Here is a 52,527-nt window from a genome sequence, read left to right as displayed (position 1 = left end):
ACACAGGCTGGCTGGCGGGCCTGCGCGATCCGCATCTGGCGAAGGCGCTGGCGCTGATCCACGACCGGCCGGCGCACAACTGGACGGTGGAGGCGCTGGCGAAGGACTGCGCGCTGTCGCGCACGGTTCTCGCCGAACGCTTCACCAGGCTGGTCGGCATGCCGCCGATGCACTATCTCGCCAAATGGCGCATGCAGATCGCCTCTGAACTGCTCAGCGCCGGCAACAGCAACATGGCCAGCATAGCGGCCGAAATCGGCTACGAATCCGAGGCGGCGTTCAGCCGCGCCTTCAAGAAGATGATCGGTGTTCCACCCTCGGCCTGGCGCCTCGGCATCCGGACCCGGTCCGAAAGCGACGAGGTGCTTTAGGCCGAGGGGCTGGCAGTTCCAGCTCTACCGGTCGGCCAGCGCCAGCTTGGCGCCGAGCATGACGAAGGCGCCGGCGAAGGTGCGGCGCATCCAGGTCAGCACCTTCGGCCGCGACACGACGTGGCTGCGGATCGAGGCGGCGAAGATGCCGTAAGCGACAAACACGACGAAGGTCAAAAACATGAAGACGCTGCTTAGTTCCAGCATCTTCGAGAATGCGTTTGGTTCGGTCGTACTGACGAATTGCGGCAGGAAGGCAAAGAAGAAGATCGACAGTTTCGGGTTGAGGATGTTGATCAGAATGCCGGAGGTGATGACCTTGGCGGCCGAGCGGGGTGCTGCGTTTTCATCGACGCTCAAGCCGCCCTTCTCCTTCAACGTGTTCCAGGCCATGTAGAGGAGATAGGCGACGCCGAGATATTTCAGCGTCTCGAAGGCGACAGCACTTGTGTGCAGCAACGCCGCCAGGCCGGTGATGGCGGCGGCCATGTGCGGGATGATGCCGAGCGTGCAGCCGAACGCGGCAATGATCGAGGCGCGCACGCCGCGCGAAAGCCCGGCGCTCAGCGTGTAGAGAACGCCGGTGCCGGGCGAAGCCACGACGATCAGCGACGTCAACAGGAATTCGATGCTCATGGATCCTCCAACGCCCTGCCCGGCGTGGAGGCTATCGGGTGGCGTGAGACAGGGCAAGCTGGGCGATTGGCTAGATTGTCGGCATCCCATGCGCGGCTCTTGCCATCAGGCAATCGTCGCCGCCGGGCATGCAGGCGCGGCAGACATCAGGGCGGATCTCGTAAATGCCGCAGGCTGTGTGCTTGCCGACCTCGCCGGTCAGCGCCGTACAGCGCACGCCCTCGCAACGCATGCCGGACAGGTCAGCCGCCACGAATTTTTCCGGGATCCGGTCGAGCTGCGCATCGTCTTCCATCGAGAAGCGTGGCCATTCGGCGGAGTAGGAACAGCAGGCGCCGCAGCTCTGACAGTCGAAGATTACGACCGCGCCCTCATCGCCAGACAAAAAGTCTGGTGCGTCAGCCAGGTCGGCGGGCGCGATGGCGGGATGACCGGCAGCTTGCGGCAAGGCGCTATTTCTTCTTGCCTGCCTTGCCCTTCGGCGCGTCCGCCGGCGACTTGAACAGGTCGGTCGCGGCCTCCGTGGCCTCAGCGGCCTTCGGCGCAGCAGCGGGCTTGGCCGGCTTTGCAGCGGCAGCCGTCGCTGCCGGCTGGTCCTTGGCAGAGAATTTTATGGCCATGTCAGTCCTCGTCGGAAAAACGCGATGATGGTGCGCGCGGATTGCGCAAGCGGCCGATCAGCGCCGAGACCGCCGTGATGTTCATTTCCTCGGGCGACCAGTTCCTGGTCTCCGCGATGTGGTGTGCCGCCAGCTCGCGATGCGTGCTGCCGCTGTAGGCGGCATCCTGGTAGGTCACCCGCTCCAGGGTCTTTTTGTCCTCGCGGACATATTCGATCAGGTAGTTCGGGGCTTCGGCGCGGCCGCGCACGCCGACGCGCACCTGGGCATCGCCATGTGCGCGCTTGCAGCGCTCGAGTTTTTCCAGCACGCGGCGAACATATTCGACCGGCTTGTCCAGGCCTTCGACCATGGACGCAATGGTCGAATCGGCATCGATCGGTGTAGGCGGTACGCGCTTGGTAGCCATCAGCGTTTGCCTGCCCGCTTCGGCAGCGCCGCAAGGGCGGCGGCCGCTGCCATTTCGTCGGCTTCCTTTTCCTTGCGCAATTCGCGCAAGCGTGCGGTCTTGGCTTCGCGTGCCTCGCTGACTGCATCACGCTCGGACAGGATGCGGTTGAGCGACATCGACTGGGTTTGCGTCTTGCTGAACAGCGAGCCGGCCTGGTCGGCGGTCTTCGATTGAGTGGTCAAAACTTTCTCCTGTCGGGAGCCTGATGCCGATAGAGCGAGACCGGTCTTCGGTCACGACCAAAGCAGTACGGCATCGGGGCAATACGGGCGGTTCAGATTGCTGGAGCGTCCCTTAGCACGTTCCGGCCGGCGTGCAGCGCACTTTTAGCGGCATGACACGCAAAATGAAAAAGGCCAGGCACCGCCTGACCTTCCATGGAAGCGCCGCGCATCCAATTGGATGCGCAAGGCACTCCTTTCAGCCTTTCACCGGTGCCAGTACATCCGTGGTCACCGGAAGGCCGAATTCCTTATCAGGCCGCCTTCAACTGGTCGGCGGACATCTTGCCCGACTTGTTGTCGCGGGTCATCTCGTAGCCGAGCTTCTGACCCTCGACGATGTCACGCATACCGGCGCGCTCTACGGCCGAGATGTGGACGAAAACGTCGGCGGAGCCGTCGTCAGGCTGAATAAAACCAAAACCTTTGGTGGCGTTGAACCATTTCACTGTGCCGGTGGCCATGAAGAACCCTTTCCCTGGCAAATATTCGTTCACCGTTGTGCGACTGCACAACAGCGTTTGTCTCGATTTTTGATGGGGAAGTTCGTCAAAGGCGCGCGTGCGTGCGCGGATAACAAAAGTCGGTCAAACAAATATCGACATATGTCTTGTAGACTTCTTTTGGCACCGAGTCAATTTCTGGTTTTCCTGCGGCCAGAATTCAACCTGGGGATGCCGAGCCGTGACGCCTCAACTGGCGAGCCAGGGTAAGGCGGGCGTAAAAAAAATGCACCAAAGCCGGAACCAATCCCAAGCCGGCGCATTTTTATCGTGTCAGCACTACAGAGAGCAATCTCAGAATGCTGGCAACAGGACGCCTCCCGCACATTAAACGGTGCGAGAGGCGTTCTTTGTATGTGCCGGGCTTTTTCGGCGTTCGACCGCCCTATTTAGACTCTCTCCCGGATCAGGGATGTCTCAGTCGACCATCCGTCGACCTATTCGTCCGGGCCGGGTTCCGGCCACGTCTCCTTCGCCGCTTCCGCATACCAGTGCCGCATTGCCGGCGTTGCCAGCACCGCATCGACATAGGAGCGTGTGTCGGTCGCAAGCTCGCCGCCATAGGTGTCGAAGCGGGTGACGACCGGCGCGTACATGGCATCGGCCGCGGTGAAATGGCCGAACAGGAACGGGCCGCCCTTGCCATGTTGTTCCCGGCACTGGCGCCAGATCGTTTCGATCCGCGCCCGCTGCAGCTCGCCTTCGGCGTCGAGCGGCTTGTGCCCCTTTGACCGGCGCAAATTCATCGGCCAGCCATAGCGCACCTCGCGAAAGCCGGAATGCATCTCTGTCGCCACCGAGCGGGCCAGCGCACGGGCGCCGATGTCATCGGGCCAGAGCTTTTTCTGCGGAAAGAGGTCGGCCAGATATTCAAGGATGGCAAGGGTTTCCCAGACGATCCTGCCATTGTGATTCAGGATCGGCACCAGGCCAGTCGGCGACACTTTCGCCAGATTGGCAAAAGTCTCGGGCGTGCGCAGGCGCACAAACCCTTCCTCGAACGGGATCTCCAGATGCTTCATCGCCACCCATGGCCTCAGCGACCAGGACGAAAAACATTTGTTGGCGATGATGAGCGTGAATTCGGCCAAGACGATCTCCCCAAAATTTTCGTCACACTAGCCACACGATACGACGGGGGCAAAGCGTTTCGGCGACCATATAAGCGACCAATGCGACGATGATCGGCTGCACAGGGAACCTAAGCCACGCGCGCCCGTTTGCCCCTTGCAAATGAAATCCCAGGAGATGCAAAGATGGTGAACAAGGATCAGGTTGCCGGCGTGGTCAAACAGGTCAAAGGTTCCGTCAAGCAGGCTGCCGGCAAGGCGACTGGCAACAGGCAGACCGAGGCCGAAGGCACGGCCGACAAGATCGCCGGCAAGGTGCAGAAGGCCTATGGCGACGTGAAGGAAAAGGTCAAGAAGGCGTTCTGATCCGATCTTTGCAGGCAATGAAGAAGGCGGCTCAAGGCCGCCTTTTTCGTGCGCGCTGTCAGAAGGTCAGTTTCTTGCTGAAGGCGTTGGTGAACTTGACCTCGCCATGGTCGCCGGTGGCCCCGCCCAGCACCACATCCATGGCCTCGCCGGTTACTTTCGCCAGCGCAAAGCCACCCATATAGGCGGCCTTCGGCTTGAACAGGTCGAGACCGTCGCTGTTGTAGATCATCGGCACTTCGTGCTGGTGGCCATGGAAGATGGCGATGACGTTGTAGCCTTTCAGCGCTGCAAGCAACGCCTGCCGGTCGGCCTCGCTCCACCAATGCGGCGCGCCTGAGCCGTCATCGTCATAGGTGCGCTTGGCCGGGTCCCAGCGCTCGACCGAAAAAGTATCCCAGCCATAGTGCTGGAACAGGATGACGGGACGGCCGTCCGCGGCGTAGGTTGCCAGATCCTGCTTCAGCCATGGCAGGCTGCTCACCGCGCCGTGGCCGGTGTCGCCGGCAAATCGATGCGTCTGGACCAGATGCAGGCCGCCCCAGTCCCAGGAATAGCAGTCGGTGTCGACATCGTATTCGGTGGCCGGCACTGGCGGTTTGAAGAACACGCCCGGGCGGTGGTTGACCTCGACATAGTCGCGCAATTCACGCCGGTACCAGTCGACATGCGGCGGCGAGCCGTTCTGGTCGAGATCGTGGTTGCCCAGCCCGACATAGACCGGCATGTGCACACGGTCCGGGCCGATGCCCTGGCTGTAGCGCTGGCTGAACTGCAAGAGCTGCGTGCCTTCGCTGGGTTCGGTGATCTGGCCGCCGCCATCGTCGGTGATGTCGCCGCCGACGACGAGGCCGAGTGGCGCGCCGATGCGGCTGCCGGCCGAACGCAGGCCGGTCGCAACACCATCGATCTCGGCCGGCCATTGCCGGTCGGCCAAGCCATTGAGGGCCGCGACATTGCGCAACAGCGCGGCATCGGTCTTGCCTTCCTGCAGGCAATTGGGGCTCAGGCCGCTCGCCATGCGACAGGCATGGACATCGGCGATGAACAAGAAGGTGGCGTCGATCGGCTGGATACGCTTTCCGGTCTGGCCGAGAGCGGCGCGCGGCAGCATGCCAGCCATGGCAAGGCCGGCTGCCTGTGCGAGGAATTTGCGCCGGGTCGAGATGCGATTCATGGTCTGAGTTTCAGCACAGCCGGCGCCCTGCCGTCCAGTTGTCACGCGTGGCAGGTCGACACAGCACTGTGGCTCTGGCATTTTTTCTGTCCCGGTGCCCAGTGCGCGGGCAGAGGAGGATTTCATGAAAGTTGCTTCGATAGGCATGGTGCTGGCTGGGTTGCTGCCGCCAGGAGTGGTGTATGCCGCCGATTGCGTGGACGCAAAATCGGCCAAAGCCGGCTTCGTTCTGGAAATGCCTGGCATCCGTAGCGAGTTTCGGCCGGTGGCTGGCGGCATGGTCTCCGTCGCCAACACCTATAAATCGCAGTCGCCACAGACACAGTTCCTGTTCGGCGGCCTGGTCGAGGTGTTTCGCGACAGCGACACCGGTCGGGTGGCCATGATCCCGTTTTCCGATCTGCGAAAACTGTTTCCGCTGAAGACGGGGGCCAAGAGCACGATAGCATTCGTCGAGCTGTCGCCCAACAAGCAGCCGAAGAGCACCAAGACGCTGAGCCTGGTCGTCAAGGGCAAGGAGACGTTCAGCGTCGGCGGCTGCAAATACAACGTGCTGGCCGTCAAGGAGACCTTCAAGAACGGAGCCGGCGAGACGCTGGACACATTCACTGCGCTTTATGCGCCCGATCTGCAGGCGGCTCTCGCTAGGCGCTACGATGAAGGCACCAGCGCGGAATCGGTGAACGGCTACACGACGATCAAGCCGCTTGCCAACTAGAACGGCGCTGTTCTGGGCTCAAGGTTTTCCCGGCCGCAGCAGGATCCTGCGACGCCGCTTCGCTCTGCTCGGGAATGGCGGCGTTGGGCTGCCCTCAAGTTCGGCCAGGCAATCGCGCAATACGGAAGCATCCTGCGCCGTCTTGGCCATCGACATTGCGCCGGAATAGGCGGCGATGGCGAGGGCCGCAAAGCGTTCGGGATCGGTGCCTTGCTCCCTCCCCGCCTGCTGATCGGCCCTGATCTTGTCGGCGATCGCCTGACGCCATTCGGCGAAGATTCGTGCAAGGGCGGCACGGAAATCCGAATCGGCGAGCGACAATTCATGCGCCAGATTGTTGAGCGGACAGCCGCGAACGAAGCCCTGCTGCTCCAATTCAGCCGCCACCGCCTCGAAGACTGCGCGCACGCCTTCGCGCGCCGCATCAGCCGCCCTTACCGGACCGATCCAGGTCTCCTCCAGGGCGGCAGCCACCCGCTCCTCGATCACCGCCAAGGCGAGCGCCTTCTTGGTGGGGAAATGGTGATGCAGGGCGCCGCCGGTGACACCGGCGGTAGCCATCAGCTCGCCAAGGGCGGAGGCATGATAGCCGCGCGCCTGGAACGACGCTTCGGCGACATCGAGCACCTTGTTGCGCAGGCCTTCGGGATCGTTGATGCGTTTTCGCGGCGTCCCTTTTTGGACCTGAGCAATCTCTGCTGACATTTGCGAACGATAACAGATTGACAAAACAGGACAACCGGTCTGTTTTGTAAACCGGATGATCATCCTGTTTTGGAGACGACACAATGACCGTGCCCCTGAATGTACCTGCAACGGCCAGTCTTCTCGCCTCACCGGTCGTCGAGTTGCGGCAATACACGCTAAAACCCGGCCGGCGCGAGACTCTGATCGACATCTTCGACAGCCAGTTCATCGAAGGCCAGGAAGACGCCGGGATGACCATCATCGGCCAGTTTCGCGACCTCGACCGGCCTGACATGTTCGTCTGGCTGCGCGGTTTTGGCGACATGGAAGTGCGGAAGGACGCGCTGACCGCCTTCTATGACGGGCCGGTATGGGCGGCGCACCGTGACGCCGCCAATGCGACGATGATCGATTCCGACGATGTGCTGCTCTTGAAGCCGGCTTGGCCAGGCGCCGGGTTCGACCGGTCGGGCGCACAGCGGGACGCTTTGCCGGAGCATGGAAAGTCGAGCGCAGACAATCGCTTGACCGGTATTGTTGTCATCCGGATTCATCATCTGCGGCCTGGCGCCAAGGCCGATTTCGCCGGCAATTTCGAAACGGATACCGTTCCGATCCTTGCCGCCGCCGGCGGGCGGTTGCTCGGCGCCTTCATCACAGAACATGCCGAAAACAGCTTTCCCCGCTTGCCGGTGCGCCTGGGCGAAAACGTCTTCATCGCCGTCACGGCTTTCGACAGCGTCGAAGCGCATGGTCGCCATGACGCAGCGCTTGCCGCCTCGCCATGGTGGCAGTCGTTTCAGCAAGCGGCCGATACGACTAGGCCGACTGAAACTTTGCGCCTGTCGCCGACGTCGCAATCGCTGCTGCGGTAACTGGATCGGGACGGGACCTACCGAAGTTCATACTGAGCGATAGGCCGGCGGCTTGACCGCAATCGCCGATCGGCATTGCTTTCCTGACCTGGAACAGCGAGAGCATCCGATGCGACTTGGCCTTCAATGAGACTTTCTGGCAAACGGGCACTGGTCACCGGCGGTTCGGATGGCATCGGCCTAGCCATATCGGAAGCCTTTTTGCGTGAAGGCGCCGAAGTACTGATCGTTGGCCGCGACACCAAAAAGCTCGAAGCGGCACGCCAGAAACTGACGGCCGCAGGCAGCGTGGAGACCCAGTCGGCCGATCTTTCAACCTCTTCCGGCATCGATGCCGTGGTCGAGCGCGCGAAAGCAACCGGCCCGCTCGACATCCTCGTCAACAATGCCGGCGTCGCCTTTCTGGTGCCGTTCGAGACCGTCACCGAAGACCAGTTCCAGCAATCCTTCGCGCTCAATGTGACGGCGGCGTTCTTCCTTACCCAGCGGCTACTGCCGCAGTTCGGCGCGGGCGCCTCGGTGATCAACATCTCGTCCTACTTCGCCAGCAAGATGATCCCAAAGCGGCCGTCGAGCCTGTATTCCCTATCCAAGGGCGCGCTGAACTCACTGACCAAGTCGCTGGCCTTCGAGCTTGGCCCGCGCGGCATCAGGGTCAATGCGATCGCACCCGGCACGGTCGACACCGCCATGCGGCGCAAGTCGATCGAAAACCTGCCGGCGGCAGCGCAAGCCGACCTCAAGGCCTATGTCGAGCGAAGCTATCCACTCGGCCGCATCGGCCAGACCAGGGATCTTGCCGGCATCGCCGTCTATCTCGCGAGCGACGAGGCCGCATGGACCAGCGGTAGCATTTTTGCGATCGATGGCGGGTATACGGCGGGGTGAGTGGAGCTGCTTATCTCCCCCCTCGAGGGGGAGATGGCCGGCGGGCCAGAGGGGGTCGCCGCGCACGGAGCGCTAGCCTCCTCTGTCGATGATAGAAGGTCGCATCAGGGGACGTACCGCCCCCCCTCTGTCGCCTTTGGCGACATCTCCCCCTCGAGGGGGGAGATTAGCTGCGCCCTTCAACCGATTCGCATCCTCGCCCTTCGCAATCTCCGCTTGAAGCGATTTGTGCAACGCGATACGCCGTTGCCGAATTCGATCGTCGGAGAGACAAGTGACCGCTGCCAAGACCAGAACCGAAACCGACACGTTCGGCCCCATCGAGGTCGCCGCCGACCGCTATTGGGGCGCGCAGGCGCAGCGTTCGCTCGGCAATTTCAAGATCGGCTGGGAAAAGCAGCCGGCCTCGATCGTGCGTGCGCTGGGCATCGTCAAGCGGGCGGCGGCGGAAGCCAATATGGAGCTGAAGCGGCTCGATCCGGCCATCGGCAAGGCGATCATCGACGCGGCGCAAGAGGTCATCGACGGCAAGCTCAACGACCATTTCCCACTGGTGGTGTGGCAGACCGGCTCGGGCACGCAGTCCAACATGAACGCCAACGAGGTGATCTCCAATCGGGCGATCGAACTTCTGGGCGGCGTCATGGGCTCGAAGAAGCCGGTGCATCCCAACGACCACGTCAATATGAGCCAGTCGTCGAACGACACCTATCCGACGGCCATGCATATCGCCTGCGCCGAGCGTATCGTGCATGACCTGTTGCCGGCGCTGACGCATCTGCACGCCGCGCTCGAGGCCAAGACCAAGGCCTTCGCCCACATCATCAAGATCGGCCGCACCCACACGCAGGACGCCACGCCCCTCACGCTTGGCCAGGAATTTTCGGGCTATGCCGCGCAGGTCGCCTCCTCGATTAAGCGCATCGAGATGACGCTGCCCGGCCTGCAGGAACTGGCGCAGGGCGGCACCGCCGTCGGCACCGGCCTCAACGCGCCGGTCGGCTTTGCCGAGAAAGTGGCGGACCGCATCGCCGCCATCACCGGCATCGCCTTCGTCACCGCGCCGAACAAGTTCGAGGCACTCGCCGCCCACGATTCCATGGTGTTCTCGCATGGCGCCATCAACGCGGCCGCCGCGGCGCTGTTCAAGATCGCCAACGACATCCGCTTCCTCGGTTCTGGGCCGCGCTCGGGCCTTGGCGAACTGTCGCTGCCGGAAAACGAACCGGGCTCCTCGATCATGCCGGGCAAGGTCAACCCGACGCAGTGCGAGGCGATGACGCAAGTCTGCGTGCAGGTGTTCGGCAACAACGCCTCGCTGACCTTCGCCGGCAGCCAGGGACATTTCGAGCTCAACGTCTACAACCCGCTGATGGCCTACAACTTCCTGCAGTCGGTGCAGCTGCTGGCGGATGCCTCCATCTCCTTCACCGACAATTGCGTCGTCGGCATCGAGGCGCGCGAGGACAACATCAAGGCGGCGCTCGACCGTTCGCTGATGCTGGTGACGGCACTTGCGCCCACAATCGGCTACGACAATGCCGCCAAGATCGCCAAGACCGCGCACAAGAAAGGCACGACCTTGCGCGAGGAAGCGCTGGCCACCGGGCTGGTCAGCGCCGCCGACTATGACCGGCTGGTGCGGCCCGAGGACATGACGCATCCGGGATAAGCAGTTCCAGTCGCGTGGCAATTCCCTGGGGAATTGCGTCGACTAGCCGTCAGGAATTTGGCGGCGGGAAAATTTACTGCCGTCAAAGGCTGATCCGACACGAATTTTGCGTCCTTCGTCCGATCACTGAAATGTACACTCTGTGAACAATGCGTCGCCGAACTAGCGGCTTTGGTGAACAGTCGGCTTGGTCTATCTGACAGGGCATCAACCCTTTTTCGGAGAGCCACCATGTCCATCAACACTTCCACCGCCGGCGCCGGCACCGCGTCCAACAGCTCCACCACCATCCTGCTCGGCCGCATCCTGCTCGCCGCCATCTTCCTGCTTTCCGGTTTCGGCAAGCTCACGGCCATTTCCGGCACCGCCGGCTACTTCGGCGCTATGGGTCTGCCGGTGCCGACCGTAACGGCCATTGTCGTCGGCCTGATCGAACTGCTCGGCGGCATTGCCATCCTCGTTGGTTTCCAGACCCGTATCGCCGCCTGGGTGCTCGCTATCTTCACCATCGCAACGGCTCTTGTGGCCCATACCGGCTGGGCCGACCAGAACCAGATGATCCATTTCCTGAAGAACGTCGCCATCACCGGCGGTTTCCTTGTGCTGGCTTCCTCCGGCCCCGGTGCCTACTCGATCGACGCCAGGCGCGGCTGAATTTCCTCCCAAGCCTGAAAAAAGCGGCGCGGAATTTTTCCGCGCCGCTTTTTCGTTGTCCGTCTAAGAGCGTCCGCGTCCCATCCCTGCTAGGATCGGGCTCCGAGCCGGCGGACAGACAACGGAGACGACCATGCCCCGCGACGCACTGCTTCTGCTTTCCCGGCTGCTGCTCGCCGCCCTGTTCGTTCCCTCCGGCTATCACGCACTCGCCGACATTGCCGGCACGTCAGGCTATTTCGCGGGCCTCGGCATGCCGCTGCCGACGCTTGCGGCCTGGGGAACGGGCCTGTTCGAGCTGATAGCCGGGCTGTTGATCCTGGTCGGCTTCCAGACACCGCTGGTCGCGCTGCTGCTTGCCGCCTTCTGCATCGTCGCGGGCGCAATTGGCCACTACGGCCAGGGCGGCGACGATCCAATGCTGGCCTTCATGCACCAGCAGATGCTGATGAAGGACATTGCCATCGCCGGCGGCTTCCTGGCGCTGGCCATGGCTGGTGCAGGCGCCTGGTCGATCGATGGGCGGATCGCTGCTGGCCGCGGCTGAGCGCGTCGGACTACTTCACCGAAACGCTCTGTCCGCCTTCGACCGCCAGCACCAGCCGGCGGTTGGTGATCCGCGCTAACTGCGCCAGACGGCCGGCCGGGCGCTCGCCGTAGAGGTCCGAGAGCGAAGCCGGCAGCACCAGCGCCAGCGTGCCATTGCCGCGGTTTTCCCATTTCAGTCTTGGCATGACGCCGGGCATCGCCGCCGTCAGCAGATAGACGACGCGCAGCACCGCCGCCAGGATGCGGGCGCGCTCGAGATAGCGCGGCGTCGCCAGCCCACGAATTTCCGGCGCGGCATCGTTGAACACACCCTCATGGCGGAACAGGCTGACCAGCGCCAGGAAGGCACGGCCGGGATGGTCGACGCCGATGAAGGAGGCGTGGGCGATGATGTTGAGCGACTGCTTGCCGCGATATTCCGGGTGTGCGCGCCAGCCTATATCGGCCAGCAGACAGGCGGCGTGGCGGTAGCGCGCCTCATCCTCGGTCTCGTCGATGCCGAAGGCGGCAAAGGTCTTGCCCGTCCATTCGACAAGCTCATGCGCATGGGTGACGGAACGCGAGCGCAGCCGGGCCAGTTCCTCCGAGGCGGAGACCAGCGGATCGGTCTTCTGCTCGGCCTGGTCGAGCAGCGAATAAAGGAACCCTTCGCGCACGCCAAGCGCCGAGACGATGATCTTCGACGGCTGCATCGCCGCCATGATCTCCCGCAGCACGACCGCGCCATAGGGCAGCAGCGAGCGGCGATTCTTGGAGACGCCTTCGATACCGCGGACCTTCTCGATCTCGGGCCGCGCCACCTGCTTGAGGAAACTCAAAGCACTTTCGGTCGATATCTCATAATGGTGCATGACGCCGAGCGGATAGTTGCTCATTTCCATGTGCAACCGGGCGAGGTTTCGCCAGGTGCCGCCGACGGTATAGAAGGGCCTGCCCTGCCCGCCCTTCAGAAGCTTGGCCCGCGCCAGTTGCTCGCGCGTGATCTTGGCCGCCTGGGCGAGCGAATTCTTCGCCATGTCCTGCAGCCGTAGGCCGCCCAGCGGCAGCGTGATGCCGTCGCCGATCGCCTCGCCATTGATGTCGATGAGCTCCAGGCTGCCGCCGCCAAGGTCGCCGGCAATGCCGTTGGCCGGGTGGAAGCCGGAGATGACGCCGAGCGCCGAATAATGCGCCTCCTGCCGGCCGGTCAGCACGCGGATCTCGGTCTTGAGTACATCCTCGGCGCGATGGATGAAATCGGGGCCGTTGATCGCCTCGCGAGCAGCGGCGGTCGCCAGCACATACATGTGCTCGGCACCGGCCTGGTTGGACAGCGCGCGGAAGCGGCGAAACTCTTCCATCGAGCGGGTCACGCCCTCGGGATCGAGCTTGCCTGTCGACACAATGCCGCGGCCGAGGCCGGCCAGCATCTTTTCGTTGAACAGCAGGGTCGGCGAGCGCGCCAGCCCTTCATAGATGACAAGGCGGATCGAGTTCGAGCCGATGTCGATGATAGACAGCGGTCGGCGATCCTGCAGCCGGCCCTGGGAAGTTGAAATCATCAGCCGGACGCTGCAGCGTTTTTCTTGCGGCGCTTGAACTGCGCGATGCGCTTGGGCGCATGCGACTTCAGCGCATCGCCCCGTCCGGACAGGCTAGGATTGGTCATGAAATATTCCTGCGCGTTGAACGGTTCCTCACCCTCCTCCAGCGCCACGCGCCGGGAGGTTCCGTCAGCCAATACGTCGAAACTTTGCTGGTTGTCCATGATGTTGCCCAGCATGATCTGGCCAAGTATCTGTTCATGCACAGTTGGATTGGTGATCGGCACCATGGTCTCGACGCGGCGGTCGAGATTGCGCGGCATCAAGTCAGCCGAGGAGATGTAGACGATCGCCTCGTCCGAGGGCAGGCCATGGCCGTTGCCGAAGCAGTAGATGCGGCTGTGTTCGAGGAAGCGGCCGACTATCGACTTGACCCTGATGTTTTCTGACAGGCCCGGCACCTGCGGCCTCAGGCAGCAAATGCCGCGCACGACGAGGTCGATCTCGACGCCGGCGCGGCTGGCGTCATAAAGCGCGTCGATGATGTTCGGATCGACCAGCGCGTTCATCTTCATCCAGATGCGCGCCGGCCGGCCAGCCAGCGCATGGCCGATCTCGTCGGTGATGTGCTTCAGGATGCGGCTGCGCAGCGTAAATGGCGAGATGGCGATCCGCATCTCATCGGTCGGCTCGGCATAGCCGGTGATGAAGTTGAAGAGCTGCGCGACATCGCGCGCGATCGTCGGATCGGTGGTGAAGAAGGACAGGTCGGTGTAGATGCGCGCGGTCACCGGATGGTAATTGCCGGTGCCCAGATGCACATAGTTGCGCAGCTTGCCGTCCTCGCGCCGCACCACCAGCGACATTTTCGCATGGGTCTTCAACTCGAGGAAGCCGAACACGACCTGGACGCCGGCGCGTTCGAGGTCGCGCGCCCAGCGGATGTTGGCTTCCTCGTCGAAGCGCGCCTTGAGCTCGACCAGAGCGGTCACCGACTTGCCGGCCTCGGCCGCATCGACCAGCGCACGCACGATCGGGCTGTCGTTGGAGGTGCGATAGAGTGTCTGCTTGATTGCCACCACTTCCGGGTCGGCCATCGCCTGGCGCAGGAACTGCACCACCACGTCGAAGGATTCATAGGGGTGGTGGACGACGATGTCCTTCTCGCGGATGGCCGCGAAACAATCGCCGCCATGTTCGCGGATTCGCTCGGGAAAGCGCGGATTGTAGGGCCTGAATTTGAGGTCGTCGCGCGGTACGGAGACGATCTCCGAAATCTGGCTGAGCGCCAGCGGGCCGGTCAGAACGCTGATGCGGCTCGAAGAGACGCCAAGCTCGCCGGCAACGAACTCGCGCAATTCGCCGGGCATCAACTTGTCGAATTCGATGCGGATGACCGAACCGCGGCGGCGGCGCTTCAGCGCCGTCTCGAACAGGCGCACAAGATCCTCCGACTCCTCCTCGACCTCGATATCGCTGTCGCGGATGATGCGGAAGGTGCCGGAGCCCTTGACCTCATAGCCGGGGAACAGCTTGCCGATATAGAGGCCGACCGCCTCCTCGAGCGGAATGAAGCGAACATGCTGCTTGCGGTCCGGCAGACGGATGAAGCGCTTCAGCGCCACCGGCAGGCGCAGAAGCGCACTCATCTCCTCGCCGTTCTTGCGATGGCGCAATTGCAGCGCCATGGAGAAGCCGAGGTTGGGAATGAACGGAAACGGATGCGCCGGGTCGATCGACAGCGGGGTCAGCACCGGGAAGACCTGATCCTGGAAATGATCTTCCAGCCAGACCTTCTCATCCTTGGTCAATGCATCGCGGGTGATGCTCTCAATACCTTCCTTGTTGAGCAGCAGCATCAGCGCCGACAGGCTGTTCTGCTGGTCCTCCTGCAGCCGCTCGACCTCGCGCAAAAGCTGTTCGAGTTGCTGCTCGGGCGTGCGCCCGTCGGGGCTCTTGAGCGCGATGCCTTCGCGAACCTGGCCGGCAAGACCGGCGACGCGGACCATGAAGAATTCATCGAGATTGGCGGCCGAGATCGACAGGAAACGGACCCGTTCGAGCAGCGGGTGGTGTTCGTTCTGCGATTCCTCGAGAACGCGCCGGTTGAACTGCAGCCAGGAGAATTCACGGTTGACGAAACGGTCGGGATTGCCGCCCTCGGGGCTTGCCGCCTCGATATTGATGAATTCGTTCAGCACCGGCTTCAGTTCATTCATGGTTTCCTGCCCGCAACCGTTCCTTTTGAAGCGCCGCAAATGCCGAGATGGCCATGGACGCTCTACCATGTCTTTGTGACGCATGATCCGTCGCGGAATCGCTGGGCTTCCCGGTCATGCGCTTAACCGGCTCAACTTATCCTCTGCCAGCCTTTTGCGACAGTTTCATTTCATCGATCTTGCAAAGAGAGCTGTTATGATCCAGATGCAGACGAGACTGCGTTAAGGAGACGACGATGGCAGGCGGTTCCATTCCCCATTTCCAGAACGATGCCGGCCATCCGGCGATCGACATCGGTGTCAGGGAATTCATGTGCACCGGCGCCAACCCGCCCTTCGATCATCCGCATGTCTTCCTCGACATGGGCGACGACAATGAAAAGGTCTGCCCCTATTGCTCGACGCTCTACCGCTATTCGGCGAAGCTGAAGGCGACGGAAACGGTGCCGGCCGGCTGCATTTACATCGACCAGGCCGCCTGATCCTGTCGCGGCAAGCCCGATGGAAGACATCAGGTCCCGGCAGGTCATAATCGCCGGGGCTGGCGTCGCCGGGTTGACGGCTGCCCTTGCCTTTGCCGAACGCGGATATGCGGTAAGGCTGTTCGAACAGGCGTCGCGCCTCGAAGCCGCCGGCGCCGGCATCCAGCTTTCGCCCAACGCAACACGCATTCTTCGAAAGCTCGGCGTGCTTAAGCGCCTGGTGCCGGCGGCCTTGCGGCCGGAAGCGGTGGTGCTGAAGGACGCGGCGACGCTGCGCGAACTGGCGCGGGTGCCGCTCGGGCAAGCCGCCGAAGCGCGCTGGCAGGCGCCCTATCTCGTCGCCCACCGCGCCGATCTGCAGACGGCACTGCTGGCGCAGGTGGCTGAGCGGCCGGGAATTGAGCTCGTCACCGGCGCCCGGGTGACCGGCGTCGCCATCAACCCGCAAGATGTTGCCGTGACCGCCGAAGCGGATGGCCGCGCGATCGAGGCAAGCGGCCGCCTCCTGGTCGGCGCCGACGGCGTCTGGTCGTCGGTCCGGGCGCAACTCGCAGGCTTCGGCAAAAGCCGTTTTTCGGGTGAACTCGCCTGGCGGGCAACGGTCGCGGTTGAGAGCGCCGCCGGAGAAGCCTTTACCGCGATCGGCGCCGCCGACTGTGTCACCACGTTCCTGCATCCCGGCTTCCACATGGTCGCATATCCCGTCAGCAACGGCCGCGCCTTCAATCTCGCCGCCTTCACCAAGGGCGAGCGCATAGCCGAAGGCTGGTCGGGCCATGCCGACCCAGCTGTTCTCGACGGCGCCACCCGCGACACAGCGCCGGGCCTGGCGCAGCTTGTGGCGCTGGCCGGCCCCTGGACGGCCTTTCCGATCCATACGGTCGTCCAGCAGCGGTGGACAAGCCCGCAAGGCATCGCCCTGATTGGCGACGCCGCGCATGCGATGACGCCGTTTGCGGCGCAAGGCGCGGCCATGGCGATCGAAGATGCGTTTACGCTCGCCGCCGTCGTCTCCGACTTCCCTGCCGATCCGGCGGGAAGTCTTCATATCTGGGAAAACCTGCGGCGGCCGCGGGTCGCCAAAGCCGCACGTCGCGGCGCCGTCAACCGGTTGGCTTGGCATGCCGCCGGCCCGGTGGCTGTCGCCCGCAACCTGTTCCTGGCCATGCGCTCGCCCGACAAGCTCGCCGCCGATCTCGACTGGCTCTACGGCTGGGAGCCGCAGAAAATCATCCGGCGCTAGACGTCGCCGGGATGCCTACCGTTTTCCGCTAGTTGTACAGCCGCATCGACAGGCCGAGCGAGGCCGGCAGCGGGTTCCACCAGCCGGTGCGCAGACCGGCGGTGCGCAGGCCCGCCGCCGTCCAGGTGTTGCAACCGACCAGCGCATTGAAATGGCCGTTCGCCTCGAAGAAGCGGTCGAAGCGGGAATAGGCCGCATTCTCGATGACGAGCGGACCGTTCGGCCCTTGCTGGAAGCTCGCGTCGATATAATCGAGCAATGCTGCAAAACGCTGCTCATCGATGTCGAAGCCGGTGACGCCAGGATGCGGCTCGGCGACGGCGCCGGCGATGTCGACATGCATGACCGAGGCGTCCAGCGTCAGCGCCTTGAGCACAGGCACTGGTTTCAGCTCAGACCAGGTCGGCGTCTCCAGGTAGAAGGCGCGGCCACCCCAACCAAAGACGATGTAGCGCACCTCGGGAGCATCCACGGGGATGCCGGCATCGACCAAGAAACGAAAACGCTGGCGCACGGCATCATCGACCGGAATGGCGATGTCGGTGTGGATCGGATTCTTCAGCACAAGAATATGGCGCGTGCCCTCACCCGCCGCTGATGCCGGCCAGAGCGGGCGCGGAACCAGCGTGCCGAGCGTGGCGGCAAGCGCGACCGCGACAATCAGCATGGCCAGAAAACGCAGGGCTTTTCTCATGCGGCGGCGGCTTTGCAGTCTCCCAACGTCATCGTCCGGCCCCAGACAGCAAAAAAGCCCGGCCGCATTGCGGCCGGGCTCTTCTGGTTTGGATGAAAATGCTCAGTGCAGGATCTGCGACAGGAAGAGCTTCGTGCGCTCGTGGCGCGGATGGTCGAAGAACTCGGCCGGCGTGTTCTGTTCGACGATCTGGCCCTGATCCATGAAGATCACCCGGTTGGCGACCTTGCGGGCAAAGCCCATTTCGTGGGTGACGCACAGCATGGTCATGCCTTCTTCGGCCAGGCCCACCATCGTCTCCAGCACTTCCTTGATCATTTCAGGGTCGAGCGCCGAGGTCGGCTCATCGAACAGCATAATGCGCGGGTTCATGCACAGCGAGCGGGCGATCGCCACGCGCTGCTGCTGGCCGCCGGACAATTGGCCCGGATATTTGTTGGCCTGTTCCGGGATTTTCACGCGCTTCAAGAAGTGCATGGCGATTTCCTCGGCCTGCTTCTTCGGCGTCTTGCGCACCCAGATCGGCGCCAGCGTGCAGTTCTCCAGGATGGTCAGATGCGGGAACAGGTTGAAGTGCTGGAACACCATGCCGACCTCACGGCGCACCTCGTCGATCTTCTTCAGATCGTTGGTGAGTTCCTTGCCGTCGACGATGATCTTGCCCTTCTGGTGCTCTTCCAGCCGGTTGATGCAGCGGATCATGGTCGACTTGCCGGAACCCGAAGGACCGCAGATGACGATGCGCTCGCCGCGCATCACCTTCAGATTGATGTCCTTCAGCACGTGGAACTCGCCATACCATTTGTGCATGCCGATGATGTCGATGGCGACATCGGTGGTCGAGATGTGCATCTTCTTGGCATCGACCTTGATCTCTTCGGCGCTGACGGCGTTCTCTATGACCATGGCAGGTTCCCCTTTTTGTTCTTAGCGTTTGTGGCCGGTGTCGAGCCGGCGTTCCGTGTACATCGAATAGCGCGACATGCCGAAGCAGAACAGCCAGAAGACGAAGGCTGCGAAGATGAGGCCAGATCTCGCGGTCTGCGGCGTCGCCCAATTGGCGTCCGCGAAGTTCTGCTTGACGACGCCAAGCAGGTCGAACATCGAGATGATGATCACCAGGCTGGTGTCCTTGAACATGCCTATGAAGGTGTTGACGATGCCGGGAATGACCAGCTTCAGCGCTTGCGGCAGTACGATCAGCGTCATCTTCTGCCAGTAGCCGAGGCCAAGTGAATCCGCGCCCTCGTACTGACCCTTGGGGATCGCCTGCAGACCACCGCGTATCACTTCGGCCATGTAGGCAGCGGCGAACAACGACACACCGATCAACGCCCTGAGGTATTTGTCGAAGGAAACGCCCGCAGGCAGGAACAGCGGCAGCATGACGCTGGCGAAGAATAGAACCGTGATCAGTGGGATGCCGCGAACGAACTCGATGAAGATCACGCACAGCGTCTTGACGATCGGCATCTTGGAGCGTCGGCCGAGCGCCAGCACGATCCCCATCGGCAGCGACACGGCAATACCGACAAAGGACAGGCTGAGCGTCACCAGCAACCCACCCCACAGCTGCGTCTCGACGTGGGGCAGGCCAAACATACCGCCAACCAGCAGCACGAAGGCGACGATCGGCAGCACCAGGAACAGAAGAATGGCGTTCAATCCCTTGCGCGGCACGCGTGGGATCAGCAGCGGCACCAGCAGCGCCACGAACAGGATGGCGACCAGGATCGGCCGCCAGCGTTCTTCGATCGGATAACGGCCAAGCATCAACTGACCGAACTTGGCGTTGACGAAGGCCCAGCAGGCGCCGGACCAGCCGTCCGGCTGGATGCCGCCTTGCGCTGCCGTGGCGCATACCGTGCGATCCGGCCCCACCCATTGGGCGTTGATGAAGGCCCAGTTGATGATGGGCGGCACGATCATCACCACCAGCGCAATAGCCAGTACAGTCAGTATGACGTCGCCCACCGAACCGACCAGGTTCTTGCGAACCCATGCCAAAGGCCCCCGCACGCCTGCCGGCGCCTGTTGCGCCAGTGCCATTTCGGTGCGTACCCAGGAGGTATCATGTTCCTGCATGGCCTTACCTCTCCACCAGCGCCATCCTGGCGTTGACCACATTCATGACTGCCGAGGTCACCAGGCTGATTATGAGGTAGACGACCATCATGATCAGCACGCCCTCGACCGCCTGGCCGGTCTGGTTCAGCACAGTGCCGGCGATTGCCGTCAGGTCCGGGTAGCCGATGGCAATGGCCAGCGACGAGTTCTTGGTCAGATTGAGATACTGACTGGTCAGCGGCGGGATGACGATGCGCATGGCCTGAGGAACGACGACAAGCCGCAGGATCGATCCCGGCCGCAGCCCAAGCGCGCCAGCCGCCTCGGTCTGGCCCTTGCTGACGCCGAGAATGCCGGCGCGCACGATCTCGGCAATGAAGGAAGCCGTGTAGAATGACAGCGCCAGATAGAGCGACAGGAACTCGGGTCCGATCTGGAAGCCGCCGGTCAGGTTGAAGGTCGATTGTTTGGGAAAATCGAAGCTCAGCGGAAAGCCGCTCAGCGCGTAGGCCAGCAATGGCAGGCCGACGATCAGCGCCAGCGAAGTCCACAACACCGGAAATTGCTGGCCGGTCGCCATTTGCCGCTTGCGCGCCGTGCGGGCTACGAACCACGCCATGGCGATGCCGACAAGCAAAGCGACGAAGATCAGCCAGGAGCCCTCGCCCCAGATAGCCCGTGGAAAATAGAAGCCGCGCTGGTTGAGGAAAGAGCCGAACGGCAAATTGAAGCTGTCGCGAGGCGCCGGCAGCACCGCCAGCACGCCTGAATACCAGAAGAAGATCACCAGCAGCGGCGGGATATTGCGGAACACCTCAACATAAACGGTGCAGATCTTGCGAATCAGCCAGTTTCGCGACAAGCGGCCGATACCGACGACAAAGCCGATGATGGTCGCGGTGATGATGCCGGCACCGGCAACGATGAGGGTGTTGATCAGCCCGACAATAATGGCATCGCCATAGGTCGAGTCCGAAGTATAAGCGATGGGCCTGACTGGGATGTCGAACCCGGCACGGTTTTTCAGGAAGCTGAACCCGGAAGCGATATGCAGGCGCTGCAGATTCTCGATAACGTTGTGGACGATCCACCAGACGCCCGCCACCAGCAAGATGACAACCACCGCCTGGAAAAAAATCCCGCGGACTTTTGGATCGTTGATGAAGGAACCTCGGCTCGGCTCCTCGCGAAGAACTTCCTGCGACGCCATTGGACCATCCCTGGAAAGAGAAACCGGAAGGCAGACGATCTGCCTTCCGGATCACATTTCGATCAGCGGATCGGTGGCGCGTATTGCAGGCCGCCCTTGGTCCACAGCGCATTGATGCCGCGCGCGATCTTCAGCGGGCTGCCGGTGCCGACATTGCGCTCGAACATCTCGCCGTAATTGCCCACGGCCTTGACGATGTTGACGACCCAGTCATTGCTCACGCCGAGGTCGGTGCCGATCTTGGTTTCGGCTTCCTGACCGAGCACGCGCTTGATCTCCGGATTATCCGAGGTCTTCAGCTCCTCGACATTGGCCTGGGTGATACCGAGTTCTTCGGCCTGCAACAGCGCGAAGTAGGTCCACTTGACGATGTGGTACCATTGGTCGTCACCCTGGCGCACGGCCGGACCGAGCGGCTCCTTGGAGATGATCTCGGGCAGCACGACATGATCGGCTGGCGCGCTCAGCGTCAGGCGGATGCCGTAGAGACCCGACTGGTCGGTGGTGTAGACGTCGCAGCGGCCGGCGTCATAGGCAGCGTTGACCTCTTCCAGCTTTTCGAAGACGACCGGATTGTACTCCATCTTGTTCGCCTTGAAGTAGTCGGCGAGGTTGAGCTCGGTCGTGGTGCCGCTCTGCACGCAGACCGCCGCGCCCGAAAGCTGCAGCGCGGAATTGACGCCCGGCAGCTTCTTGGCGTTGATCATGAAGCCCTGGCCGTCATAGTAGGTGACGCCGATGAAGTTCAGGCCGAGCGCCGTATCGCGATTGATGGTCCAGGTGGTGTTGCGCGACAGGATATCGATCTCGCCCGACTGCAGCGCAGTGAAGCGCTCCTTGGCGCTAAGCGGGGTGAACTTGACCTTGGTGCCGTCGCCGAAGACGGCAGCCGCGACAGCGCGGCAGAAATCAGCATCGATGCCTTTCCAGTCGCCCTTGTCGTCAGGCGCCGAGAAACCGGCCAGACCAGTCGAGACACCGCACTGGATGAAGCCCTTCGCCTTGACGTCGTCGAGCGTGGTCGCCGACGCGGCCGAAGCCATCCATCCAAGCGCAGCGGCGCCGAGAATGCCAATTGCAATGTGTTTCATAACCCACAGACCCTTTTCTGTTTTTCAGGTAAACCCTGATCCTCAGGCAAATCCTGATCTTTTTCCCGCGTGAACCCGGCTCCCATCCGGCTCATTCCCGGAACCCCGCGTCGTAACCGACGCCCGGCTCCTCCCATTCACGAACTGCATCGAAGGCGATTATTCCTGTGAGGTCAAGGGAAATGACCGATTCACGACAGCTTTGAAAACCAATTGCCGCGAATGCCTGAAATGCGCACAAGAGCACCAGGAAATCGGCAACCCGTGCAAACAAATCAGTCAAAGAAGCAGCCGCACAAGTCTATAGCTCGCGACAGACTCCGCCGTCACTATAGCGATGCTTTGTTGGAAGCGCGAACCGCGATGGATTGGCCCATGTAAACCCCACCGCTTGGCGGGTCCACGGCTGTTGCGCGGGCTTTGCCACCGCTTTATGGCTGATCTCCTGACATCCTTTGACAGGCGGCGAACCATGGCGACAGACGGCAGCGAACGGGGCATCAACACGCGGCTTGCCCATTCCGGCAACAACCCGCACGACTATTTCGGCTTCGTCAATCCGCCGGTCGTGCATGCCTCGACCGTGCTCTACCCCAATGCCGCGACGATGGCCGCGCGCAGCCAGAAATACACCTACGGCACGCGCGGTACGCCGACCACCGACGCGCTGGCGCATGCGATCGACGCTCTGGAAGGCTCGGCCGGCACGATAATCGTGCCGTCGGGCCTGGCGGCGGTGACTATTCCGCTGCTGGCTTTCCTGTCGGCGGGCGATCACGTTTTGATCGTCAATTCCGTCTATCATCCGACCCGCAATTTCGCCGACACGATGCTGAAGCGGCTGGGCGTCGAGGTCGAGTATTACGACCCGCATGCCGGGGCCGGCATCGCCAAGCTGATCAAGCCCAACACCAAGGTCGTGTTCACGGAATCGCCGGCCTCAAATACTTTCGAGGTGCAGGACGTCCCGGCCATCGTCAAGGCGGCGCATGCGGCCGGCGCCATCGTCATGATGGACAACACCTGGGCGACGCCGCTCTATTTCCGCCCGCTCGACCACGGCGTCGATATCTCGATCCATGCGGCGACGAAATATCCCGCCGGCCATTCCGATGTGCTGCTGGGAACGGTGTCGGCCAATGCGGACTGCTGGAAGCAGCTTTGCGAGACGTTCTACACAATGGGCTGCTGCGCCGGCCCCGACGACGTCTACCAGGTGCTGCGCGGCCTGCGCACGATGGGCGTGCGGCTGGATCACCATCAAAAGAGCGCGCTCGCCATTGCCGCCTGGCTCGAAGGGCAGCCCGGCGTGGCACGCGTGCTGCACCCGGCGCTGCCCAGCTATCCCGATCACGCGCTGTGGAAGCGCGATTTTTCCGGCTCGAGCGGCATCTTTTCCATTGTGCTCAAGGGCGGTGGCCAGAAACAGCAGCACGCCTTCCTCGATGCGCTGAAGATCTTCGGCCTCGGCTATTCCTGGGGCGGCTATGAAAGCCTTGCCGTGCCGGTCTTCCTTGGCGACCGCATCGTCGCCAAGGGTCCCTATGACGGCCCGCTCATCCGCCTGCAGATCGGGCTCGAGGATGTCGAGGACCTCAAGGCCGACATCCTGCGCGGACTGGCCGCTGCGGCCGCCGCGGCATGACACAAGCTGACCTGCGACGCTGAGTCCGCAAACCCGCCCAACGTGTTGAAAGGACTGGCCCGGCGGCTTTCGCATCGTGATCGGCGTCGCAAAGCCGCTCATTGCTCGGCCGTGCGCAATGTTATTTCCCCAGCGTGCGCTTTTCCGGATTGGTTTGACTTTCAAAGCTGGCAGTCAGCTCCCATTGAAAGGCGCTTCGAGCCGCAAATTCCAGCCAGACTGAGCTTGCCATGGCCTTTCGTCTCTTCGTCCCCATTCTCGCCGGCGCGACGCTGCGTGAGCGCCTCATCGCCTGTATCGGCGCGATGGTCGGCATTGCGCTGACCGGGGCGATCGGCGCGCTGGTGCTCGGCAACGGCCCGCATGTGCCGCTGCTTGTGGCGCCGATGGGCGCGTCGGCGGTGTTGCTGTTCGCGGTGCCTGCGAGCCCGCTGGCGCAGCCATGGTCGATCGTCGGCGGCAACATGATATCCGCGCTGATCGGCGTTATCGTTGCGCATTTCGTGCACGAGCCGGCTCTCGCCACGGGCATGGCCGTGGCGCTGGCGATCGCCGCCATGTCGTTCACGCGCTGCCTGCATCCGCCGGGCGGAGCCGCCGCGTTGACCGCCGTCCTCGGCGGACCGGCGGTGACCAGCGCCGGCTTCCTGTTTCCCTTCGTGCCGGTGGCGCTGAATTCCATCATTCTGGTCGCACTCGGCTATGCTTTCCACAGGCTGTCGCGACGCAGCTACCCGCACCGGCCCGCCCCTGCCGCCAACAGCCATGGAACGGCAGATCCGCCGGCCGTGCAGCGCGTCGGCTTCCGGCCCGAGGATATCGATGCCGCGCTTGGTGCATTGGACGAGACTTTCGATATCGATCGCAGCGATCTCGAATTGCTGCTGCGCCAGGTCGAACTGCAGGCCATGGTTCGCTCGCACCGGACGTTGCTGTGCGCCGACATTATGTCCCGCGACGTGGTGTCGGTGCCTGAGCACGCCTCGCCCGATCAGGCGCGGCAGCAACTCCTCGACCACAACATCCGCACCTTGCCGGTGGTCGACGCGGAGGCAAGGCTGGTCGGCGCCGTCGGCCTGCGCGAGCTGACACGGGCTACCGAAACGGTGAAAGGCGTGATGTCGAACGCCGGCACCGCCTCCCCCGACACACCGGCAATGAGCCTGCTTCCCGTGCTCACCGACGGGCGCAGCCATGCAGTGGTGATCATTGACAGCGAGCGCCGCATCCTCGGCCTGATCACGCAGACCGATCTCCTGGCGGCAGCCGCCCGGATACAGACGGCAGACAAGGCGCGGCCAGAAGCTGTAGGATAGATCGCCCAGGTGCAGAAAGGTCGGGAACCTTTTGTCTGCGGCAGCATCCAATGTCCCGATCAAGCGTCTGGCCAGGGAGAGCGGTCGTGACCAGGAAGTCAGCAATACAAACTGTCGCGGTTTCCGCGCCCGGCGACATGCTGCTTGTCCACCGCGCGATGGCGCACGAGGCGGATGCCTTCCGCGCCATCATCAAGACCCACAACCAGCGGCTCTACCGCATCGCGCGCGGCGTCGTGCGCAACGACAGCGAGGCCGAGGACATCGTCCAGGAGGCCTATGTCCGGGCCTTTGCCGCTCTGGCGACGTTTCGTGGCGATTCTTCCCTGGCGACCTGGCTGTCGCGCATCGTCATCAACGAAGCGCTCGGCCGCTTGCGCAAGAGGCGGCGCACCGTGGCGATGCCTGCAAGCCAGGAAGCGCAAATCATCCAGTTCCCCCTCAATCCAAGTGACGATCCGGAGCGGACGATGGCGCAGCGGCAGATCCTCAGGCTGGTCGAGCGAGCGACCGACAACCTTCCAGACGTCTATCGGACAGTCTTCATCGCCCGCGTTATCGAAGGCCTGAACATCGAGGAAACGGCTGATCTGCTTGGCGTGCGACCCGAGACCGTCAAGACCAGATTGCACCGGGCGCGTGCCCTGGTGCGCAAGGCGCTGGATGACGAAATCGGCCCGGTGCTGCTCGATGCCTTTCCCTTCGCTGGCCGGCGTTGCGAGCGATTGACCGAAGCGGTCATGAAGCGGCTCGGCTTGCAAGGCTGATCTTCGGCCTTCGCCGATTCCTAGGGAACGTTTCTTCCCCTCCCGCATCCAATACGCGTCAACCCAGATGAAGCCCGCCGCCTTCGCGGTCGGGCAAAGGAGATGCCATGTTTACTCGACACATAGCCGCGCTCGCCACCGTGCTGCTGATGGGCACGGCCCCACTGGCGCAGGCTGCGGACAAGCCTACCGATCCGCAGATCGCCCACATCGCCTACACGGCAGGCGTCATCGATGTGGAAGCCGCCAAGCAGGCGATCAAAAAATCGAAGACCAAGGAAGTCGTGGACTTTGCCAACGACATGGTGCGCGACCACGAAGCGGTCAACGCGCAGGCGCTGGAACTGGTCAAGAAGCTGAAGGTGACGCCGGAAGACAACGCCACCAGCCAGGCGCTGACCAAGGCTGCGGCCGAGGAACGGACGAAGCTCGCCAAGCTCGACGGCGCAGCCTTCGACAAAGCCTATGTCGAGAACGAAGTCGCCTACCACAAGCAGGTCAACGGCGCGCTTGAAACCCTTTTGATCCCATCGGCCAGCAATGCCGAGTTGAAGAGCCTGCTGGAGACGGGCCTGAAGATTTTTCAGGGCCATGAACAGCACGCCGAGCATGTTGCAGGTATGTTGAAGTAAGGACAAGTCCATGTCGAAACTGCAGCTGTGGATTGCACTGGTGCTGGTCTTCGGGACCTCACCCGTTCAGGCCGAAACCATTCAGGTCACCATCGACAAGCTCGTCTTTTCGCCAGCCATCGTCGAGGCGAAGGTCGGCGACACGATCAAGTGGGTGAACAAGGACGTGTTCGCCCACACCGCTACCGTCAAGGATGGCTGGGAAGTGATGATCCCGCCGAAGGCAACAGCGAGCCTGACCCTGCAGAAGGCGGAAGCGGTCGACTATTTCTGCCGCTTCCACCCCAACATGAAAGGTCATCTGGCGGTGACGGCGCCTTGATCCCGTTCGGCTAGCCGGTCCTGCTGCGTTGAGGCTCGCTCGGCTTCCTCCGGCCGGGTGATGTGCTTCCACGAGCCGTCACAGCCCGGCTGGCGGCGCGCGATCCAGGCATCCAGCCCATCGTGCAGATCAGCGGTCGGCACCATGCGGGCGAACTGCTCGGCCTCGACAGCCAAGCCTTCCGCGATGCTCTGGTTGAGGCCGCGCGCCACTGCGGTGAGGATGCTGGCAACGGCCAGTTGTGAATGCCTGGAAATACGCCGGGCGAGGTCAAAGGCTGCCGGCATCAACTCGTCATGCGGTACCACCTGGTTGACGAGGCCGAGTTCGAGGGCGCGCGGCGGCGGGAACCAATCGCCGGTCAACAGCAGCTCGAGCGCTCGCTTGCGCCCGGCCAGTCTCGGAAGCCGTTGCGTGCCGCCGAAAGCAGGTGGCATTGCGAGGTTGATCTCAGGCTTGGCGAACAAGGCGCGGTCGCTGGCGATCGCAAGCGGCACGGCTTCGGTGATCTCGCAGCCGCCGCCGAAGGCGATGCCGTTGACGGCGGCGATGACCGGCTTGCGGAAGGCCTCCAGCCGCGCGGTCAAACGCTGGCCGCGCATGACGAAATCGCGCAGCGCGACGTCGGCGCCGTTGGCCACGCTGCCTGAGAATTCATGGATGTCGCCGCCGGCGGAGAAGGCGCGCTCCCCTGCCCCGGTGAGTATGATGGCACGGATGTCATCGTCGGTCTCGGCCGCATCGAGGACCGCAAGCAAACGATCGATCAGCGCATAATTCAAGGCGTTCAGCTTTTCGGGGCGATTGAGTGTGAGGATGGCGATCCCATTGCGGGCCTCGGCGAGCACAAGCTCGGTCATGTCTGTTCCCTTCCCGTCGTTTGCCGACCGAAGTGGATCAGGTTTTCGATTGCATGTATATTCACTAGTCGGTATACATAGTGTCATGCCTGAAGCTGAAAGCCCGACCCGCAAACGCATTGTCGATGCCGCGACGAAGCTCTTCTATGCGGAAGGTATCGGCCGCGTCAGCGTCGATGCCATCGCCGAAAAAGCGGGGCTGACTAAACGGACGCTCTACTATCATTTCAAGAGCAAGGACGATCTGATCGCCGCCTATCTCGATGGCCGCGACCAGCCCAATCTGAAGCAGATGGCCGGCTGGTTCGAGACGGCCGAAGGCGGTGCCGACCGCAAGGTCGAAGCGATCTTCACCAATCTGGCGCGGGTGGCGCGCCATCCCAAGTGGAAAGGATGCGGATTCCTGCGCACGGCCGCGGAGCTTGCCTCGATGCCTGGACACCCGGCGGTCAAGGCGGGGTCGCGACACAAGGCAAATTTCGAAAAATGGCTGGCGGCGGAACTGTCGGCCCGCAGCGTCGCAGCGCCACATATGCTGGCGCGCGAGATCGTGCTGCTGATGGACGGCGCCTTCTCCAGCATGCTGATCCACCACAACCCCGATTATATCAAGGCGGCCGGGCATGCCGCTGCAACGCTGGTTCGGGCACGGTTGGTGTCAGCGACCATCTCCTAGAAACCAACAGCCAGCCAGGCCGTGCCGGCAGCGAGGGTCAGCAGCGTTAGCGGCACGCCGACCTTGAAGAAAGCTGAGAAGGACAGCTGTTTGCCGGCGGCCCGCGCCTGCTCGGCGACGATCAAATTGGCGACCGAGCCGAGCAAGGTGAAATTGCCGGCCAGTGTCGAGCTCATCGCCACCACCAGCCAGGCACGCTCCGGGTTTTCAAGGCCTGGTATGAACGGCCTCAACGCCAGCACCGCCGGAACATTGCTCATGATGTTGGAAAGCACAGCGGTGAAGCCGGACAGCCGCCAGACATCATCCAGGCCAAGGTTCTTGGCGGAAGCAATGATATCAGGCGTCAGCAGTGTTTTCTCGGTGCCGGCGACGACAATGAACAGGCCGGCGAACATGAACAGCAACGGCCCGTCGATCTCGCGGTAGATGCGTGCGGGCTTGATGGCGCGGGTCAGCAGCAGGATGGCACCGCCGATGAGTGCTGCCTTGGCCACCGGAACGCCGGCGAAAAAGGCGACAGCCAGGCCAATGCAGACGACCACCGCTTTCAGCACCTGTCCGGGCAGCATGCGGCCGCGATAGACTTCCGGGCTGAGTTCGGCACTGCGCGCGAATTCGGCCCGGTAGACGATGCGCACGATGACGATGACTGCAACAAGCCCAAACAATGCAACCGGCGCAAGAGCGGCTGAAAAGGCTGGATAGGAAATCCCCGACAGCGCGCCGATGACCATGTTCTGTGGATTGCCGGTGATGGTGGCGACGCTGCCGCAGTTGGATGCGGTGGCCGTGGCGATCAGATAGGGGATGGGATTGCGGTTGATGACGCGGGTGACGTGGACGACGATCGGCGCCATCACCAGGCAGATCGCGTCATTGACCAGGAAGGCCGACAGCACGCCGGTCAGCAGCGTCACCATCACCAGGAGCATTAAAGGCGCGTGCGCGTTCTCGATGGCGTAGGCGCCGAGCGCCCGGAAGGCGCCCGAGACTTTCAGGTGCGCAACGACGATCATCATGCCGAGCAGCAGCGTGATGGTGTCGAAATTGATGGCGCGATAGGCATCTTCCATGCTGAGCGCGCCGATGGCGATCATCGCAGCACCACCGAGCAAGGCGATCCCTGCCCGGTCGAGACGCAGGCCCGGGATGCGGCCGATGGCGACGCCTGCATATGTCAGGATGAGGATCAGCAATGCCGCTGCGCCCATCAATGTCATTGGCAAATCATCCTGTTCAAATAAACCGAGACCGGAACGGATCCTTCCCGCTCAGGTCTTCAGCCATGCAGCTTTTAGCGTCGCCCCGGAAAAGCGAAAGCGCCCATGGAGATCCGAGCGTGAAAATTGGCGGGCAAATCGTGGTGCGGAGAGCAAAGGGAGCGAGCCATCATGTAGCGAGTCCGCGCACCTGACAGGCCATAGCGAAATTCCCCCGTCGCCCCGTTCGTGACTTATATGGTTAAATTCTAATTCAGGCTTTTCGGATATAGGTGGCGTAGCCGTATTTCGGCCTGGGGGTTTCCAGATGGGCCAAAGTCTTGAGAGAGAGTGCCGCGCTTCGGAGAGGGAAAACCTGCTGGCCCGCCCGATGGAATGTCCGCTCTGCCGCGGCGCCCGCAAGATCTTTGTCTGCGCAAGATGGATGAGTTCGAACGGCCATTGCTGCCCCGGGGGAACCCACCGGCTCAGCTGCCCGGGCCACAGTGTCGTATGCCTGGAGTGCGGTGAAGGGGAATTTTGAGCGGAACGGTCAACCCCCAGGGACCCCCAGATATTCCTATTCAAAAGTCCCGGAAACGCAAAAAGCCCGCCCCGGCAAAACCGGAGCGGGCTTGCAACCATGATAGTGGCAGTTTCAGATGAAGCGACTGGTTGTTAGTCGCCAGGTTGTTCGCCCGACGATCCGTCCCCATTCGCACTGCGTAGAATTCCAAAGTCCTGCGACTTCGCTCCTTGCCCGGCTGTCAGGAATCCGTCCGCGTCGAGACCGCGCCGCAGCAATTCCCGCACCGCGGCCGAACGGCTTGGCATACGCTTTTCAAAGCGCCAATTTTCCAAGGCAGACAATTCCTCTGCCGTCAGCATGATCTGCAGTCGCTCGGGTCGTTCCAACTCGGCCATTCGCGCCTCCAACCGCTTGGACCAGAAATACCATGAGTTAGTATATGTCTCACTAACAGTACAGTTAGGGGTCCCCGCATAGCGCGTCAAGAGCGACAGATAGGCAGGTCACACACAAGACGTGCTATGATAATGAAGCGTCGATTGTGCAACCAACGTTCTATACTAACTTATTGATTTGTATGGTGATTTTCAAGATTTTCCTTGTCATTTGAAAATACCAGGCGCATCTTGTTTCGTGAGGGACAGCCACTCCTGGAAAGGAGGCTTCCATGCGTTACGGATATTCGGCCCAATTAAGAGAGGACCTCAATTCACGGGTTCTGGCCGCCCTACGCTCCCATGGAATGGTCAATATCGCCGTGGTTGCCGAAGAAGTGCGATTGCGCAATCTTGACGAGAACCTCGCTCTCGAAGACGTCGAGCTGCTTGTGATGCAGGTGGCCCAACTTTACGGCGCAGCGATGGAACTCGATGGCCTGGCCGCCGTCGAGGCAGCGCGATTTACATCGCTTCCCGACATTCGGCGCGAACTGTCTGCCATCGACAGTCTTGGATAACCGCATCGCGCCGCCTGCCCTGTTACAGGGACAAGGCTTGGCCGCCGACGCGACCCACGCATCTTTGTCAATCGAGTACGATGTCGGCGAGAGAGGCTTGAACGGAGCGTAGCGGTGCTTCGAGCGTCCAGACAAAACCTTCTTCCCTGAACTCCATCAGTCCGGTGCCGCCGAGCGCCTGTGGTGCAACCCGCTTGAGGACGACAGATCCAAAACCGCGGTGCGTGGTCCCCCCCAGGCTCGGCCCGTCAAGCTCACGCCATATCAGGCGAAAGATATCGGTGCCGTTGGCTCCCGGTGTCGCACTCCATTCGATTTCGACACGTCCGCCGTGGCGCGACAGCGCTCCGTGCTTTGCCGAGTTGGTGGCCAGCTCATGGAAGGCGATGCCCAGATACTGGACGGCATTTGGTTGAAGTGTGATCGCCGGTCCTGCCACCGACAGACGATCGGGCTCCGCGAACGCCTTGAGCTGTGCCTGGATCAGGTCGCCGACCGTGGCGCCCCGCCATTCGGCGTCGACCAGGAGATCATGGGATTGCGAAAGCGCCGTGATGCGCTCTCGCACCTGTTCGAGGAAAGCTGCCGGCGTGCTCGCCGATTTGCTGGTTTCGCGGATCATCGAAATGATCACCGAGTATTGGTTCTTCACGCGATGGTTGACTTCGCGCATAAGCAGACGGATGCGTCCCTCGCTCTCCTTGTGGGAACTGATGTCGCGCGCGATCTTGGAAGCTCCGATGATCCGCCCGATTCCGTCGCGGATCGGCGAGATGGTCAGCGATACCGGGACGAGGCTGCCGCTCTTGCGCATGCGCACGGTTTCATATGATGGCACGCGCTCGCCGGCGCGTATGCGGGAGATGATCGAGGCCTCCTCGCCGAGGCGATCGAACGGAATGAGCATCGTTACCGGCTGGCCGATCGCCTCGGCCGGGGTATAGCCGAACAGATGTTCGGCGGCATCGTTCCAGCTGGTGATGATGCCGTTGATGTCTTTCGAAACGATCGCATCCATGGACGACTCGACAATTGCGGCAAGTCGCATGCGGGCCTCGTCGGCCTGCGTCTGCGTGCGCAGATCGAGCAACGTGTTGATGGCGCCGATAATGTTGCCCGATTCGTCGCGAAGCAGGCGTGGGTGCGCTCTGAACGGAATGAGTTCGCCGTCCGGCCGCTCGGCAATCGCCTGGTCCCACGGGATATCGCGTCCTTCAAGCATGGAGATTGCCATTGGGCACTCGCCGTGCGCCATCGGCCGGCCATCGAGATGTCGCAGCTTCCAGGAGCCGCACCAAAGGTCTCTGCCTATTACAGGACTGTGCCCCCACAGATCAGCCGCGGCCTCGTTGAAGAATGTGATACGGCCTTGTCTGTCGATCGTGTAGACGGCAACGGGCAACGCCTCCATCAAATGAGCAGAGGAGACTCCTGGAATTCCAGGCTCCAGCTGTTGGACGACATCAGCATATTCCCCTGCCACGAATTCCCCTACACGCTCGATTTTTGCAGCTTGCTGCCACAGCTGAAATGCACGCGCGAGGTTTCGGTTCCCGACGCGCCCTTAGAGCGACCGTCGTTCTCCTGCGGAAGGGCGATTTCCTAACGCGGCGGCGTCGATTTCGGGGCTCGCGCAAAATGCCGACCACCAAGCGCAACCCAGGTCAACTTTGTCGGAACCTTCGTCAACCCGAGCGGTTCCCCCCTAGGTCGCAATGCGACGAGTTTCGAAAAATGGAGAAACACCATGTTTATGAAAATCCTTGCAGCTTCAGCCCTTACCGTCGGTCTGGCGACCTCGGCGATGGCGCAGAGCGCTGACGGCGGTGGCAGCGGCAAATCGGTTGTGGTCACGCCCGATCCGGCCGATCCCAACGCCGTTGATCCGAGCGCAACCTACAGCACCAACGGCATGAACGGCGCGCGAAACTCGAATGCCGATGAAAACTGTGCCGCCAGCCCGCAGGGCGCACAGCCTGACGCCAGCACCAAGTCGCCTGGAACTGTGTCGCCAACGGTGAACGACAACCATTGCGGCAAGTAAGTCGCAATCGGCATCCAGCTTCATAGGCCGCGGAACGGAATTCGCGGCCTTGCTGTTAACCGGTCAGTTCGCACTGACAGGAACCAATCAACGGCCCGAGCGTTTGCCGCTGCGTACTTTTTTCATTTTCAGACCTGGCCAAACGGAGTGAGGGACATGGCTTCATCGGTACTTATCGGCATCCTGATCACCTTTCTGGTGATCATCCTGGTGCTCTATCTCGTTCAGCGCCTGCCGCTCGACGGCCGCACGAGACAGATCGCGCAGATCGTTGTCATCATCATCGGCATCATTTCGTTGCTGAAATATCTGGCGGTGTTCTAGAATAAGGACCGCTATGAGATTCCAAAGGCTCGTATGGATCGTCGGAACAGCGTTGTGTGTCGCAACAACCACGGCCTACGCTCGACCGGACACGCGAACGATGACCTGCGAGGAGACACAGCGCCTGATCCAGAGCCATCACTCGGCCGTGCTGACGACAGGCCGCAACACTTACGATCGCTACGTTCGTCAATTTGGCAACGACTGCGACTGGCCGGAGGTGCCGGTTGCCGCCTCCGCTCCAACACGTGATGGACAATGCCGCGTCTATTGGTGCCGGGAGCCGGTGTACGACTTCCCGAACTGACGGAGCCAACTGCGCGCGCCAGCAACTGCGCGCACCAGCAAATGCACTGCGCGAGGCAACGCGGAACCCTTGCGCTCCGCGTGAATTGATTCTGCGCATGGCGCTGCGAGGTGTAGCGGTGTGATGCCCAACAAGACGGAGGAGCGGTCATGCCCAATGATACAAGGCGAAGCGGCAGCTGCCTTTGCGGCGGCATCCAGTTTTCGGTGACGGGAGATCCCTTTCGGATTGGCCTTTGCCATTGCAAGGACTGCCGCAAGGCCAGTGGGTCGACTTTTTCGGCGTTCGCGGTGTGGCCGCTCGAGGCGTTTGAAACGACGGGTCTCGTCAGCAGCTATGGCGACAGAAGCTTTTGTCCAACCTGCGGCGGCCGGGTCCCGCTGGTTCGTGAGAACGAGGTGGAGGTGACAATTGGCAGCCTCGATGAGGTCCCCACCGAAGGACTGGAGCCCAGCTATGAGCTGTGGATCAACCGCCGCGAACACTGGTTGCAACCATTGCCCGGCGCCCGGCAGTTCGAGCATGACCGGGTGGAAGACGGGTCGACAAATGATGGCCTGACAGCTGAACCGGTTTCTGAAGGCGCTGAAACGCCGTTATCTGCGTAGTGTACGCATCGCAGAGCCTAGCCAGTCGAAGCGCAAAAAGGCCGCCTTGCCTCGAGCCAAAGGCGGGCTCGACGCTCACTGTCTTTTTGTAACCGGCAATCGATTTACCGGGCAGCGGGTCAGTTGGAATTCGTCTTACGGTTGCAGAGCGGCGCTGGTTTATTTAAAACCTAGAGCTTAAGACCACGTAATATCGTTACGCCAACTATGCTGTCCAAGTATGTTTTAGCGTGACATGAAGAAATCTTGCCAGCTCGTACAAAAGGACAACTTGTTTGTTTCCTTTTTTGTTACATAGTGTGGCGAATCTTGAAGCCGAATGAGGCGGTTTTCATGCAGTCAGCGCATGGGCAGGGTCGCAGTCCGCACGTGCAATATCCACCGATTGATGGATTCTGGACCTGGGACATCAAGCGTGACCGCGTTTACGGCGACGCCAATCTTTCTGACTATTTCGGGCTGACGCTCGAAGAGTTCTCGCACGGCGTATCCATGGAAAGATGCATGCAGAGCATCGACGCCGAAGATCGGCTGCGGGTGCACATCGCGATCCGCAAGGCGGTGGAGCGGAGAGCGGGGTTCAGGGAGATCTATCAGGTCCGCTCAGACAAGATGGGGCTTCGCCGGATACTGGCGGTTGGCCAATGCTATGTGGACGGTCAGGGAGAAGCGGCCTTGTACCCCGGCTGGTTCATCGATCTGACCCGCAATGTCGATTCGGGCGAGACAGCACTTCGCGAGGTCCACCGCCATATCGAACAGGCTAAGGAGATCTCGCAGTCGATAGGACAGGACCTGTTGTTCTATCTTCTCGAAAATGCCCAGGAAGAGGCGCAGCAACGCCTTGACGGCAGGACGATGAGGCGCAAATCGGCTTGGAGCAGACCTTGTTAGCTTTTTCGGGCAATTTTGCCGCGACCGCGGACTTCAGCCGTCACCATGCGAGCAAAATGGCTTTGAGGCGAGCGGCGCTCCAGCAAGCTGGCGCGCTCAAGAGCAGCGTCGCCGTAAAACTCGACCAACACCGTCGCTGCGCTGGCGGCGTCGACCCTGAGCCGGCCAAGGTCGGCGTGTCCGTCCCGGCTGGACGACACGCTGCCGGCGATGACATCCATCATGGCCTGCAACTTGTCGGGGGAACTGCCCTCGTCTTCGTGCATCGTCGCGGTCCGATTGGCGGCGTAAAATATCGACATTTTCGCAAAAAGTGCAATAGGGTCGTTGATCAAGCGCTAATACAACCTGATACAGCTCCACCGTGAGCTTCACCGCAATCTTCATGCAAGCATAGTCGGCGCACAGTTCATGCGCAGACATTGGGGGCACCGATGAACCAGCCGAGCAAGATGGAGAACCTGCAGTTCGCGCAAGGGATACTGCGGGAACTTCGGCAGAAAGCCGAAGCCGACGGCGAGAAGCTTCTGACCTATCTCATCGACATGGCTTACCTTGAAGCCAGTGATCGCATTCGCGCGCATTGGGTCGGCAATCACGAGCCCGAAAGCCGCAGGGCCAAGGGGTAAAGCCGAAACGGAGCGATGGCGGCGCGCTCACGGGCGCGTTTTGGATCAGGCGCCGGAGGCCATCCAGACCACCGTCAGTTGTGAATACCGGCTGAAAGGCCAGCCAGCACCTCCCTCACCCGGGTTTCGCTGATCCCGCGCGTATCCTTGACCCAGCTGGGCGTCGAGAGCGGCGGCTCGATAAAGCGAACATGGCTGTTTACCGGACCGTGCACGTAGGGGCGATTTAGCCCGTAGATGAGCGCACATGGGACGTTCAGGGCAGCGGCGGCGTGCGAAATGCCGCCGTCAACCCCCAGGAACATGGTCGACGCAGCGATCTGGCACATCGCATCAGCAATCGATGGGGTCGAGGTGAAGTCGATTGCCTCAGGAATGGCGGCGCGGATTTTTACAGCACCGGCGCGCTCGCGCGGTCCGCCGACAATCCAGATTGCCCAGCCGCGATCATGGTGGTCTCTGGCCACCGAGATGAAGCGCTCTATGGGCCACGAGCGGAAATTTTCGATGTCTGCCGTATAGAGCGCCAGCGCGGGCCGGCCGGCATCGATCTTGTGGCGTTGGCGCCATTCGCCCAACTCGGCCGGATCGACCACAAGCCGGGGCGCCGGCCATTCTGTCCCCGCAGCCGGCTTTTCGCCAAGAGAGGCAATCGAGCAGACCTCCTCGAAGAGCCGCGTCTTGCGCGGGCCGAAAGCCCATAGATGTGCCAGCCAGCCGGCGGGGAAGCGATTGAGGAGGCCGAATTGCAACTCCTGCGGATAGCCGATGCGCTCCTCAATGCCGGCCATAAACGCCATCAGCGCCGCCTTGGTGCTGCTGGTCATCAGATAGGCCGTCCCGTAGTTCTCCTTTCGCAACTCGCCGACAAGGCGGCCGCGCTCTGCAAAACCGGGTCGCTGATGACGCTTGGCGAGCGACCAGCCTTTCCTGACATGCGGCATCAAGCGCGCCAATGGTGCCGCGACCGGCGAGGTGACGACATCGATGGCGCGACCGGGAAATCGCTCGGCAATGATCTGGATGGCGGAGTGGCAACGGACGAAGTCGCCGACTGCCGGAAAGCCGACGAAGAGGATTGGATTGGTGGTCGTCAAGGAAGCGCTTCGCCGTCAAGGATGCGGGCATAGAGATCCAGATAGCTACGCGCCGCTTTCTGAATCGGAAATCGCGTCGCAGCCGATTCGCGGCATTGCTGAGGCGTAAGGTCGGCGACGGCTTCGAAAGCGGCCGCAAATTCTTCATCGCTCTCGAAGAAGCGGCCGCTGTCGGCATCGACGGTCTCGGGCAACGCGCCTCGCGGAGTCGTCAGAACCGGAGTGCCGCACAGCATGGCTTCGACCGGTGCGTTGCCGAACGGCTCCTCCCAGGCGATCGGATTGAGGAAGGCTCGCGCCTCCCCGAGAAGGCGAAGCTTGGGCTCGCCGTCAACGATGCCGTGGAAACGGTATCGGCTGCCAAGGCTCTTGAAAAACAAACCTTCGCGGCGCGTCTGACTTCGGCCCAGCAGCTTCCAACGCGAACCACCGGCGATATCGAGACCGAAATCGAACTTTTTGGCGAGATCGACGGCGCGGTTGAGGCCTTTGCTCGATCGCGCAATGCCTGCGAGAAACAGCAGGCGGTCGCCCTTTGCCGCCGACAAACGATAGTCGTCTACCGGAAAGCCATTGTAGACGAAGGTCTTGCGCCCATGCTGGCGGGCATGATTGGCGCTGATAAAGCTCCAGTTCGCAACCGGCATGGGCTGGTCCGGCATAAAGCCGCGCTGCGTATTCAGCGTTGGAAATGGCACTTCAACGGGCCAGCTGTGCGTGTGGACGATTTGCGTGTCGCGCGGAATGGCCGCCCGGCATTCGGCATCGGTCGAAGCGTGCCGGACTTCGAAGTGCGGATGGCTGGAGCCAGGACCGGCGACCACCACGACATGGTGGCCGAGACGAACCATCTCCGTTGCCAGCCATTCGACCTGACGCTGAATCCCACCGTAACCCCGGCAGGGTATTACGCCCTTCAAAACGAGCGTTACCCGCATTGATCTTGCCTCACAGTCCTCTCAAAGACGGTTCAGTTGCGTCACGGGCTTGGCATTGTCAAGGTCACGCCGGAATCGCGAAAAGCCGCGCCCATTGTCAGTGTTGCGCCTCTATCACCGGGTTACGGAATCGTTAATCAGCGCTTGCTACTATGCCGAATGACCAAGAATCTCGGCAATACATCCAGGACCATCCCCAGGCAACAGCCAAAGAGGTCCGCTATTGATCGGCTGGCGCCTGCCCTGTTTCCGCTGGTCGTCGTCGCGCTTGGATACATGATCGGCCGGCAATTCTTCGGCTTCTAGGCCAATCCTCTCCGGATACGCTCGCGGCGGAAACGCCGCGAACAAACGCAAAAAACGCCACACGCTTTCGGGTGCGGCGCTCTGAACCGATACCGATATCGGCCGGTTATGACTGTGTTACGAAACGGCCTTTTCGCGAACCGGAAGCTTCCAGCCCGGCCTGACGAAGTGGCAGGTGTAGCCGTTGGGATATTTCTCGAGATAGTCCTGATGTTCGGGCTCGGCCTCCCAGAAATCGCCCACCGGAGCAAGTTCGGTGACGACCTTGCCGGGCCAGAGCCCCGAGGCATCGACATCGGCAATGGTGTCTTCGGCGACGCGCTTCTGCTCGTCACTGGTGTAGAAGATCGCCGAGCGGTAGCTCATTCCGACATCGTTGCCCTGCCGGTTCCTGGTGGTCGGATCGTGGATCTGGAAAAAGGATTCGAGCAACGTGCGAAAGCTGATCCTGGCCGGATCGAAAATGATCTCGATGGCTTCGGCATGGGTGCCGTGGTTGCGGTAGGTGGCATTGGGCACATCGCCGCCGCTATAGCCGACACGGGTCGAGATCACCCCGGGATAGCGCCGGATCAGATCCTGCATGCCCCAGAAACAACCGCCGGCAAGCACTGCACGTTCGGTGGACGTCGCCATATCATACCTCCTTTGGATTGCTCCTTAAGTAGGCATTGTCGCTGGCTTCTTCCAGCACCTCAAGTGCGTCACTTGTCGCCAACCGGCCTGAACCGCCGCACGATCACCTCGAAGACAATGTCGGAAATCCACATGGCCGAGACGCCGATAAGGAAAGCGGCGGCAAGTGTCGTGGTGTCGTCGGCGGGATCTGGAATAGGCATCCCCGTCGCCTTGAACCAGGCAACGGCGGGCAGCGTCAGATAGGCGGCGGCGAGTGCCCCGCAGATCGGCGAGGCGATCATCTCGCGCAGCTTGTAGCGATGGCGCGACAGCGCCCGCAGCACGCCGCCGGCCAGTCCGGCGGCGACGACGGGGCCCTTGATGCCAAGCATGTCGAAGAGGTCGTGCATCGGCTTAAGGCCTCCACCCGCAAAGCTTTTGTCCCTTGCGGTTGTGCGTCAAAAGCGCTCTCGCCTCGGCGTCCGACAGCGCATCGACGGCTTTGGCCGACAGGCGCAGCGGGCTCGAAACCGCGCAGAAGCCGCCAGAAGCCGTCGTGCAACCGGCCAGCGCCACGAGCAGCGCAAGCATCAGTCCCTTGCCCATGATTTCAGCTCCTTTCGAACAGCGTCCGCCGGCAGTGCGCCGATATCGTTCTGCACCTGGTCGGCCACCGCGCGTGCCGCGGCTTCAGCGGCCGCCTGTTTGCCGCGCTCGGCTCTGGCCCCAGCCAGGCGCTGGTGAAAGCCCCAGCAAAGGGCGGCGATGACCGATGCCAGGAAGCCCAGCAGCGCCTTGTTGCCGAGCAGGACGGCAAGGAGCGCGCTCACAGCAGCCACCCGGCGATGAGCCCGGCCGCAAAGCCGATGGCATAGGGTTTGGCGGCTTCGAGATAGGCGATGAGCAGTTGTTGAAACCCTTCCATGTCAGTGCGCCCAGGCGAATTTGCGGGAAAGCCAGTGCCAGGTCTCGGTGACCGAGGCTATGGCAAGACCGGCGGCGACCTCCAGTCCCGCCTGGATGTCGGGATCGGAGGAAAACGCTGCAGCGTCGTCGGCGCCGAGCAGGCCGCGCGCGACCAGAACGCCAGCGCCGTAACGCAGGCCAATGCGGATGAAGACGGCGATCATGTCGAACTCCTTGCGAAAATGGATTTCAGGATCTGAAGCAGCGCAGCCCAGAACGGCAGGCGTACGACGGGAGGTGCAATGGGAGCCCCGGCCGGCGCAGGCGATGGCGTAGAGCCGGGTGCGGTGGATGGGCCGGGCGGATGTTGTGGCCCCCGTGGATCCGACGACGGTACGGCAGACATCAACAGCGCCTGGGAACGGACCGACCGGACGCGGTCGCTCCAGCCCTTGCCGAAAACCGGCCAGGTCGGAAGCCGTCGCAGGAATGCCAGGCGGGCGTCGCAGAGGTCGTCGATGACGGCGCCCGATGGCCTGGCGCCGACGGCGCTCAGCGTGGCCGGGCCGATCCTGCCGTCCTGCACCGCGCCCACCGCCGCCTGCAGATATTTCGCCGCCCTGCCCGGCCCGCTGTTCACGGCAAAGTCGAACACGGCATAGTCGACCCCGCCGGGAAGCTCGGCGCCTGCCACCGCGTCCCAATAGAAGCGGCGATAGACGGTCGCCACCTGCTCGTCGCTGATCTCCCGCAGATCGGCCTTGCCGGCATCCGCCTTCACATAGCGGCGGAAGTTGGCCAGCGTCGCACCCTTCATGGTGGCGCCGCCCGGATCGGCCGGATTGTCGGACCAGCCGCCTTCCGATTTGAGGACGAGCGCAAGCGCCCGCGCGAAATTGCGGTCCATGGGAGTGCCTCTTGAGTTATGGGGAGACTGTCGCGCGGCGACATCGCCGCCTTTCACGCGCAATTTGTTGATTTCTGCGAATATAACCAACCGGAGCGCCCGAGTGACAGAGTTGGGCGCCGCCAGCGCTTAATTGGGGGTTGCTTGGTCGCGTAGCGCAAGGAAAGTTGGTGTAGGCCCAATTAGGGTTAGGGCTTGGCAGCGGCCACGAAGAACGTGTCGACCTGCTGAGCGTTGAAACCGAGACCTGTGAAGCCGGCCGCTATCATCGGTTCTGTGCGGACGAATGAATCGCTGTTCCCATAGGCGATCTTGACGGCTTGGCCTTGCGAAGCGATGAAAGCCTCCACTTGCGGTAAAAGATCCGACGCCAGCAACTGAAGTTTGAACTGCCTTGCCGAAACGCTCATCGGAACCGTTGCTGGGATCGCACCCCATACCCGCCGAGGTGCGCGTCATTGATGTGGACGAAATATTTTGTCATGTTGATTATCTCTGCCTAGCTGTTGCATTGATCAATTAGGCCGCGGTTGCACGCCTGGAATGTCGACATTCAGTAGATGGCTGCGGGGAACTGCTCCCCTCCGAAAGCTTCCACCGGGCGTGTCGGTTGGGCGGCATACCTATGGACTCGTCCGCAAGAGCGTTGCCACCGCTTCGAAAGACGCCCCCTTGAAGATCGGGGCGTTCTGCTCGATTGCTGAGGAGGTCTGCTTCATGTGTTCGGGGCAGCACCCAACAAGATCAGCAACCACCTTTCCGGTTCATAGTCGCTTGCTACACGTTGAAAATCCCGAAATTGGCCCATTGGGGGTAACGATCGGAAATGACGTCTGGATCGGTCGAGGTGCCACGATTATGCCTGGAGTAACTGTTGGTGACGGTGCTGTTGTTGGTACTGGTGCCGTTGCAACTAGGGATGTGCCACCATATGCCATAGTCGGCGGGCTACCGGCCAAGCTGATCCGCTATCGCTTTTCAGAGGACGTCATTGCGGAATTGCTGACGATTCGGTGGTGGGAATGGGACGACGGGAAGATCAAGGCTGAAGCAGATATGCTAGCCGGTTCGATAGAGATTTTCGTCGCGCGTCATTCACGCCCACGCCCTGAGGACGAAACGCCAGCTCGCAACAACAATCTGGTTTCGAACGCCAGTACCCTTGTTTAGAACGATGAACGGCTGTGCATCGGCTCCGAACCTCACATTAAGATTAGTTGCATCGGGAACTATAGAGACGCCTAGGTCTCGGCCGCTGTCCTGTGTGCCACCGGCTGGTATCCAAACTTCATCACCAATCAAATAACCCTGCGTAGGGGTCGTACATTGCAGGAATGCTTGATACATCTTCGGCTTAACGCCCAACCCATGTGCCAGTGTCAGTGCGCCCGCCGATGTAATGGTTTGTGGGGCGCTCTCATAGAATTTGGTGAATGCAGCGTTCGCGAGGACGAAAGCCGTAGTTGCCAATTGGTTGGTGTTTGTGCTGGGAGCTGCAGTCGGACCGAGAGGCGTTCCCCTGCCTTGAAGATCGACGCCGTCACTGCCTGCTTGCCTTGGAAGCGTGAGATAGCGGCTTGCGTGTTCAGATTGTTCTGACGCAGCTGAGAGCCATACTGGATCGTCTTGAGCTCGAGCTGGCCCTGCCTGGCATTGGCCGCCAGCACTTCCGTCGGCGAGCCGGCTATGCCGACGCCGGAGGCGCCAGCCTGGGCGCGCGCCTGTGCCTGCAGCAGGTCCTGCTTGTGGCGCTCCTGGGTCTGGTCGAAGGCGGCTTGTTGGGCATCCGCCTGCGCCTGCTGCTCATAGGCCTTGGCCTGATAGTTGGCCATCTGCTTCGATTGCTGGCCTTCGACCAGCGCGCCGCCGACAGACAGGGCGGTGCCTGCCAGTCCGAGAAGGGCAAGTGTGCACATGGTTCAGCCTCGTTCGCCCAGGGGTTTGCTCGCGGGAATGAATTTGGTTTTGAGCCCGGCGACCGGCGCGCCGAGCTGCGGACGCGGGTCGAGCGCGCCGCCGGTGGCGAGCAGGGACAAAAGCAGCCGGTCGGCCTGCAAGCCGGCGCGACTGAGGCGTGAAGGTGCTGCGGCCCGCGCGCCGGCCATGGCGGCCCGGCGGGCGGCGGTGAGGTTGACCTTCAGCTCGGTGACGCCGGCGGCATCGAACAGGCCGTTGGCGGTGGCGATGGCGCGCACAAGCGCATCGGCTTCGAACAGTTCCTGGCGAAGCTGCTCGACCAGCCGGCGCGCACTTCGCCAGCGCTCGGTCAGGGTGGCGGTTTTGGCCGCGATCTCGTCGCCGAGGGCGGCAATGTCGGCGCGAGCTTCGCTCTCGGCGGCTTCGATGCGGCGTGTGTCGGCGATGCAGATGGTCTTTTCCAGCACGGTGATGGCGTCGTTGCAGGCATCGAGCGCGGCGCGCGCAGCGGCAAGATCGCCGTCGCCGAACACGGCCCGGTCCTCGGCCTGTTCCAGCTCGCGTCTGCGGGCGGCGGCGTCGTTGAGGTCGGTGTCGAGCAAGGCGATGACAGCTGCAAAATCGGCAGCCGTCCGCGCCTTGCCGAGGGCTTCGGTATGGGGGGTCATGGGATGGGTTCCTTGGTGAGATGGGGATGAGCGAGGCGGCGAAGAGCCAATCTCCCCCCGTGTGGGGGAGATGCCCGGCAGGGCAGAGGGGGGCGCGAAGGATCGCTACGCTGGAGTTAACTCAGATGTACCGAAGACCTGCCGGAGAGGTTTCGATCCTCGGAGACGCCGGCAGGACAGCGCCCCCCTCTGGCCTGCCGGCCATCTCCCCCACTTGGGGGGAGATTGGCAGCTTCCCCTATGGCTCGGCATCAAACACCGGCGTAAACGCTCGTATCGTGCAGGGCGTCGGGTTGACGTGACGGATCCTGACCCTGCCCTGCCCTTCCCAGCTGTCGTCGATCGGCACATCGACATTGCCGGTGTAAAGTTTTGCCGTGCCGTCGGGTGCAACGATGCTCGGCATGCGCACAGATTCCCAGCGGCCGCGGAGGAAGGACTGCACTTGCAGCCCGGTAATGTCGGTCTCGAGCAGCGACAGGATGATCTTGGCCACCTTCTTGCGGCGGCCTACGATCGAGCCGTCCTGGCCGCCGACGTCGAGCTCCAGCGTGTTGGCCTCGGATTGGAAGGGCAGCCCAACCTGCCATTTCGCTGCCGTGGCGCCGCCGGGCAGCGTTACTTGGCCGGACGCGACGGGCAGGCCGCGATAGACTTTGCCGCCGGCCAGCACGTCGACCAGTTGGCCGTTGAGATGGCCGAGCCCGGAGACGACGTTGACGGGTGCACCCGAATAGGTCAGCCCGCAATCGACCTGAAAAGCATCCTCCAGCAGGCCGTACTCGAACGGCGTGGTCATGATTTCGATGTAGCGCCTGGTGACCCCGCCAATGGTGCGCTTGACGATCAGCCAGATGTCGTCGACGCCGTTCTGGCCGGGCGTCACCACCGCACTTTCGACGATCGACCACTCAGACCCGGCAAAGCTGCCGCCGAAGCGATGGCGGTGCATGCCACGCACCTCCTGGCTCGGCTGATGGGTGTAGCCACCGAGCTCGCCATTCTCGAGCGGAAACCACAACATCGGGTCGGGATCGGTCTGGAAAGCCAATTCGACCACGCCCTGCTTGGGTATGTGTTCGGAGATCTGGCCGATGTCGTCGGAGGTGAATTTGCTTGTCGAGGTCTGCGTCAGCTCGGCGATCGATTTGCGTGAGCGGGTGACATAGAGGAAGGATTGCCCGGCATCGACCGGGCGGATGCGGGCACAGCCGAAGGTGCGCGAACGCCGGTTCTTGAACGAGGACGGGGTGAGCGCCTCGTCGATGCCGGAGCCGGACAGCGCGCGGATGCCGCCCGACGTGCCGATCAGAAGCGCGCCGTCGGAATCGGCGATCCAGACGATGTTATTGGCCTGGCCGCCACCGGCCTGGATGAACTCCAGCGCGTCGTCATCCTTCTCACCCAGCGCAAAATTGTCGAAGTCGCCGGTCGCGGATGCATAGACCGAGAAGCGCCGGCTGAAGGCAAGCCGCTCCTCATAGAGCGAGCCGGACTCGACATATTTGCCGGGCACGAAGGTGCCGAGCCGCCAGCGCGTGACCGGATTGGTGTTGGGCAGAGCGTGGCCGTAGAGGATGATCTTGACCACGGTGGTGCTGGTGCGGCTGGTGATCTTCGCCCAGCGCCACAGGCCATCGGCGCCAAGCAGGCGCACGGCGCGGCCGACATCGGTGGGCTGAAAGCCGGCGCCGCCATTGATGCCGACGGCCGAGGACGCCGTCAGATCGAACGGCGTCTGATCGGTAGCGGCAATGTGGAAGGCGATTTCGGCGAGATAGGTGTTGCTGGCATCGTCGCCGCCGCCGCCGGAAAAGACAAACTGGTGGTATTCGTAGGCGTTGGCGTTGGTGAACTCGTAGAAGCGGGTTTCGCCATTGCCCCAGCCGGCCTCGCCGGTCCTGGTGTCGAGCGTCACCCAGTTGATGCCGTCGTTCGAGCCCTGGATTTCCCACGCGGTCGCGTAATCGAAGGCGCGGGTCGCCTGGTTGGCGGCCGTCACCCAGTAGGCATCGACCACGCGCTGTGCGCCGCCGGCATTGCGAATGCGGACATAGCCGTCGCCCCCGCTGGAGATCAGGATATTCTGGGTCTTGTCGCGGTCGAAAATCGCCCAGGCATTGGCGCTGCCGCCGCCATCCGAAGCGGTGCCTGAGGGCGTGGTGTTGCTGGTCATATCAGGCGTGAGGTGACCGGTGTCGGCCGGCGTCAGCGTAGTTGAGGTGGTGTTGATGTCGTCATAGGGACCGTCGAGAAATTCGAAATCTGTCAGCGTCCATGTCGTGTGCGCGGTGCGCGTCAGCACCTTGGGCGGATAGTTCTTGTGGGTGATCCACATCTGGTCCGCGGACTGGACATAGGCGAGGTCGAACAAATCGGCCTCCAGATAGGGCGATGCCACCTCTACCGTGCCGACACGGGCGCCATAGGCATAGACGCGGATGTAGAGGTCGCCGAATTCCAGGCAGTAGGCCTGCTCGGAGGAAAAGATGAAGGGAATGGCGCGCGTCTTCTTGGCCGAACTCTTCACCTCGCCGACGAAATAGCTGCCGCCGCGGGCGCGGATGCCGCCATGCGGCAAAGTGACGAAGTTCTCGCATTTCGCCAGCGCGGCGCGATAGAAATCGAGCGAAGCGCGCGCGTGCAGCCTGGGCGAGATCTCGCCACGCGTGAAGACGTCCTGGACGGGATAGAGCGCGGTCATCGGCCGGACACCCTGAAGTCGCCGTGCTGCTGCGCCCACGAGCCGGTGTAGAGCCGGCCGCCACGCTGGACGGCGTTGGCGCTGAAAGCCGCGTCGAGCGCGCGGTCATACGCCGAGCGGGCGATATCGATCATGCCGGCCTTGTGGGTCAAGGGATGTGCGATCTTGATGGCAAGGGCGGCCACCAGCACTTCGGTGAACAGCGCGTCCCAGTCATTGGGGTCGGTGAGATTGGCGATGTAGCGGATGATCAGCGGACCAGACCGGTCGCTGTAGATGAGCCCGGCCTCCTGGCGCCAGGAGATCGGCACGCCGTCCGGCTCGCCATTTGCGGTCAGCGGCAGCGGCCGCAGGCAATCGGCAGGCAGTTCATAGGCGAAGTTCAAGGTGCAATCGCCGCTGCCGGTGTCGGCGCCGGCAACGCTGGCGGCGAGGATCGCGAACACCCAGGCGTGCCTGGTGAGTTCCGCTTCCCGCGTCAGGTCGAAATGCAGATTCAAGAGACGCGCCGCCTTGACGTCCTGGTCGAGACTGTCGATCGGCGCCTCGTCAAGGACGGCGAGCGCCATGTTGGCGATGTCGAGCGGGGTGATGGCCATGGATCAGCGCCTCGTGGTGTGGTTGGGTGAAGTGCGTCTTTCTCCCCGTTCACGGGGAGAAATGCCCGGCAGGGCAATGAGGGGCAGCGCTGGCACAGGCAGTTATCGCCAAATTTCAGACGCTAGCGCCGCCCCTCACCTGCCTGCCGGCATCCTCTCCCCGTGAACGGGGAGAGGGGCGCTCTCATGGGCTTACGCCTCGGTGGTCTTCAGCGCGATGAACGTCATGTTCTTGACGCTCGACGCCGTGCGGTCCCAGTTTGCGGCCAGCGCCAGTTCGGCATCGGTGGCGAATTCGCCGGCCGACGACGCGTCGAGGAAGCGGGTGCCGGGCACATGCGGAACGAAATGGCGGCGGCCGACCATTTCGGTGACGCCGCCGCCATGGCCCTGGCGCGGCTTGCGGTCGAACTCCAGCGGCCCGCCCTCGGTGTTGACAGGCAGCTCGTTCCACAGGATCGCCTTGTCCTTGAACATGAAGGCGGTGTAGACGCCGGCCGCGACCGGGATGTCGTCATCGACCACGCAGCGCAGCCCCATGTAATAGGGGATGAGCGGCCCGCCCTGCTCAGACGACGGCACATAATCGATGAGGTCGGCGAGCTTCAGCGCCTTCATCTGCTTGGAGTGCATCCAGATCGTCTTGAACTTGTCGGCGCGATCACCCATCAAGTACGCGGCCTCGATGATGTCGGTGTCGACGATGGAGGCGCCGGTGACGCGCACCAGGTCGCTGCCGTCATTGGCGATGTTGTCGGCCACGACCCCTTTCAGGATGCCGAGCAGGGTCAGCTTGTTGGCGCGCTGCCAGTATTCGGTCTGACGCTTGACGATCAGCTTTTGCGGATCGTCGCCGGCCAGGATCGAGGTCAGGTCCGGAACGCCCCAGGCCTGGGCGCGGACATTGCGGGCGGCGACCTCGCGGCGGGCGCTGATCTTCTTCATCTCGATGGAATCCGCCGGATCGTCATTGACCGGCTCGGAAGGATCGTTGCCGAGATCCTTCCAGCCGGGCATGTCGACGGAGCGGCCGCCCATCGAGAGCTTTGCGGTGATGGCCGGGTCGTTGAACAGGATGCCGGCCTGGAAGATTTCCAGCGACTGGACGTGCTCCTCGAACGAGTACTGGGCATAAACGGACGGAACGATCGCGTCCGCGATACGGGTATAGGCGTCTGCCATTTTTCACTTCCTTTGAGGTTGATGTGGCTGTTGACCTTGGAGGCCGTTTCGAAACTCGCTCCGGAGAGCCAGTTGGTGGGGGTTTCGAGAACCGGAGCGCAGCGGACATTCAGGTCCGTGAGCACCGGAAGCGCAGAAAACGCCGCCAGATGGCCGCCGGAGTAGAGTTTCCAAATCGGCTACAGCGGGTTGTTGGGCATCCAAAGGTCCGGGTTTTCGCCGGCCTCGCGTGCCAGCCGCCGGGCGCGGGCGGGGTCGCTTTTGACAAGGGCTGAAATCGCCGAAATGTTGCGGTCGCCGGCGGCATTGCGCTTGAACGGGTTGCCGCCGCTGCGGCCGGTACCGCCGTCGATCGTGTCTTCCCTGAACATCGCCTCGCCGACGGCGTGGAACGCCTTGGCGATTTGCGGATCGGTCAGTGCCCCGTCAGGCAGAAGGATGCCCTTCGCCTTGTAGGCGTCGACCAGGCCGAGCTTCTTCATCGCCCGGTTGGCGACCTCGAGTTTTTGGCGAAAGCCATCGCTGTCGGTCGGGCCCCAGTCACGCACGAGGTCGTCGTGCGTTGCCTCGACCGAGCGGGCAAGCGCGACTTGCTGGCGCGCGGCCTGCTCGGCCATGTAGCCGACGAAGCGGTCGTGATAGGCCTGCGCCACCTTGGGCGTCGCGCCGGCCTCGACCGCCCAGGCCTTGGAGGCCTGGGCAAGCTCGTCCGAATAGGCGAAGTTTTCAGGCAGACCGTCGGGCCGCCTGTACTCGACCTTGTCGGGCGATGTCAGCGGACGCATGGTCTCGGGCAGCCGGGCATGAAACTTCTGCCAGTCTTCCGGGGATGCGTCCGCGGCGGGAACGCGCAGGCTTTCACCTTGCTGCCGCTCCAGCTCCGCATAGGATGTGAAAACCCGATCGAGGTTTTCGGCCTTGGTCCAGCCCTTGGCTTCAGCGAGCTTGCGGTTGCCTTCGGAAAGACCGTCAAACCAACTTTTGCCGGCCGGCGGGGCGGACCCGTTGTCCCCGCCGGCCGGAGGCGTTGCCAGGTTGCCCGCCGGCTGCGCACGCGCCGCCACGGACCCGGCGTCTGCCAGATCTGTCATGTGATGTCCTTTCTTCTCCTTCTCCCCTTGTGGGAGAAGGTGGATCGGCGCGCAGCGCCGAGACGGTTGAGGGGTGTTGGAAGAAATGAGGCGTGGTGACTTGGACGAAGGTGTGCGCCAAGCTGGAGCACCCCTCATCCGACCTCGCTTCGCGAGGCCACCTTCTCCCACAAGGGGAGAAGCGAAGAACGTCGCCGCCTACGCGTTGTCGCCCCAGTTCTCCCACAGCAGCGTGATCGTGCCGGTGATTGCCAGCGTGCCGTCGGCATCGATATCCGTGCCGGTGGCAAAGGCGAGGTTGAGATAGAGGTCGACCGGCGTCGCCGTGCCATCCAGAGTCACGGCGGCAGCGATATCGGCGGCCGAGGCAGTCGACAGCGCGGCACCGGCGCCATCCAGCGTGCGCGCCGTCGAGGCCAGCACATTGACCATGGTCCCGGCCAGCGTGGCGCTCGACGCCGCTGCCGAGCCCAGCGACCAGGTCAGCGCCGCATTGTCATTGATGGTCGACGCGCGCGGGGTCGGCACCGCGAACTGCAGCCGTGCCGTGCCGCCCTTGATGCGCACCTTGCCGTCGGCAAAGTCGAACAGTTTCTGGCTGGCATAGGCCAGCGCATCGGCGACCGGCACCTGCATGCCGGCAAGGGTGAAGACGGTGCGGTACGCTCCGCCCTGCCCCGTGGTGACGGCCTTGAGGCCGAATTTGGGTGGGGCAAGTCCGGCTTCGCGCGCCGCGGCACGCGACAGCGTCCGGGGAAGACCTCGGGTCATTGATATCTCCATTCTTAGTGGGGTGAGAAGTGGTGCGCACAGCGCACGCAAAGCCAATTGCTTGGCTTTGCGAACGACGAACGCCCGAAGCGGCAGCGAAGGGCCGGATCAGTCTACCGCTGGTATCCAGCAGTCAGGCGGCACAGCGGCCTCGAAATTCGATTCAAGCCGAGGCGCTATCGTTTTGTTCGCGCAAGCCGTTTCCGCTTTGGCGACCCTCATATTCAAGGCCTGAGAAACCATGTCGCATTTCGTGAGCGCGCGTGCCGCCGTTTGGCCGCAATGCGCCAGCAACTGGCAACCATTCGCTCCAATCCGCGTTTGGGGCTTCAAAGGAGTTCCAAGATGATGATCAGACAAGCCCTAGCCGCCGTGCTCATGACTGCCGCTCTGGCAGGCTGCGCGACCCAGACCGAACAGCAGCAGCGGGCAACCACCGGCGCACTCATCGGCGGCGGCGCCGGCGCGCTTGCCGGCCAGGCGCTGGGCGGCAACACCAAGAGCACGGTGATCGGCGCCGCCGGCGGCGCCCTGCTTGGCGCCGTCATTGGCCAGGCCACCACGCCGCAGCGCCGCGGCGAACAGCTCTGCCGCTACCAGGACCGCTACGGCCGGATTTACACCGCGCCCTGCGACGACCGGTATTACAACGGCGATTATTGAGGGCTGGCTCGGCTCTGAATCTTCCCTTCTCCCCGTTCACGGGGAGAAGGTGCCCGAAGGGTGGATGAGGGGCAGCGCCAGGCTCTGAAAAGCTGGCGCTGCCGAACGCTCAACCCGCAAAATTGTTGTCCGCGAACATCTCGGCAAATTGCTGGGGTTTAAGCGTTACATTGTGGTCGCGGGCGATCTTTTGGTTCTTTGCCCACATATCCCGGATTGCCTCCGGCATCTTGTCAGGCATGTGGATAGATTGGGCTGTTGCGTCATGCCATTGTCCATCGCCGCGACAATAAAAGGCGCGATCCCGTTACTGTTCGTAAGGTTCGACCACTGCAAACGGTATTCCCAACGATTCCAACAAATCAAGAATGCGTTTCGAGATGACGAGGCGATAGTTTGCTGCGATCCCGAAGTCGTCGCGGCCGACCTTCCCATTCACTTTCAACCAGACGAAAGGTGGAAGTTCCTGCCCAGGTTGATATTCATGAAACTCTTCGGATGTCGTCACTTCGACTTCAGCGAACGTCGCACCTGAAAAGCCTATCTGCTGCAATGCGCGCTGGGTTTCTTCGGTGACGAGGTAACACGGGAACGTCGTAACGAGCACATCACCTGTCCACCCCTCAACCACGTAGTGGAGCTTGGTCACAATCGGAGGATGGACACTCGGGTCCAAAACGGTGTGTTTGCCAAGCCCACCGGCCACATCGGGTCTGATATAGAAATACTGCATTATCCGCCTATTGGACGGTTGAACGAATTACGGTGACAGTGCACTATTTCTGTTCGGTCGACCCAAAACAATGGCGGACTTCAAGAAGTCGCATCAGAGAATGAGTGCACTGCCACCGCAACTCCGATTATTCGCCGTCGTAAGCCTCGACCACCGCAAACGGAATGCCTAATGATTCCAACAAATCGAGAATGCGCTTCGAGATGACGAGGCGGAAGGGTATTGCGATCCCGAAATCGTCGCGGCCAGCCTTCCCATTTACTTTCAGCCAGACGAAAGGTGGTAGCTCCAACCCGGGTTGATCCTCTTGACACTCCTCCGAGGTAGTCACCTCGGCATCGGCGAACGTCGCACCTGAAAAGCCCATCTTCTGCAGTACGCGCTGGGTTTCTTCAGTGACGAGGAAACAGGGGAATGTCGCAGCGATCACATCACCAAACCAGCCCTCTACCTCGTAGTGAAGGTTGGTGACGAACGGCGGATGGACGCTCCGGTCGAGAACTGTGTTTTCGCCAAGCCCACCAGCCACGTTCGGTCGTATCTTAAAATATTGCATCACTCACCTATTGGAGGATTACGGTGACAGCGCACTATTTTGTGTCAGGCTGAGAAGCCACTTCAGTCACATGGACCGGCACGACAGTGCACTGTCACCACAGTTCTATTCAAAGTCGTCGCTAATGCATCCGAAACTAGCGCCGAAAGCGTCGCTGCTTTCAGTGCGCGAATTAGGCGAGATCGCCCCTACCGTCCATCGTAGGGCTCAACCGTCGCGGACGGGATACCAAAGGCGTCGAGTATATCCAGTATACGCTGCGATACGACAAGACGCAGATCGCCCGCAATGCCGAAATCATCATGACCTGCCTTTCCATTCACTTTCAGCCACACGAACTGCCGGAGCTCCACGTGCGGTTGCAACTCAAGAAAATCATCAGACTTCTTGATTTCGACGTCAGCGAAGCTTGCACCCGAGAAGCCGATATTCTGCAAAGCCTGCTTAACTTCAGCAACAACGAGAAAGCACGGGAATGCTGTTACCATAACATCACCGAACCATCCTTCCATCTGATAGATAAGTTTGCTCACAACAGGCGGGTGAACGCTTGTGTCCATGACAGTGCCGCGGCCTATTCCGCCTGCAACATCGGGCTTGATGTAAAAATATTCCATCAATCAGCCAATGGCCGATCCAGCGCCGCCCTACGCTGAATCTCGATAACTCGATTCCAGTAACGCACCAATTCAAAATGCTCTTGCCTGGTCAACCAAATCTTATTCTCCAGACTGACTGGATCACCACCAACGATCACGGGTGTAATCTCAAACAGTTCCATGCCCTTGGGACGCGAACTTCCATTTTGATCACTCATTTTCATCCCCCAACCTAGAGAATAGATCGGCAAGGTCACGCGCTATTATCTCAGCGGATTGCCGATTCATACCTATGAATGGGATGCGTACGATTGGCTTGGCTGGATCTTCAGTGTCAAAGCCATAGCCTTCACCTCCTCCGTTCGATGCGAACAGGAGGATGCCTGGTGCATATTTTTCGACTTCATATTCTCGATTGAAGTCGGCCAATTCTTCAGCTTTAAAGAAGATAATGTAGTTGTCGTGGACAAAACCTTCGCCCCCATTATGCTCTTTGAGAAAGGCGGCATAATCCTTGGGCAGCTCGACTCCCAAGCGTGCAGACAGCCCATCGACGACCTCGGATTCGGCCGGCC

The 52,527-nt window shown here is 62.0% G+C and carries 68 protein-coding genes (2 of these 68 running past the window's edge); 25 read left to right on the top strand and 43 right to left on the bottom strand.

The features are described 5' to 3' along the window. Positions 1 to 371, top strand: the end of a protein-coding gene (locus tag ACYHH6_RS19115; protein WP_352590285.1) for an AraC family transcriptional regulator. Its footprint begins 625 nt before the window's first position; the window shows 371 of its 996 coding nt (coding positions 626–996); the start codon falls outside the window, past its left edge; its stop codon occupies positions 369 to 371. A gap of 24 nt (positions 372 to 395) precedes the next feature. Here the strand turns inward: ACYHH6_RS19115 and ACYHH6_RS19110 are convergent, their stop codons facing one another. The 7 genes from ACYHH6_RS19110 to ACYHH6_RS19080 form a co-directional block, all read right to left on the bottom strand. Next, positions 396 to 1,007 carry a LysE family translocator gene (locus ACYHH6_RS19110; protein WP_112562411.1) on the bottom strand — a complete coding sequence of 204 codons (612 nt, stop codon included), beginning with the start codon at positions 1,005 to 1,007 and terminating at the stop codon, positions 396 to 398. A gap of 70 nt (positions 1,008 to 1,077) precedes the next feature. Further along, positions 1,078 to 1,455: a YkgJ family cysteine cluster protein gene (locus ACYHH6_RS19105; protein ID WP_435053412.1), complete on the bottom strand. Its 378-nt coding sequence runs from the start codon at positions 1,453 to 1,455 to the stop codon at positions 1,078 to 1,080. A 4-nt stretch (positions 1,456 to 1,459) separates the two neighbouring features. Next, on the bottom strand, positions 1,460 to 1,627 hold the full coding sequence (locus ACYHH6_RS19100) for a hypothetical protein (RefSeq protein WP_352590281.1): 168 nt from the start codon (positions 1,625 to 1,627) through the stop codon (positions 1,460 to 1,462). 1 nt (position 1,628) lies between these two features. Then, on the bottom strand, positions 1,629 to 2,036 hold the full coding sequence (locus ACYHH6_RS19095; protein ID WP_142867045.1) for a hypothetical protein: 408 nt from the start codon (positions 2,034 to 2,036) through the stop codon (positions 1,629 to 1,631). Next, positions 2,036 to 2,260: a hypothetical protein gene (locus tag ACYHH6_RS19090; protein WP_112562407.1), complete on the bottom strand. Its 225-nt coding sequence runs from the start codon at positions 2,258 to 2,260 to the stop codon at positions 2,036 to 2,038. The genes ACYHH6_RS19095 and ACYHH6_RS19090 overlap by 1 nt, the downstream gene beginning before the upstream one ends. A 293-nt stretch (positions 2,261 to 2,553) precedes the next feature. After that, positions 2,554 to 2,763, bottom strand: a complete 210-nt coding sequence (locus ACYHH6_RS19085) for a cold-shock protein (protein WP_023671502.1) — start codon at positions 2,761 to 2,763, stop codon at positions 2,554 to 2,556. Positions 2,764 to 3,239: 476 nt separating this feature from the next. Next, positions 3,240 to 3,893 (bottom strand): glutathione S-transferase family protein, encoded by a 654-nt coding sequence (locus ACYHH6_RS19080; RefSeq protein ID WP_352590278.1) that lies wholly within the window; start codon positions 3,891 to 3,893, stop codon positions 3,240 to 3,242. Between the two features lie 165 nt (positions 3,894 to 4,058). Here ACYHH6_RS19080 and ACYHH6_RS19075 point away from each other — a divergent pair, with 165 nt between their 5' ends. Beyond that, a complete protein-coding gene (locus ACYHH6_RS19075) occupies positions 4,059 to 4,238 on the top strand; it encodes a CsbD family protein (protein WP_352590276.1) in 180 nt (59 codons plus the stop codon). A 58-nt stretch (positions 4,239 to 4,296) separates the two neighbouring features. Here ACYHH6_RS19075 and ACYHH6_RS19070 read toward each other — a convergent pair whose 3' ends face one another. Continuing rightward, the gene (locus ACYHH6_RS19070; protein WP_352590273.1) at positions 4,297 to 5,415 is read right to left on the bottom strand and encodes a metallophosphoesterase; all 1,119 of its coding nucleotides are present in this window, start codon (positions 5,413 to 5,415) and stop codon (positions 4,297 to 4,299) included. Positions 5,416 to 5,539: 124 nt separating this feature from the next. Between ACYHH6_RS19070 and ACYHH6_RS19065 the strand changes: the two genes are divergently transcribed. Beyond that, positions 5,540 to 6,133, top strand: coding sequence for a hypothetical protein (locus ACYHH6_RS19065; RefSeq protein ID WP_488500458.1), 594 nt, complete (start codon positions 5,540 to 5,542; stop codon positions 6,131 to 6,133). Between the two features lie 18 nt (positions 6,134 to 6,151). On the opposite strand, the gene ACYHH6_RS19060 is transcribed toward ACYHH6_RS19065, so the two are convergent. Further along, a complete protein-coding gene (locus tag ACYHH6_RS19060; RefSeq protein ID WP_352590269.1) occupies positions 6,152 to 6,838 on the bottom strand; it encodes an LmrA/YxaF family transcription factor in 687 nt (228 codons plus the stop codon). An 83-nt stretch (positions 6,839 to 6,921) separates the two neighbouring features. Between ACYHH6_RS19060 and ACYHH6_RS19055 the strand changes: the two genes are divergently transcribed. From ACYHH6_RS19055 to ACYHH6_RS19035, 5 genes are all read left to right on the top strand, one after another. After that, positions 6,922 to 7,695 (top strand): NIPSNAP family protein, encoded by a 774-nt coding sequence (locus tag ACYHH6_RS19055; protein WP_352590266.1) that lies wholly within the window; start codon positions 6,922 to 6,924, stop codon positions 7,693 to 7,695. Between the two features lie 126 nt (positions 7,696 to 7,821). Further along, complete coding sequence (locus ACYHH6_RS19050; RefSeq protein WP_352590263.1) at positions 7,822 to 8,583, top strand: SDR family NAD(P)-dependent oxidoreductase; 762 nt, start codon at positions 7,822 to 7,824, stop codon at positions 8,581 to 8,583. Positions 8,584 to 8,857: 274 nt separating this feature from the next. Further along, a complete protein-coding gene (gene fumC / locus ACYHH6_RS19045; RefSeq protein ID WP_352590260.1) occupies positions 8,858 to 10,255 on the top strand; it encodes a class II fumarate hydratase in 1,398 nt (465 codons plus the stop codon). Between the two features lie 231 nt (positions 10,256 to 10,486). Next, positions 10,487 to 10,909 carry a DoxX family protein gene (locus ACYHH6_RS19040; protein ID WP_352590257.1) on the top strand — a complete coding sequence of 141 codons (423 nt, stop codon included), beginning with the start codon at positions 10,487 to 10,489 and terminating at the stop codon, positions 10,907 to 10,909. A gap of 133 nt (positions 10,910 to 11,042) precedes the next feature. Next, on the top strand, positions 11,043 to 11,456 hold the full coding sequence (locus ACYHH6_RS19035) for a DoxX family protein (protein ID WP_352590254.1): 414 nt from the start codon (positions 11,043 to 11,045) through the stop codon (positions 11,454 to 11,456). 10 nt (positions 11,457 to 11,466) lie between these two features. Here ACYHH6_RS19035 and ppx read toward each other — a convergent pair whose 3' ends face one another. Together ppx and ACYHH6_RS19025 are read right to left on the bottom strand one after the other, a co-directional pair. After that, positions 11,467 to 12,999: an exopolyphosphatase gene (gene ppx, locus ACYHH6_RS19030; RefSeq protein WP_352590251.1), complete on the bottom strand. Its 1,533-nt coding sequence runs from the start codon at positions 12,997 to 12,999 to the stop codon at positions 11,467 to 11,469. Further along, on the bottom strand, positions 12,999 to 15,200 hold the full coding sequence (locus tag ACYHH6_RS19025) for an RNA degradosome polyphosphate kinase (protein WP_352590248.1): 2,202 nt from the start codon (positions 15,198 to 15,200) through the stop codon (positions 12,999 to 13,001). The genes ppx and ACYHH6_RS19025 overlap by 1 nt, the downstream gene beginning before the upstream one ends. A gap of 236 nt (positions 15,201 to 15,436) precedes the next feature. On the opposite strand from ACYHH6_RS19025, the gene ACYHH6_RS19020 reads away from it, so the two are divergent. Continuing rightward, positions 15,437 to 15,682, top strand: coding sequence for a zinc-finger domain-containing protein (locus ACYHH6_RS19020; RefSeq protein WP_112562390.1), 246 nt, complete (start codon positions 15,437 to 15,439; stop codon positions 15,680 to 15,682). A gap of 19 nt (positions 15,683 to 15,701) precedes the next feature. Continuing rightward, positions 15,702 to 16,925, top strand: coding sequence for an FAD-dependent monooxygenase (locus tag ACYHH6_RS19015; protein WP_352590245.1), 1,224 nt, complete (start codon positions 15,702 to 15,704; stop codon positions 16,923 to 16,925). A 28-nt stretch (positions 16,926 to 16,953) separates the two neighbouring features. Here the strand turns inward: ACYHH6_RS19015 and ACYHH6_RS19010 are convergent, their stop codons facing one another. The 6 genes from ACYHH6_RS19010 to ACYHH6_RS18985 all read right to left on the bottom strand — a co-directional run bounded on the left by ACYHH6_RS19010 (position 16,954) and on the right by ACYHH6_RS18985 (position 22,270). Next, on the bottom strand, positions 16,954 to 17,619 hold the full coding sequence (locus ACYHH6_RS19010; RefSeq protein WP_352590242.1) for a TIGR02117 family protein: 666 nt from the start codon (positions 17,617 to 17,619) through the stop codon (positions 16,954 to 16,956). Between the two features lie 102 nt (positions 17,620 to 17,721). Further along, complete coding sequence (locus ACYHH6_RS19005) at positions 17,722 to 18,525, bottom strand: amino acid ABC transporter ATP-binding protein (RefSeq protein ID WP_023671483.1); 804 nt, start codon at positions 18,523 to 18,525, stop codon at positions 17,722 to 17,724. Positions 18,526 to 18,546: 21 nt separating this feature from the next. Further along, complete coding sequence (locus ACYHH6_RS19000) at positions 18,547 to 19,704, bottom strand: amino acid ABC transporter permease (RefSeq protein ID WP_352590239.1); 1,158 nt, start codon at positions 19,702 to 19,704, stop codon at positions 18,547 to 18,549. A gap of 4 nt (positions 19,705 to 19,708) precedes the next feature. After that, positions 19,709 to 20,896, bottom strand: a complete 1,188-nt coding sequence (locus ACYHH6_RS18995; protein WP_352590236.1) for an amino acid ABC transporter permease — start codon at positions 20,894 to 20,896, stop codon at positions 19,709 to 19,711. A gap of 62 nt (positions 20,897 to 20,958) precedes the next feature. Continuing rightward, positions 20,959 to 21,987, bottom strand: a complete 1,029-nt coding sequence (locus tag ACYHH6_RS18990) for an amino acid ABC transporter substrate-binding protein (RefSeq protein ID WP_352590233.1) — start codon at positions 21,985 to 21,987, stop codon at positions 20,959 to 20,961. A gap of 91 nt (positions 21,988 to 22,078) precedes the next feature. Continuing rightward, positions 22,079 to 22,270 (bottom strand): hypothetical protein, encoded by a 192-nt coding sequence (locus tag ACYHH6_RS18985; protein WP_162712180.1) that lies wholly within the window; start codon positions 22,268 to 22,270, stop codon positions 22,079 to 22,081. Positions 22,271 to 22,459: 189 nt separating this feature from the next. Between ACYHH6_RS18985 and ACYHH6_RS18980 the strand changes: the two genes are divergently transcribed. From ACYHH6_RS18980 to ACYHH6_RS18960, 5 genes are all read left to right on the top strand, one after another. Continuing rightward, positions 22,460 to 23,632: a cystathionine beta-lyase gene (locus tag ACYHH6_RS18980; protein WP_488500457.1), complete on the top strand. Its 1,173-nt coding sequence runs from the start codon at positions 22,460 to 22,462 to the stop codon at positions 23,630 to 23,632. A gap of 230 nt (positions 23,633 to 23,862) precedes the next feature. Beyond that, a complete protein-coding gene (locus ACYHH6_RS18975; protein ID WP_352590228.1) occupies positions 23,863 to 24,948 on the top strand; it encodes an HPP family protein in 1,086 nt (361 codons plus the stop codon). 86 nt (positions 24,949 to 25,034) lie between these two features. Then, positions 25,035 to 25,715, top strand: a complete 681-nt coding sequence (locus ACYHH6_RS18970) for an RNA polymerase sigma factor (RefSeq protein WP_352590226.1) — start codon at positions 25,035 to 25,037, stop codon at positions 25,713 to 25,715. 107 nt (positions 25,716 to 25,822) lie between these two features. Then, complete coding sequence (locus tag ACYHH6_RS18965) at positions 25,823 to 26,347, top strand: DUF4142 domain-containing protein (RefSeq protein WP_352590223.1); 525 nt, start codon at positions 25,823 to 25,825, stop codon at positions 26,345 to 26,347. A gap of 10 nt (positions 26,348 to 26,357) precedes the next feature. Next, positions 26,358 to 26,669 (top strand): cupredoxin domain-containing protein, encoded by a 312-nt coding sequence (locus tag ACYHH6_RS18960; RefSeq protein WP_352590220.1) that lies wholly within the window; start codon positions 26,358 to 26,360, stop codon positions 26,667 to 26,669. Here the strand turns inward: ACYHH6_RS18960 and ACYHH6_RS18955 are convergent. Continuing rightward, on the bottom strand, positions 26,645 to 27,529 hold the full coding sequence (locus ACYHH6_RS18955; protein ID WP_352590218.1) for a crotonase/enoyl-CoA hydratase family protein: 885 nt from the start codon (positions 27,527 to 27,529) through the stop codon (positions 26,645 to 26,647). The two genes, ACYHH6_RS18960 and ACYHH6_RS18955, sit on opposite strands and share 25 nt — an antisense overlap. Positions 27,530 to 27,614: 85 nt before the next feature. Here ACYHH6_RS18955 and ACYHH6_RS18950 point away from each other — a divergent pair, with 85 nt between their 5' ends. Next, complete coding sequence (locus ACYHH6_RS18950; protein ID WP_352590215.1) at positions 27,615 to 28,205, top strand: TetR/AcrR family transcriptional regulator; 591 nt, start codon at positions 27,615 to 27,617, stop codon at positions 28,203 to 28,205. Here ACYHH6_RS18950 and ACYHH6_RS18945 read toward each other — a convergent pair. Beyond that, on the bottom strand, positions 28,202 to 29,428 hold the full coding sequence (locus ACYHH6_RS18945) for an anion transporter (RefSeq protein WP_352590212.1): 1,227 nt from the start codon (positions 29,426 to 29,428) through the stop codon (positions 28,202 to 28,204). The genes ACYHH6_RS18950 and ACYHH6_RS18945 overlap by 4 nt on opposite strands. 657 nt (positions 29,429 to 30,085) lie before the next feature. Next, the gene (locus ACYHH6_RS18940) at positions 30,086 to 30,331 is read right to left on the bottom strand and encodes a hypothetical protein (protein ID WP_352590209.1); all 246 of its coding nucleotides are present in this window, start codon (positions 30,329 to 30,331) and stop codon (positions 30,086 to 30,088) included. A gap of 272 nt (positions 30,332 to 30,603) precedes the next feature. Between ACYHH6_RS18940 and ACYHH6_RS18935 the strand changes: the two genes are divergently transcribed. Further along, a complete protein-coding gene (locus tag ACYHH6_RS18935; protein WP_352590206.1) occupies positions 30,604 to 30,891 on the top strand; it encodes a hypothetical protein in 288 nt (95 codons plus the stop codon). Between the two features lie 67 nt (positions 30,892 to 30,958). Here ACYHH6_RS18935 and ACYHH6_RS18930 read toward each other — a convergent pair whose 3' ends face one another. Next, positions 30,959 to 32,302, bottom strand: a complete 1,344-nt coding sequence (locus ACYHH6_RS18930; protein ID WP_352590401.1) for a PAS domain S-box protein — start codon at positions 32,300 to 32,302, stop codon at positions 30,959 to 30,961. Positions 32,303 to 32,638: 336 nt separating this feature from the next. Between ACYHH6_RS18930 and ACYHH6_RS18925 the strand changes: the two genes are divergently transcribed. The 5 genes from ACYHH6_RS18925 to ACYHH6_RS18905 all read left to right on the top strand — a co-directional run bounded on the left by ACYHH6_RS18925 (position 32,639) and on the right by ACYHH6_RS18905 (position 35,068). Next, positions 32,639 to 32,935, top strand: a complete 297-nt coding sequence (locus ACYHH6_RS18925; protein WP_352590203.1) for a hypothetical protein — start codon at positions 32,639 to 32,641, stop codon at positions 32,933 to 32,935. 156 nt (positions 32,936 to 33,091) lie between these two features. Then, positions 33,092 to 33,259 (top strand): Thivi_2564 family membrane protein, encoded by a 168-nt coding sequence (locus ACYHH6_RS18920; RefSeq protein ID WP_023694668.1) that lies wholly within the window; start codon positions 33,092 to 33,094, stop codon positions 33,257 to 33,259. Between the two features lie 100 nt (positions 33,260 to 33,359). Then, positions 33,360 to 33,566 carry a hypothetical protein gene (locus tag ACYHH6_RS18915; protein ID WP_352590200.1) on the top strand — a complete coding sequence of 69 codons (207 nt, stop codon included), beginning with the start codon at positions 33,360 to 33,362 and terminating at the stop codon, positions 33,564 to 33,566. A gap of 149 nt (positions 33,567 to 33,715) precedes the next feature. Further along, on the top strand, positions 33,716 to 34,174 hold the full coding sequence (locus ACYHH6_RS18910) for a GFA family protein (protein ID WP_352590197.1): 459 nt from the start codon (positions 33,716 to 33,718) through the stop codon (positions 34,172 to 34,174). Between the two features lie 333 nt (positions 34,175 to 34,507). After that, the gene (locus ACYHH6_RS18905; protein ID WP_352590194.1) at positions 34,508 to 35,068 is read left to right on the top strand and encodes a hypothetical protein; all 561 of its coding nucleotides are present in this window, start codon (positions 34,508 to 34,510) and stop codon (positions 35,066 to 35,068) included. Here the strand turns inward: ACYHH6_RS18905 and ACYHH6_RS18900 are convergent. Next, complete coding sequence (locus tag ACYHH6_RS18900) at positions 35,065 to 35,403, bottom strand: hypothetical protein (protein WP_352590192.1); 339 nt, start codon at positions 35,401 to 35,403, stop codon at positions 35,065 to 35,067. The genes ACYHH6_RS18905 and ACYHH6_RS18900 overlap by 4 nt on opposite strands. 99 nt (positions 35,404 to 35,502) lie before the next feature. Between ACYHH6_RS18900 and ACYHH6_RS18895 the strand changes: the two genes are divergently transcribed. Then, positions 35,503 to 35,697: a hypothetical protein gene (locus tag ACYHH6_RS18895; protein WP_112562371.1), complete on the top strand. Its 195-nt coding sequence runs from the start codon at positions 35,503 to 35,505 to the stop codon at positions 35,695 to 35,697. Positions 35,698 to 35,771: 74 nt separating this feature from the next. Here ACYHH6_RS18895 and waaF read toward each other — a convergent pair whose 3' ends face one another. The 9 genes from waaF to ACYHH6_RS18850 all read right to left on the bottom strand — a co-directional run bounded on the left by waaF (position 35,772) and on the right by ACYHH6_RS18850 (position 40,879). Further along, positions 35,772 to 36,794, bottom strand: a complete 1,023-nt coding sequence (gene waaF, locus ACYHH6_RS18890) for a lipopolysaccharide heptosyltransferase II (protein ID WP_352590189.1) — start codon at positions 36,792 to 36,794, stop codon at positions 35,772 to 35,774. Beyond that, positions 36,791 to 37,441: a glycosyltransferase gene (locus tag ACYHH6_RS18885; RefSeq protein WP_436261960.1), complete on the bottom strand. Its 651-nt coding sequence runs from the start codon at positions 37,439 to 37,441 to the stop codon at positions 36,791 to 36,793. Before ACYHH6_RS18885 ends, waaF begins: the two co-directional genes overlap by 4 nt. A 714-nt stretch (positions 37,442 to 38,155) precedes the next feature. Then, positions 38,156 to 38,674, bottom strand: coding sequence for a peptide-methionine (S)-S-oxide reductase MsrA (msrA, locus tag ACYHH6_RS18880; protein WP_192251480.1), 519 nt, complete (start codon positions 38,672 to 38,674; stop codon positions 38,156 to 38,158). A gap of 68 nt (positions 38,675 to 38,742) precedes the next feature. Then, the gene (locus ACYHH6_RS18875; RefSeq protein WP_352590183.1) at positions 38,743 to 39,066 is read right to left on the bottom strand and encodes a hypothetical protein; all 324 of its coding nucleotides are present in this window, start codon (positions 39,064 to 39,066) and stop codon (positions 38,743 to 38,745) included. Positions 39,067 to 39,070: 4 nt separating this feature from the next. Further along, positions 39,071 to 39,262, bottom strand: a complete 192-nt coding sequence (locus ACYHH6_RS18870) for a hypothetical protein (protein WP_352559546.1) — start codon at positions 39,260 to 39,262, stop codon at positions 39,071 to 39,073. Further along, the gene (locus ACYHH6_RS18865; RefSeq protein WP_352590180.1) at positions 39,247 to 39,486 is read right to left on the bottom strand and encodes an ABC transporter permease; all 240 of its coding nucleotides are present in this window, start codon (positions 39,484 to 39,486) and stop codon (positions 39,247 to 39,249) included. The genes ACYHH6_RS18870 and ACYHH6_RS18865 overlap by 16 nt, the downstream gene beginning before the upstream one ends. A gap of 96 nt (positions 39,487 to 39,582) precedes the next feature. Then, complete coding sequence (locus ACYHH6_RS18860; RefSeq protein WP_352590177.1) at positions 39,583 to 39,786, bottom strand: Pam3-gp28 family putative phage holin; 204 nt, start codon at positions 39,784 to 39,786, stop codon at positions 39,583 to 39,585. Beyond that, the gene (locus ACYHH6_RS18855; RefSeq protein ID WP_352590174.1) at positions 39,783 to 40,469 is read right to left on the bottom strand and encodes a glycoside hydrolase family 108 protein; all 687 of its coding nucleotides are present in this window, start codon (positions 40,467 to 40,469) and stop codon (positions 39,783 to 39,785) included. Before ACYHH6_RS18855 ends, ACYHH6_RS18860 begins: the two co-directional genes overlap by 4 nt. Before the next feature lie 188 nt (positions 40,470 to 40,657). Next, positions 40,658 to 40,879, bottom strand: a complete 222-nt coding sequence (locus ACYHH6_RS18850; RefSeq protein WP_352590171.1) for a hypothetical protein — start codon at positions 40,877 to 40,879, stop codon at positions 40,658 to 40,660. Positions 40,880 to 41,012: 133 nt separating this feature from the next. On the opposite strand from ACYHH6_RS18850, the gene ACYHH6_RS18845 reads away from it, so the two are divergent. Next, positions 41,013 to 41,639, top strand: coding sequence for a CatB-related O-acetyltransferase (locus tag ACYHH6_RS18845; protein ID WP_435053411.1), 627 nt, complete (start codon positions 41,013 to 41,015; stop codon positions 41,637 to 41,639). A 209-nt stretch (positions 41,640 to 41,848) separates the two neighbouring features. Here ACYHH6_RS18845 and ACYHH6_RS18840 read toward each other — a convergent pair whose 3' ends face one another. The 7 genes from ACYHH6_RS18840 to ACYHH6_RS18810 form a co-directional block, all read right to left on the bottom strand. Beyond that, the gene (locus tag ACYHH6_RS18840) at positions 41,849 to 42,385 is read right to left on the bottom strand and encodes a hypothetical protein (protein WP_352590168.1); all 537 of its coding nucleotides are present in this window, start codon (positions 42,383 to 42,385) and stop codon (positions 41,849 to 41,851) included. A 3-nt stretch (positions 42,386 to 42,388) separates the two neighbouring features. Next, positions 42,389 to 43,054: a hypothetical protein gene (locus ACYHH6_RS18835; RefSeq protein ID WP_352590165.1), complete on the bottom strand. Its 666-nt coding sequence runs from the start codon at positions 43,052 to 43,054 to the stop codon at positions 42,389 to 42,391. A gap of 238 nt (positions 43,055 to 43,292) precedes the next feature. After that, the gene (locus tag ACYHH6_RS18830) at positions 43,293 to 45,758 is read right to left on the bottom strand and encodes a phage tail protein (RefSeq protein ID WP_352590162.1); all 2,466 of its coding nucleotides are present in this window, start codon (positions 45,756 to 45,758) and stop codon (positions 43,293 to 43,295) included. Beyond that, complete coding sequence (locus ACYHH6_RS18825) at positions 45,755 to 46,357, bottom strand: phage connector family protein (RefSeq protein ID WP_352590159.1); 603 nt, start codon at positions 46,355 to 46,357, stop codon at positions 45,755 to 45,757. The genes ACYHH6_RS18830 and ACYHH6_RS18825 overlap by 4 nt, the downstream gene beginning before the upstream one ends. Before the next feature lie 192 nt (positions 46,358 to 46,549). Beyond that, a complete protein-coding gene (locus ACYHH6_RS18820; RefSeq protein ID WP_352590156.1) occupies positions 46,550 to 47,539 on the bottom strand; it encodes a Coat protein in 990 nt (329 codons plus the stop codon). A 179-nt stretch (positions 47,540 to 47,718) separates the two neighbouring features. Next, a complete protein-coding gene (locus tag ACYHH6_RS18815) occupies positions 47,719 to 48,630 on the bottom strand; it encodes a hypothetical protein (RefSeq protein ID WP_352590154.1) in 912 nt (303 codons plus the stop codon). A 198-nt stretch (positions 48,631 to 48,828) separates the two neighbouring features. After that, positions 48,829 to 49,401, bottom strand: a complete 573-nt coding sequence (locus tag ACYHH6_RS18810; RefSeq protein ID WP_352590151.1) for a hypothetical protein — start codon at positions 49,399 to 49,401, stop codon at positions 48,829 to 48,831. 345 nt (positions 49,402 to 49,746) lie between these two features. On the opposite strand from ACYHH6_RS18810, the gene ACYHH6_RS18805 reads away from it, so the two are divergent. Next, the gene (locus ACYHH6_RS18805) at positions 49,747 to 50,064 is read left to right on the top strand and encodes a YMGG-like glycine zipper-containing protein (RefSeq protein ID WP_352590148.1); all 318 of its coding nucleotides are present in this window, start codon (positions 49,747 to 49,749) and stop codon (positions 50,062 to 50,064) included. A 307-nt stretch (positions 50,065 to 50,371) separates the two neighbouring features. On the opposite strand, the gene ACYHH6_RS18800 is transcribed toward ACYHH6_RS18805, so the two are convergent. From ACYHH6_RS18800 to ACYHH6_RS18780, 5 genes are all read right to left on the bottom strand, one after another. Next, the gene (locus ACYHH6_RS18800; RefSeq protein WP_352590145.1) at positions 50,372 to 50,797 is read right to left on the bottom strand and encodes a hypothetical protein; all 426 of its coding nucleotides are present in this window, start codon (positions 50,795 to 50,797) and stop codon (positions 50,372 to 50,374) included. Positions 50,798 to 50,924: 127 nt separating this feature from the next. Further along, positions 50,925 to 51,353: a hypothetical protein gene (locus tag ACYHH6_RS18795; RefSeq protein ID WP_352590142.1), complete on the bottom strand. Its 429-nt coding sequence runs from the start codon at positions 51,351 to 51,353 to the stop codon at positions 50,925 to 50,927. Positions 51,354 to 51,541: 188 nt separating this feature from the next. Beyond that, complete coding sequence (locus tag ACYHH6_RS18790) at positions 51,542 to 51,970, bottom strand: hypothetical protein (protein ID WP_352590140.1); 429 nt, start codon at positions 51,968 to 51,970, stop codon at positions 51,542 to 51,544. Beyond that, positions 51,970 to 52,170, bottom strand: a complete 201-nt coding sequence (locus tag ACYHH6_RS18785; RefSeq protein ID WP_352590137.1) for a hypothetical protein — start codon at positions 52,168 to 52,170, stop codon at positions 51,970 to 51,972. The genes ACYHH6_RS18790 and ACYHH6_RS18785 overlap by 1 nt, the downstream gene beginning before the upstream one ends. Further along, positions 52,163 to 52,527, bottom strand: the 3' portion of a protein-coding gene (locus ACYHH6_RS18780) for an SMI1/KNR4 family protein (protein ID WP_352590134.1). It continues 34 nt past the right edge of the window; the window shows 365 of its 399 coding nt (coding positions 35–399); the start codon falls outside the window, past its right edge; it ends in the stop codon at positions 52,163 to 52,165. The genes ACYHH6_RS18785 and ACYHH6_RS18780 overlap by 8 nt, the downstream gene beginning before the upstream one ends.

The sequence above is a fragment of the Mesorhizobium sp. P171375 genome, assembly GCF_057786075.1.
This window is presented reverse-complemented; position numbering and strand designations above follow the sequence as displayed.

Bases quoted from the DNA above. Each gene is read 5' to 3' on its own strand.
- ACYHH6_RS19110 (WP_112562411.1), bottom strand. From the start codon at position 1,007: ATGAGCATCGAATTCCTGTTGACGTCGCTGATCGTCGTGGCTTCGCCC.
- ACYHH6_RS19100 (WP_352590281.1), bottom strand. From the start codon at position 1,627: ATGGCCATAAAATTCTCTGCCAAGGACCAGCCGGCAGCGACGGCTGCC.
- ACYHH6_RS19095 (WP_142867045.1), bottom strand. From the start codon at position 2,036: ATGGCTACCAAGCGCGTACCGCCTACACCGATCGATGCCGATTCGACC.
- ACYHH6_RS19085 (WP_023671502.1), bottom strand. From the start codon at position 2,763: ATGGCCACCGGCACAGTGAAATGGTTCAACGCCACCAAAGGTTTTGGT.
- ACYHH6_RS19075 (WP_352590276.1), top strand. From the start codon at position 4,059: ATGGTGAACAAGGATCAGGTTGCCGGCGTGGTCAAACAGGTCAAAGGT.
- ACYHH6_RS19070 (WP_352590273.1), bottom strand. From the start codon at position 5,415: ATGAATCGCATCTCGACCCGGCGCAAATTCCTCGCACAGGCAGCCGGC.
- ACYHH6_RS19065 (WP_488500458.1), top strand. From the start codon at position 5,540: ATGAAAGTTGCTTCGATAGGCATGGTGCTGGCTGGGTTGCTGCCGCCA.
- ACYHH6_RS19060 (WP_352590269.1), bottom strand. From the start codon at position 6,838: ATGTCAGCAGAGATTGCTCAGGTCCAAAAAGGGACGCCGCGAAAACGC.
- ACYHH6_RS19055 (WP_352590266.1), top strand. From the start codon at position 6,922: ATGACCGTGCCCCTGAATGTACCTGCAACGGCCAGTCTTCTCGCCTCA.
- ACYHH6_RS19050 (WP_352590263.1), top strand. From the start codon at position 7,822: ATGAGACTTTCTGGCAAACGGGCACTGGTCACCGGCGGTTCGGATGGC.
- ACYHH6_RS19040 (WP_352590257.1), top strand. From the start codon at position 10,487: ATGTCCATCAACACTTCCACCGCCGGCGCCGGCACCGCGTCCAACAGC.
- ACYHH6_RS19035 (WP_352590254.1), top strand. From the start codon at position 11,043: ATGCCCCGCGACGCACTGCTTCTGCTTTCCCGGCTGCTGCTCGCCGCC.
- ppx (WP_352590251.1), bottom strand. From the start codon at position 12,999: ATGATTTCAACTTCCCAGGGCCGGCTGCAGGATCGCCGACCGCTGTCT.
- ACYHH6_RS19025 (WP_352590248.1), bottom strand. From the start codon at position 15,200: ATGAATGAACTGAAGCCGGTGCTGAACGAATTCATCAATATCGAGGCG.
- ACYHH6_RS19020 (WP_112562390.1), top strand. From the start codon at position 15,437: ATGGCAGGCGGTTCCATTCCCCATTTCCAGAACGATGCCGGCCATCCG.
- ACYHH6_RS19015 (WP_352590245.1), top strand. From the start codon at position 15,702: ATGGAAGACATCAGGTCCCGGCAGGTCATAATCGCCGGGGCTGGCGTC.
- ACYHH6_RS19010 (WP_352590242.1), bottom strand. From the start codon at position 17,619: ATGAGAAAAGCCCTGCGTTTTCTGGCCATGCTGATTGTCGCGGTCGCG.
- ACYHH6_RS19005 (WP_023671483.1), bottom strand. From the start codon at position 18,525: ATGGTCATAGAGAACGCCGTCAGCGCCGAAGAGATCAAGGTCGATGCC.
- ACYHH6_RS19000 (WP_352590239.1), bottom strand. From the start codon at position 19,704: ATGCAGGAACATGATACCTCCTGGGTACGCACCGAAATGGCACTGGCG.
- ACYHH6_RS18995 (WP_352590236.1), bottom strand. From the start codon at position 20,896: ATGGCGTCGCAGGAAGTTCTTCGCGAGGAGCCGAGCCGAGGTTCCTTC.
- ACYHH6_RS18990 (WP_352590233.1), bottom strand. From the start codon at position 21,987: ATGAAACACATTGCAATTGGCATTCTCGGCGCCGCTGCGCTTGGATGG.
- ACYHH6_RS18980 (WP_488500457.1), top strand. From the start codon at position 22,460: ATGGCGACAGACGGCAGCGAACGGGGCATCAACACGCGGCTTGCCCAT.
- ACYHH6_RS18975 (WP_352590228.1), top strand. From the start codon at position 23,863: ATGGCCTTTCGTCTCTTCGTCCCCATTCTCGCCGGCGCGACGCTGCGT.
- ACYHH6_RS18965 (WP_352590223.1), top strand. From the start codon at position 25,823: ATGTTTACTCGACACATAGCCGCGCTCGCCACCGTGCTGCTGATGGGC.
- ACYHH6_RS18960 (WP_352590220.1), top strand. From the start codon at position 26,358: ATGTCGAAACTGCAGCTGTGGATTGCACTGGTGCTGGTCTTCGGGACC.
- ACYHH6_RS18955 (WP_352590218.1), bottom strand. From the start codon at position 27,529: ATGACCGAGCTTGTGCTCGCCGAGGCCCGCAATGGGATCGCCATCCTC.
- ACYHH6_RS18950 (WP_352590215.1), top strand. From the start codon at position 27,615: ATGCCTGAAGCTGAAAGCCCGACCCGCAAACGCATTGTCGATGCCGCG.
- ACYHH6_RS18945 (WP_352590212.1), bottom strand. From the start codon at position 29,428: ATGACATTGATGGGCGCAGCGGCATTGCTGATCCTCATCCTGACATAT.
- ACYHH6_RS18940 (WP_352590209.1), bottom strand. From the start codon at position 30,331: ATGGCCGAGTTGGAACGACCCGAGCGACTGCAGATCATGCTGACGGCA.
- ACYHH6_RS18935 (WP_352590206.1), top strand. From the start codon at position 30,604: ATGCGTTACGGATATTCGGCCCAATTAAGAGAGGACCTCAATTCACGG.
- ACYHH6_RS18930 (WP_352590401.1), bottom strand. From the start codon at position 32,302: ATGGAGGCGTTGCCCGTTGCCGTCTACACGATCGACAGACAAGGCCGT.
- ACYHH6_RS18925 (WP_352590203.1), top strand. From the start codon at position 32,639: ATGTTTATGAAAATCCTTGCAGCTTCAGCCCTTACCGTCGGTCTGGCG.
- ACYHH6_RS18920 (WP_023694668.1), top strand. From the start codon at position 33,092: ATGGCTTCATCGGTACTTATCGGCATCCTGATCACCTTTCTGGTGATC.
- ACYHH6_RS18915 (WP_352590200.1), top strand. From the start codon at position 33,360: ATGACCTGCGAGGAGACACAGCGCCTGATCCAGAGCCATCACTCGGCC.
- ACYHH6_RS18910 (WP_352590197.1), top strand. From the start codon at position 33,716: ATGCCCAATGATACAAGGCGAAGCGGCAGCTGCCTTTGCGGCGGCATC.
- ACYHH6_RS18905 (WP_352590194.1), top strand. From the start codon at position 34,508: ATGCAGTCAGCGCATGGGCAGGGTCGCAGTCCGCACGTGCAATATCCA.
- ACYHH6_RS18895 (WP_112562371.1), top strand. From the start codon at position 35,503: ATGAACCAGCCGAGCAAGATGGAGAACCTGCAGTTCGCGCAAGGGATA.
- ACYHH6_RS18885 (WP_436261960.1), bottom strand. From the start codon at position 37,441: ATGCCGGTTGCGAACTGGAGCTTTATCAGCGCCAATCATGCCCGCCAG.
- msrA (WP_192251480.1), bottom strand. From the start codon at position 38,674: ATGGCGACGTCCACCGAACGTGCAGTGCTTGCCGGCGGTTGTTTCTGG.
- ACYHH6_RS18875 (WP_352590183.1), bottom strand. From the start codon at position 39,066: ATGCACGACCTCTTCGACATGCTTGGCATCAAGGGCCCCGTCGTCGCC.
- ACYHH6_RS18870 (WP_352559546.1), bottom strand. From the start codon at position 39,262: ATGGGCAAGGGACTGATGCTTGCGCTGCTCGTGGCGCTGGCCGGTTGC.
- ACYHH6_RS18860 (WP_352590177.1), bottom strand. From the start codon at position 39,786: ATGATCGCCGTCTTCATCCGCATTGGCCTGCGTTACGGCGCTGGCGTT.
- ACYHH6_RS18855 (WP_352590174.1), bottom strand. From the start codon at position 40,469: ATGGACCGCAATTTCGCGCGGGCGCTTGCGCTCGTCCTCAAATCGGAA.
- ACYHH6_RS18850 (WP_352590171.1), bottom strand. From the start codon at position 40,879: ATGAGCGTTTCGGCAAGGCAGTTCAAACTTCAGTTGCTGGCGTCGGAT.
- ACYHH6_RS18845 (WP_435053411.1), top strand. From the start codon at position 41,013: ATGTCGACATTCAGTAGATGGCTGCGGGGAACTGCTCCCCTCCGAAAG.
- ACYHH6_RS18840 (WP_352590168.1), bottom strand. From the start codon at position 42,385: ATGTGCACACTTGCCCTTCTCGGACTGGCAGGCACCGCCCTGTCTGTC.
- ACYHH6_RS18835 (WP_352590165.1), bottom strand. From the start codon at position 43,054: ATGACCCCCCATACCGAAGCCCTCGGCAAGGCGCGGACGGCTGCCGAT.
- ACYHH6_RS18830 (WP_352590162.1), bottom strand. From the start codon at position 45,758: ATGACCGCGCTCTATCCCGTCCAGGACGTCTTCACGCGTGGCGAGATC.
- ACYHH6_RS18825 (WP_352590159.1), bottom strand. From the start codon at position 46,357: ATGGCCATCACCCCGCTCGACATCGCCAACATGGCGCTCGCCGTCCTT.
- ACYHH6_RS18820 (WP_352590156.1), bottom strand. From the start codon at position 47,539: ATGGCAGACGCCTATACCCGTATCGCGGACGCGATCGTTCCGTCCGTT.
- ACYHH6_RS18815 (WP_352590154.1), bottom strand. From the start codon at position 48,630: ATGACAGATCTGGCAGACGCCGGGTCCGTGGCGGCGCGTGCGCAGCCG.
- ACYHH6_RS18810 (WP_352590151.1), bottom strand. From the start codon at position 49,401: ATGACCCGAGGTCTTCCCCGGACGCTGTCGCGTGCCGCGGCGCGCGAA.
- ACYHH6_RS18805 (WP_352590148.1), top strand. From the start codon at position 49,747: ATGATGATCAGACAAGCCCTAGCCGCCGTGCTCATGACTGCCGCTCTG.
- ACYHH6_RS18800 (WP_352590145.1), bottom strand. From the start codon at position 50,797: ATGCAGTATTTCTATATCAGACCCGATGTGGCCGGTGGGCTTGGCAAA.
- ACYHH6_RS18795 (WP_352590142.1), bottom strand. From the start codon at position 51,353: ATGCAATATTTTAAGATACGACCGAACGTGGCTGGTGGGCTTGGCGAA.
- ACYHH6_RS18790 (WP_352590140.1), bottom strand. From the start codon at position 51,970: ATGGAATATTTTTACATCAAGCCCGATGTTGCAGGCGGAATAGGCCGC.
- ACYHH6_RS18785 (WP_352590137.1), bottom strand. From the start codon at position 52,170: ATGAGTGATCAAAATGGAAGTTCGCGTCCCAAGGGCATGGAACTGTTT.